Genomic DNA, 54,670 nt, shown 5'->3' with positions numbered 1-54,670 from the left:
CACGATCACGCACATCGGTTTCGAGGCGCTTCACGTAGTTCGTGGAGTACTCTACCGGGCACATCTTGTCATCCTTCGTCAGCGGCGTCAGATCCATCGCAAAGGTCAGCAGGCTCGTCTTGTCCGTGGTGTGGGAGTCAAAGTAGGTCGCGTTGGCATGACGCAGGCCCTCTTCGGCCAGATCATAGCGCTTGCCGCCGCTGATCTGGGAATCAAACACCCCGAGCAGCGGGCGCAGCATGTGCGGATGCTTGTCCACCCAGAGCATCTCCTTGTCCTCAGCGAGCAGCCAGTCGAGCTTGCGCCAGACTTCGCAGCCATAGACCTTTTCAGGACGCATTTCCGGCGGCAGTTCGCGGATGGCTTCCAGGCAGCGCAGAAAGGTCGCCACGTGCGTGTCATGCCGGTCACAGGGGTTGTGGAGATAGAGAATCTTCGGCTGGGCATGCTCCAGGATGAATTTCAAATCCGCCACAGCGGGGGCATGACGGGGCTTTTTGATCTCATCGCTCGGATAGCCCAGCTGCACCATGATGCTGTACTCCCCCACGTAGGCAGCCTTGCGCTGCTCGATCAGGCGCACCTTCTGCATCTCTTCGTCTGTGTAGGACTCATAGGGGCCCTTGCGCGGACTGCCGGCGCCATCGGTGACCACCACACCGCCGAACCACTGCTCCTTGTGGTGAAAGCATTCGGTGATGCCGTGGTAGGCGGCGATTTCCAGGTCGTCCTGATGCGAAACAATGCCCAGGTGCGTCACGCGGCGCAGCGCGGTCCACGGTTCAGTTTCGTCAGGAATATAAAGATCGTGTTTGGGATGTCGAAATTGCACAGGAAGGCGACCATGCACCGCAACTCCTGAAGTGCAAAGTGCATTCCACCCCTTCGGCCGCCCGCATTAGTCCATGCACAATGGCCCGATGAAACATCCGCCCTCCAAAAACGGCAGCCCCGGCGCGCTGCTCATGCCCGGCGGCAGGAGATCTGCGTCTCCGCCATCCCCCTCCTCATTGTGATGCTTTTTTGTCATTCATTCGTCCTTTCTCAATCTGGTTTCCCCACTCCCATCCCCCAGCCTATCGTCTGGACAAAGCCACGTGCCACGCCATGATCCGCCGCTCGCACATCCAATCCAGCCCCCCTTTCCCATGAGCTTCATTTCCCAAATTTCCGAGGACCTCAAAAACGCCATGCGTGCCAAGGACACGGTGGCGCTCAACGTCATCCGCAACCTCAAATCCGCCCTCAAATACGCCGCCATCGAAAAACTCGGTGCGGAGGGTGAGCTAGGCGACACCGATGCTCTGGCAGTGGTGCGCAAGGAGATCAAAAAACTGCAGGATGCTGTGGACGGGGCCGAGAAAGCCGGCCGCCCGGAGGCCGTGGAGGCCGCCAAGGCCGAGATCGCCGTCCTGGCCAAATACCTCCCAGCTGCCATGAGCCCTGAAGAGCTCGGCAAGCTCGTCGAAGCCGTGATCGCCGAACTCGGCGCCACCTCCAAGAAAGACATGGGCGGGGTGATGAAAGCGCTGCAGGAGCGCGTGGCGGGCCGTGCGGACAGCAAATCCATCTCCACCGAAGTCGCCAAACGCCTCGCCTGACAGACGGCTCCCAGTTCGCGGTTCGCCGCTGAACTTCGGCAACAACGCACCGAGAACTGAAAACAGCGAATCGAATGACCTCCGCCATCATCGTCGCCGCAGGCAGCAGCCGGCGCATGGGGTTCAACAAGCTCCTGGCCCCTCTGGCCGGCAAGCCTGTGCTCATGCGCACCCTGGAGGCGTTCCAAGCCTGCGAGGCCATAGCGGAGATCATTGTGGTGACGGGCGATGCCCTGCGCCCGGAGATCGAGGCCTGGCGCTCCGGCAGCCTCGGCAAAATCACCCAGGTCATCGCAGGCGGGGCAGAGCGGCACCTTTCAGTGCATGCAGGTCTGCAGGCGCTGGACCCGGCGTGTGAAATCGTCGCCGTACATGACGGCGCACGCCCACTCATCTCGGTGGCGCAGATCACGCGCTGCATCGAGGCCGCACGCACACACGGCGCCGTGGCCTGCGCGCGTCCCATGACCGAAACCCTCAAGCGCTGCGACGAGACAGGCCTCATCATCGGCTCCATCGACCGCGCCAACGCGTGGATCATGGAAACGCCTCAGGTGTTTCAGCGCGCGCTGCTCTCACGGGCCTATGATGCGGTGATCCGAGACGGAGCGCTCGTGACAGACGAGGTCTCTGCCGTACAACACATCGGCGCTCCTGTGCGAGTCGTCGAAAACTTTGAACTAAACCCCAAGATCACCTTCCCCGCAGATATTCTGCTGGCGCAGCGATTCGTCGATTGAACGACACCCATGCCCGACACCGCCGATCTCGACAACGCACCTCACCTCCCGCGCCGGAACTGGGCGTCCATCGTTCTCGTACTGTTTGTGCAGGCGATGAATTCCTTCAGCGACAACTTCGTGAAGATGCTGCTGATCGCGCTTTCGATCATCATCGCCAAAGACTCCTGGGTGGGCCGCCACATGGAGCTGTGGCTGGGCGCCATCTTTTCCCTGCCGTACATGATCTTTGCCCCGCTGGCCGGGTATTGGTCAGACCGCTTTTCCAAGCGCAAGGTCATCGTGTGGATGCAGGTCATGCAGATCATCTGCTTTGTGTGGCTCTCGCTGGCGCTGTGGATGCAGCGCGTGCCCGGCTCGCTCGAAATCTGCCTGGTGGGTTTCTTTGTGCTGGCCGTCCAGGCGGCGGTGCTCAGCCCGGCCAAAATGGGCATCATGAAGGAGCTGGCGGGCTCCCGGCGCCTGGGCCAGGTTTCAGGCTGGCTGCAGGTGACGATGCTCGCAGGCATCCTCGGCGGCATGTGGGCTGGCGGCGTCTGGTACGGCACCGAGTATGAAAAGACGCACGACGCGTGGATGTCCGCACTCTGGCCTCTGATCATCATCAGCATCCTGGGCATTGTGGAGCTGATCGCTTCCATCTGCATTCAGAGCACGCCAGCGCATACGGAGGTCCACTGGCGCAAAGGCATGGCGCTGGAACATTTCGAAAGCCTCAAAATCGTCTTCCGCCGCCGCTCCATCCGCCTTGCTGCGCTGGGCGTGACCTACTTCTGGTTCATCTCCAATGCACTGAGCTTCATCCTCGTCACGCTCACCAAGGAACTGCACCCTGACACCGGCCATGGAGACGGGCCCATGGAGCTCGCGAAAGTCGCCGGCATCCTCGGCATAGGCGTCATCAGCGGCAGCTTCTTCGCCTCCCACGTCAGCCGCAACCGGATCGAGCTTGGCCTGATCCCCCTGGGCGGTTTCGGCCTCGTGGCCGGTCTGCTGTGGTCCGGCCTCGCTCCGCTGGGCAGCAGCTGGATGTATGCCGGCATCATCTTCACCGGGGCGGCAGGCGGGTGCTTCATGGTGCCCCTCTACGCCTACGCGCAGGACAAGGCGGAAAAGCACGAAAAGGCGCGCATCCATGCCGGGATGAACCTGATGGACTGCCTCGGCACGCTGGTGGCGGTGGCCATTGTGGGCCTGATGAAATGGCTCGAACTGCACTCCTCCACGCAGTTCCTGCTGCTGGCCATCCCCACTTTTGCCGCAGCCGTGTACATCATGCGCCTGCTCCCGCAGGATCTGGTGCGTTTCCTCATGCTCGCCGCCGTAAGATTCACCTACAAGGTGAAGCCCGTTCACATGGAGCGCATTCCAGCCACGGGAGGAGTGCTGCTGCTGCCAAACCATGTGAGCTACGTGGACGCCCTCATCGTCGGCTCCGCCAGCCGCCGCCCGGTGCGCTTTGTGATGTGGGACGCGCTCTACAACCTGTGGTGGCTCAAGTGGCTTATGCGCCTTGTCGGTACGGTGCCCATCTCCGCCACCCGGGCCAAGGATGCCATCCGCGCCGTGGCGGCTGCGCTGAAGGAGGGGGAGATCGTCTGCCTCTTCCCCGAAGGGCAGATCACCCGCCACGGCATGGTCAATGAGCTGCTCAAAGGCTTTGAACTCATGGCACGCCAGGGCGATGCCCAGGTGGTGCCCGTTTACCTCGACGGCCTCTACGGCAGCATCTTCTCTTTCCAGGGCGGCAAGTTCTTCACCAAGCGGCCCAAACACCTGCGCTACCCTGTGGAGGTGATGTTTGGCGAACCCCAAAGCCCACGAGATGCCAGCGCCGGGGCCATGCGCCATGCCATGCTCTCCCTGAGCAGCGAGGCCTTCCTCAAGCGCAAAAGCTGGGCCCACGCCGGGGAAGATCTCGTCGCCTTCGCCAATGCACTGCGGCTTGCCGAGACCGAATGGCACCACGCCGGAGATGTCTTCCTCAGCCTTGAGCCAGAGGGCAGCATCATTCACCGCACGGTGAAAGCGCTCACTCAGGTGATGCCCGGCACCAAGTTCATTGATCGCGGGCCGGAGGCCCACCCTGCCCACATCGTCGCCTTCTGCACCCGGAGCACGCTCAGCAGGCTCACCGGCCAGGAGCGGCTCGTCTTCTGCCTCGACAGCGGTCTTTCTCCCCTGCCCCAGACCACCGCCCTGCGCGGTTACTTTGACGCAGACACCGGCATCCTCATCAGCACCGAAGTTCCCAACCCGCCCATGCCAGCCAATGACAAGGACGAGCAGCTCGGCCGGAAAATCGGCACCCTCGGCCGCCTGCTGCCAGGTCTTGCGATTGCATCCACCGCCGAAGGGGTCCGCATCAGCGGCCTGCTGCCGGAGGATGCCCGCAGCATCAGCCTTGCCGGAGTGAAATTAGATGAGGCGGGGTTCCTCGCATGCAGCGCGGTCACTCCGACATGAACAGGGCCTGGATGTCCGCCTGAGTGAGCTGCAGCTTGTCCGTGCGCCCTGCCAGCAATCCCTCCACCAGCGCGGCCTTCTGCTGCTGCATTTTGAGGATGCGCTCCTCAATGGTGTTTTCGCAGATGAGCTTGTGCACAAAGACGGGGTTCTTCTGGCCGATGCGGTAGGCGCGGTCGCTCGCCTGCGCCTCAGCGGCAGGATTCCACCACGGATCATAGTGAATGACCGTATCCGCCGTGGTGAGATTGATGCCCGCACCGCCCGCCTTGAGACTGATGAGGAACACCGGCACTTTGCCCGCCTGAAACTCCTGAATGGGCGTCTCGCGGTCCCGTGTGCTGCCGGTGAGCTTCACATACCGCGTGCCGTCTTTTTTCAGCCTCGCCTCGATGATGGCCAGCATTTCCGTAAATTGGGAGAAGATGAGGATGCGCCGTCCTTCATCAATCAACTCTGGCAGCAGCTCGTCCATCAGGAAGGCCGTTTTTGCCGAATCCGACACACTCTGAGCCGTTTCCTGCTTCAACAGCTGCGGGTGGCAGCAGACCTGCCGGAGCTTGAGCAGCGCGTCCAGCACGACGATCTGGGAGCGGTCCAGGCCGTTCGCGGCGATGGCCTCTCTCACGCGCTTGTCCATGGCCGCGCGGATCGTTTCATACAGGTCTGTCTGCGCCTTGCCCAGCTCGATGCTGTGCAGGATCTCCGTCTTGGGCGGCAGCTCCTTGGCCACGGCATCCTTGGTACGGCGCAGCAGCAGCGGCTGAATGCGTGCGCTGAGCTGCTTCTGCCGCTCCGCATCCGCATCACGCTCGATCGGGTTGCGGTAGTGCTGGCGGAAGGTGTCGGCATCGCTCAGCAGGCCGGGCATGAGGAAATTAAAAAGGCTCCACAGCTCGCCGAGGTGGTTTTCCATCGGCGTGCCGGTCAGGCAGAGGCGGTGCTTCACCTTCAGGCCGCTGCACGTCTGCGCCGCGAGGCTTTTGGGGTTCTTGATGTTTTGCGCCTCATCCAGAGCGACGATGTGCCATTCCTGCGCCTGCATCACATCCGCATCGCGCACGAGAAGCGGGTAGCTGGTGACGACGAGATCGTACTGCTTGAGGTGCTTGAAGTCGCTTTTGCGCGACTGGCCATGCATGAGCAGCAAGCTCAGCGAGGGCGTGAACTTGATCGATTCATTGATCCAGTTCCGCAGCACGCTCGTCGGCGCCACGATGAGACACGGATGCTTCATGCGCCCGCTCTCCTTTTCGATGAGGATGTGTGTGAGCGTCTGCAGCGTCTTGCCCAGGCCCATGTCATCGGCCAAAATGCCGTGCAGGCCGAACTCGCGCAAAAACTGCATCCAAGAGGCGCCCTCGCGCTGGTAGTCACGCAGGCTGGCCTTCAATCCCGCCGGGGGCGTGATGAGACCAATCTCACGGAAGCTGCCGAGCTGCTGGCTGAGCACAGCGAGCTCTGCAGGCGCACGGATCGGCAGGCCGTCCAATGTGGCAAGCTGGGCGGCGCGCAGCTTGTCGAGCTGCAGTTTGCCATCCTTGCGCACAGGCCGGGTGGAAAGCAGCTCATCAAAGAAACGCAGCAGCACCACCAGCCGCTGTGCAGGCACGGAGAGCACGTCGCCACGGTCACCACCGAGCGAGAGCAGAAACCGCTGGTCCAGGTTCTTTTCCAGCACGGCAGCGGTGAGCCCCTGGTCAATGCAATCGACCAGCAGCGGCACCATGGAAATGCGACGCCCTTCGATTTCGACACCGAGATCAAGCGAGAACCACTCACGCCCGTCCTGATCTCCAGCGAGATCGGTGAACCACCCGTCTTCGGAGGCCTCATGAATTTGGAAGCCAATATCCTCAGGCACCTCCACGCGCCAGCCGCCCTCGCGCAGCCGGGGCACCTGGTCTTTGAGAAACTGCGACCAGAACAGCGCCTGATCCCCGGCCACAGCCATAAAGCCCAGGGTGGACTCGGGAGCCTTCGCCCCGGGCAGCGCCTCAGCGAACGACTTGAAACCCAGCGTGGACAGGTCCGTCAGCAGCAGGCGCTCTGAACGCAGATTGCGCACCAGCGTGAACCGCTCCCCGCTCTCATCTTTCCATTGATGCGCCGGGCTGCGCACCAGCATCTCAAAGCGCAGCGGGCAGCCGTCGTATTCGGCGCAGGGCTGGATGAAGGCGATGCTGCGCTGCGCCCAGCCGCCGATGTTTCGCTTTGCGGTGATCTGCGGCATGTCCACGAGCATGCGCCGCACCAGCAGGATGGGCTTCGGCTCCGAGGGCGGCAGCTCCACCTCTGCAGACTCCGGCTGCTCGGCAGCCTCGGTCTCCGCCGCCACGGAGGTCTTTTCACGCACCCGCGCCATGGCCACGATGCGCCTGCGCCCTTCTTCAAGATCCAGCATCAGCATCAGCGCCGCCGCATGCTGGCACAGAGTTCCCACCGCGCAGGTGCAATGGGAGGTCATCGCCATGCTGCCGTCTTCCCGCAGCCGCAGGTGCGCCGTGACGGAGGCGGAGTTGAACAGCGCCGTGCCAATGCCGGCAATGATCTCCACCTCATTTTCCGCGCACACATGCACCCCCGCGAGGCCGATGTCCCCGTGCTTGAGCAGACGCCCGCCCTCCTCGATCTGCTGCCGCCGGAACAGCCACAGCCATGACTTCGAACGCACCTGCGACCAGAGCTTGGGAAAAGGAAAATCTTCAACGAGCATGCTCTTCAAATGTGCCGCAAGCCTTAAACACTGTGCTTCACCACATCCCACGCGGCATCCATCTGCTCCAGCGAGAGCTTGCCGAGCTCATGCCCCTGCTCGCGCAGATGCGTTTCCATGGCATGAAAGCGGCGGGTAAATTTTTCATTGGCGGCCGCCAGCGCAGGCTCGGATTCAATGCCGAGTTTGCGCGCCAGGTTCACCACGCTGAAGAGCAGATCGCCAAGCTCCTCCTCCATGTGGGCTTTGTCCCCTTTGGCGATGGCCTCCTCGAGTTCGGCAGCCTCTTCGCGTATCTTGGCAAAAACGGGCGTGGCGTCCGGCCAGTCAAAGCCCACCCGGGCGGCTTTCTTCTGCAGCTTCTGCGCACGCATGAGAGCCGGCAGGCCGTTGCCGGTGCCGTGCAGCAGGCCTTCGTGCTCCGTGCCTTTTTCGGTACGCTTGATGGCATCCCACTGCTTCAGCACCGCATCGGAAGTGGCGGCGCTGGTGTCTCCAAAGACATGCGGGTGGCGGCGGATGAGCTTTTCCGTGAGGCCGTGCACCATCTTGTCGAGATCAAAGGCGCCGGTCTCGCTGGCGATCTCCGCATGCAGAACGGGCTGCAGCAGGATGTCGCCGAGTTCATCGCAGATCTGCGCGGGGTCTCCGCCGCGAATGGCATCCGCCACCTCATAGGCCTCCTCAATGACATGCGGAATGAGGGAGGCATGGGTCTGCTCCATGTCCCAGGGGCAGCCGCCGGGCGCACGCAGGCGGTGCACGACATAGCGCAGGCGGGTCATGGGGTCGGGATGGTTGAGCATTTCGTCCATTCTGGCAGGTAGTGCCGCGTGCCGGGATGGTCAAGACCGTCCTGCCTCGCCGCTCTCACCGCCCGCAGGTTCCCGCGGCCGGATGACATTTTTTTCCGCTCTCCATGATGAGAGCTTGGCAAAACCTGCGTTCTCCATGACAATCGTCATTAACAACCTAAACAAGCCATGCCGCGTAAAATCAGCCACATTGCACCGGAGTGGTGGGATTACACCACGTTGGAAGACGAACTCATCAACGACGCCGCACGGCTCACGGAAAGGGATCTGCGCCAGCTCACCCGCCCCGGCTTCAAAGTGGTGATGTTTGACACGCTGGAGGATTTTTATCTGGCCGAGGCGCTGGAGTACATCCACGCCTGGAAGCAGGCCACACCGGACAACCCGGCAGGCATCTGCGGCCCTGTGGGCCCCACACAGCAGCTCCCGCTCGTGGCGCGGCTGATCAATGACCTCGGCATCTCCATCAAGGACGGCCACTTCTGGGGCATGGACGAATGGTATGACGAGCACACCAAAAAGGAGGTCACCATGGAGCACCCCCTTTCTTTTGAAAGAGCCAGCCGCGAGCTCTGCTTTGACCGCATGCAAAAGAAGCTCTGCATGCCGGACACCCAGCTCCACTTCCCCAAGGCGGACACCGCAGCCTACATCAAAAGCTGGCAGAGCGGCGTGCGCTGCGCGGTGATGCAGGGCGGTCAGGGCGACATCAAAAACTGGGCATTCAACGATCCGCCCAAGCGCACCGGCAAGTGCAAGAACGAGCCGCCGCCCCCTGCGGAGTTTCGCAAGCTGACCACCCGTGTCGTCGATCTGCATCCCGTCACCCTCATGCAAAACGCCCGCACCTCGGGCGGCGGAAACCTCACCCTGGTACCCCAGAAGGCCGTCACCGTGGGCCCCAAGGAAACCTGGATGGCTGAAAAAGTCAGCATCTGGCATGCAGGCCTGCACGACAATCCCCTGGGGCAGCGCCTCACGGCGCTCATGATCTCCAAGCGCCTAGCGGATGCCTCAGTCCCCATGTCTCTGCTGGCAGACCACCCGAACGTGCAGTTCAACTACTACCGCGGCGGCCTCGGCCAGTGCGATGTGGAGATGCACTGATGAGAGGGCTGCCAGCCTCGTCAGCCGAATTCCAAACTAACGTTTGCTATTCCCAATAAGAGGACGAGTGTCCTTGTGCAAGTTAACCTGATAAAGGCTAAGCTAAGTCGTTCATCAGGTTGTTTCTTTGGTGTTCTTAAATCCGATCTCGGAGCTTACTCAGCCCTCATTGAGGCTGGCTGAACTCAAGAAATCGATATGAATACCAAAATGTATGTGGGCAATCTGCCCTTCAATGCCACAGAAGACGACGTCCGCGCTCTCTTTTCCGACTACGGCACCGTGACTGACATTCACCTTCCGATGGACCGCGACTCCGGCCGTCCACGTGGCTTTGCTTTCGTGACCATGGACTCCCCCACGGCCATGAACGAAGCCATTCGCGCCCTCAATGAAAAAGACTACGGCGGTCGCAACCTGACCATCAACGAAGCCCGTCCGAAGGAAGAACGTCCTTCCGGTGGCTATGGCGGCGGCGGCGGCGGTGGCCGTGGTGGTTACGGCGGCAAAGGCGGCGGCCGTGGCGGCTACGGTGGTGGCGGCGGTGGTCGCTACTAATTAGCCCCTGGCATAGAAGCCATTTTCAGCGGCATCCCGGCAACGGGATGCCGTTTTTCGTTTCAAGCCACATTCTTTATCCGCAGCACCCGCCGCCACCGCAGCAGCCACCACCTTTGTCATCGCCTCCTTTACCGATGGTATTGATGCCAAGCGGGCAATATAGCGGACAGAAACGCATGAAGGCAGTGAGCAGCGGCACGACACCAATGGCGCCGATCCAGCTGTGATTGACGATGCCGTAGGCGACGAGGCCCAGGCCGATGATGACACGCAGAGCGCGATCCACGATTCCAATGTTCGGTTTCATATGGGTTTAGGGTTTGGGTTCAGGGTGTGAATGCCTGTTGGCCATGAAGTAGAGCACCGGCACAGCCATGCGGCTGATGAAGAGGCTGGCGATCTCCCCGGCCATGAGTGCGATGGCGAGGCCCTGGAAAATGGGGTCTGCAAGAATAACGGCCGCCCCCACCACCACCGCCATGGCCGTGAGCAGCATGGGGCGGAAACGCACGGCACCGGCGTCGATCACTGCCTCGCTCAAAGGCATGCCCTCCTGGATGCGCAGCTCGATGAAATCGACGAGGATGATGGAATTGCGCACCACGATACCACCTCCTGCCATGAAGCCGATCATGCTCGTGGCGGTGAAGAAGGCATCCATGAGCCCATGCGCCGGCAGGATGCCCACCAGCGAGAACGGGATGGCCACCATGACGATGGCGGGTGTGATGAAGCTGCGGAACCAGCCCACCATGAGCACGTAGATGAGGATCAGGCAGGCACCGAAGGCCGCGCCGAGATCACGAAAGACCTCAATGGTGATGTGCCACTCGCCGTCCCATTTCATGGCAGGCTCGGCATCGCTGAAGGGCATGCTGGCATTGAGAATTTTGAGCTCTGCTCCGCTGCCGCCAAAGGCGCGGGTGTCGAGTTTCTTCAGTGCCTCGTTCATCTGGAAGATGGCGTACACGGGGCTCTCCACCACGCCGGCCACGTCGCCGATGACGTAGGTCACGGGCATGAGGTTCTTGTGGTAGCGGCTCTTCTCCACCGGCACGTGCTCCACTTTCACCAGCTCGCGCAGCGGCACCAGGGGCGCGCCGCTGGCTCCGGGCTCGGGCAGCGCATTGGCATCGCCGGAGCGCACACGCAGCGCCAGCAGATCCTCCGCTGTGGTCTTGGCGAAGCGTGGCAGCTCCAGGCGAATATTGACGTCCTCCTTCTCCTGCGGCTGGTGCAGCAGGTCCACGGACTCGCCATCCACGGCGATCTTGAGGGTCTGTGAGATGGTGGCGGCGCTGATGCCGTGGAGTGCGGCCTTTTCCTTGTCGATGATGAAGCGAGCCTTCTGCTGGTCGGCCTCCACATACCAGTCCACGTCCACCACACCGGGCGTGGCCTTGAAAATGTCCTTCACCGCGCGCGCCATTTTGAGGCGGCTCTCTTCATCCGGGCCGTAGATTTCCGCGACGAGCGTCTGCAGCACGGGCGGGCCGGGCGGCACTTCAGCGATGGCCACTCGTGCGTCGTAGCGCGCGGCGATCTCCGCCACGGCAGGGCGCACACGTTTGGCAATGTCGTGGCTCTGCGCCTTGCGCTCGTGCTTGCCCACCAGGTTCACCTGGATGTCCGCCACATTGGCTCCACGGCGCAGGAAGTAGTGGCGCACGAGGCCGTTGAAATTGTAGGGCGAGGCCACGCCGGAGTAGATCTGGTAATCCGTCACCTCCGGTTCCGTGCGGATCACGGCGGCCATCTCGCGCGCCACGGCGGCGGTCTGCTCCAGGGAGGCCCCCTCGGGCATGTTCAGAATCACCTGAAACTCGCTCTTGTTGTCAAAGGGCAGCATCTTCACCTTCACCCAGCCAAGCCCCACCGTGGCCATGGCACCGAGCAGCAGCACGGTGATGCCGATGAGAAACATCCAGCGCGCGCCGGTGTGGTGAATCAGCGGGCCCATCATGCGGCGATAGAGCTTGGTGAAAAAATCCTCCTCATGCTCGGAAGCCAGGTGCTTGTGGCCGTCGTCCACGGCATTGCCCTCAGTCAGCTTGGAGTACTTGCCGCCCCAGCGCAGGATGCGGATGGAGGCCCAGGGCGTGACGATGAAGGCGATGAGCAGCGACCAGAACATGGCCGCGCTGGCGCCGATGGGAATGGGCCGCATGTAGGGCCCCATGAGCCCGCCCACAAAGGCCATGGGGAGCACGGCGGCGATCACCGCAAAAGTGGCCAGGATGGTGGGATTTCCCACCTCTCCCACAGCCTCCACAGCGATGGCAGACCAGCTCCGCCCCTTGTTTTGCGGCAGGTGGAAATGACGCACGATGTTTTCCACCACCACGATGGCGTCGTCCACCAGGATGCCGATGCTGAAGATCAGTGCAAAGAGCGTGATGCGGTTCAGCGTGAAGCCGTAGAGGTAGAAGATGAGCAGTGTGAGCGCCAGCGTGGCCGGGATGGCCACCGCCACGATGCCGCTCTCCCGCCAGCCCAGCGTGAGCCAGATGAGGATGGCCACGCTGAATACCGCGATGCCCATGTGCAGCAGCAGTTCGTTGGATTTCTCAGCGGCGGTCTCGCCGTAGTTGCGCGTCACACTGACCTGCACATCGGCGGGAATGATCGTGCCTTTGAGCAGGTCCACCTTGTGCAGCACCTCATCGGCCACGCTGATGGCATTCGCCCCAGGGCGCTTGGCGATGCTGAGCGTCACGGCGGGCTCATCGGCGCTTTTGCTGCCGTGAAAGACATACTGCGTGGGCTCCTCGCCACCGTCGATGATTTCGGCCACCTCGCGCAGATACACGGGGCGTCCGCTGAAGACGCCGATGACCACATCTCCCACCTCGTGCGCGGTGCGCAGGAAGGCGCCCGTCTCCACCAGCACCTCGTTGTTTCCCGTGGTCAGACCGCCTGCGCGGAACTGGCGGTTGGCCTGCTGCAGCATGGGCACGAGGCCGGCAGGGCTGAGATTGCGCGAGGCCAGCTTCACAGGGTCCAGCATCACACGCACGGCACGGCGGGAGCCGCCCAGCAGCGTGGTCTCCGCAACCAGCGGCACCTGCTTCACCGACTCCTCCACCTGTGCGGCCAGACGGCGGAGCGTGAGGTGATCATAGCGCGCACTGTGGAAAGTGAGAGCCAGGATCGGCACGTCGTCGATACTCTTGGGCTTGATGAGCGGCGGGGTGACCCCCATCGGGATGCGGTCAAAGTTGGAGCGCAGCTTTTCCGTGATCTTCACCAAGCTGCGCTCGGGGTCTTCGCCCACCTTGAAGCGCACGATGACGAGGCTCTCGCTGTCGCGCGAGGTGCTGTAGAGATACTCCACCCCAGGCACCTCCCAGAGCAGCTTTTCCATCGGGCGCGTGGCGCGCTCCTCGATCTCATTGGCCGAGGAGCCGGGCATGGACACCAGCACATCCACCATGGGCACCTTGATCTGCGGCTCCTCTTCGCGCGGAAGCAGCACCACGGCGGCAGCACCGAGAATGACGGAGGCGATGACGACCAGCGGCGTCAGCTTGGAGTCCACAAACGCGGCGGCGATGCGGCCCGCGATGCCGAGGTGGGGGGAGTTTTCGGCGGGAGTGCTCATGGCTGGATCGTTACAGGTTGACCGTCGATGAGTTTGGCGATGTCGTTGATCACTACCTGCTCACCTTCCTCAAGACCGGAGAGGATCTCGATGCCATCGGAGAGCACCTTGCCCGTCTTGACCAAACGCAACAGCGCATGGCCGTCCTTGGCTACAAAGAGCAGCTCCATCTGCCCGCGCCGGAGCACACTGGCAGCGGGCACCACCAGCAGCTTTGTTTCTGCCACTGGCACGGCCACGCGGCCAAACTGGCCGGTGCGCAGGCCGTCTGCGGCAGGCAGGTCCAGCTTGACCAGAAACGTTCGGCTCACTGGATCGGCCACCGGGGCGATCTCGCTCACCACGGCCTCAAGCGGCTGAGGCAGCGTGGCGATGCGCACCTGCATCTTGGCCCCCATGCTCACGCGGTCCAGCATGGCCTCGGGCAGATCCGCTTCAAAGCGCAGTGAGGTGGGGGCCTCGATCTCCAGCAGAGGCTTGCCCGGCATGGCCAGGTCGCCCACGTCTGCCAGCTTGCGGGTGATGACACCATCAAACGGTGCCGTCACGCGGGCGTAACCGGCCATGGTCTCGGCCTCGCTCACACCAGCGGTGGCCACCTTCACGCGAGCATCGGCGGCGTCAAAGTCCTGCCTTGTGGTGGCCTTGCTCTCGATGAGCTGCTTCTGACGGGAGAAGTCGCTCTGCGCCTGCTCCAGCATGGCCTTGGCCTGGTCCACCTTGGCCTGGATCTCCTGATTTTCCAGGCGTGCCAGCAGGTCGCCCTTCTTCACCTTGGTGCCGGGAATGGCAGTGTACTCCAAGAGACGGCCGCTGATCTTGGCCTCCACCATGGCGCGCAGCTTGGAGCGCACCGTGCCCACCACCTCCTCGGCGGCGGTGTGCGGCTGCAGACGGGCCACCTGCACCTTGACGGCGACAGCTGGCAGCGCCGCCGCCTCACGGGTGGCGGCTTCTTGCCCGCCACAGGAGGCCAGGAGCGGGAGTGCGGAGAGTAGCATCAAAGATTTCATGGTGATCATAAGTCGGATGGAGCCCGTTGCGCCACACTTACGGCGGCAGACGAGGCGATGCTTCTCTTCTTTAGTGTTTTCCACAGCAGGAACCGCCTACACCCAGCTTTTTCAGGATGGTTTCAGCGGGGCAGAAGCCGGTGAAGGCAGACTGCAGGAGATTGGCCCCCACAAAGGCGGTCAGCCAGATCCAGTTCGGATTCACATAGTGGCTCAGGGCCAGGCTGACGAGGATCATGGTGCCGGCAAGGGCGCGGATGGCGTTTTCAAGTTTCATAAGGATGCTTTGATTCGGGTTTGACTTCAGATGGGGCTCAGTGAATAATCCATTCTCAACTATATGAGTCTATACGCATATAGCAGATGTCTGCAAACCCTTTTTCAACTCATGCCCGCCGCACGCAAAAAAAACCTGCCGCCGGTTTCGGAGGAGGCTCTCGTATTGATCGCCTCCTGGTTCCGAACCCTGGCCGAACCCAGCCGTCTTAAAATCCTCCGCGCCCTGGAGGAAGGCGAAAAGAACATCACCGAACTCGTCGAAGCCACAGGCCTGACCCAGGCCAACGTCTCGCGCCATGTGCAGTCTCTGGTGGAGGCTGGCATGGTGGGCCGTCGCCGTGAGGGGCTGACCGCCATCTGCTTCATTGCAGATCCCAGCATCACCGAGCTCTGTGACAACGTCTGCACCAACCTGCTCAAGCGCCTCTCCCAGCAGATGAAGAAGCTGGGCGGAGCCTGAGACGGCTGCCTCGAACATCAACCCATGATTCTGCGCACCCTGATGTGGACACTCATCACCCTCGCTGTCGTCGCAGCCCTGTGGTTCTGGTATGAGGGGAGCTGGGACCGCCGGCTCTTCTCCGCCGCCCCAGGCTGCACCTGTGCCAACCTCAACGCCGGACAGGCCAATGCCTGGCTGCGCGCGCATCCTGAGACTCAGGTGCTGGACGTTCGCTCCCCGGGTGAATACGCTGATGGAGCGCTGCCCGCAGCCGTGAACATCTCCATCGGCGATCCCGCCTTTGAGACCAAGGCCGGTGCAATGGATAAAAACAAGCCCGTGCTCGTTTACTGCGCGGGCGGCTACCGCAGCCGCAAGGCCGTGGCCGTGCTCAAAGAACTCGGCTTCCGCAACATTCAGCACATCCACCGCGGCTACATGTCGTGGAAACCTGACGCCCAGCCATGAAACATCTTATCCTGCCCATCCTTCTCCTCACAGCCTCCGCAGCCTGCGCCGCCGAACCGGAGGTCATTCCCATCCAGCTGCGTGAAAACCTGCGCATCGTCTATCAGGTCACCGACGACGTGGCGCACGACGGCGTGAACAAGGGCCTCTTTTATGCCCGCAAGCTCATCAACACCTACGACAAGCAGGGCATCGCCGCCGACCAGGTGCATCTGCACCTCGTCTATCACGGCACCGGCATCGCCGCCGTGGTGAATGACACCGCCCGCAAACGCCTCGGCGTGGACGCCCCCAATCCCAACGCAGACATCCTCGCGGAGCTGATCCGGCGCGGTGTGCAGATCGAGCTATGCGAGAACACCATGCAGCAGAAGGGCGTGAAACCCACCGAGCTGATGCCCGGAGTGAAGCTCGTGGTGGGCGCCTTTCCGCGGCTCATCGACCTGCAGCTGCAAGGCTTTGCCTACATCAAGTTTGAGTAACAACGCATCTCTCCATTCATGAAACGCCTCCTCCTCATCCCGCTGATCGCCACACTCGCCTTCGCCCAGGACGCGAGCGTGAAGCCGGGCATCAATGACAAGTTTCTCGACCCCAACCTCAAGGCGGACGAATGGACGCAGAAGTTTGAAACCGAAAGCCGCGAGATCTTCCACCAGCGCGAGAAGATCGTGGCCGCCGTGGGCCTGAAGCCCGGCATGTCCATGGCGGACATCGGCGCAGGCACGGGGCTCTTTACCCTGCCTTTTGCGCAGGCGGTCGGCCCCAAAGGTCATGTCTATGCCGTGGACATCGCCAAAAACTTCCTCTCCCACATCCAGGCGCGGGCCGTAAAGGCCCAGGCGGCCAACGTCAGCACCGTGCAATGCACACCGCGCAGTGTGGAACTGCCGGAGGCCAGCATCGATCTTGCCTTCATCTGCGACGTTTATCATCACTTTGAGTACCCGCAGGACAGCCTCGCCAGCCTGCACAAGGCGCTGAAACCCGGCGGCCAGTTCGTGCTCATCGACTTCAAGCGCATCCCCGGCGTGAGCAGCGACTTCGTCATGGGCCACGTCCGCGCTGGACAAGAGGTCTTTGAGGCGGAAGTCACCGCCGCCGGATTCGAAAAGGTAGCCGAAACAACAGACGTGCTGAAAGAGAACTACTTCGTGCGGTTCAAGAAGAAGTGAGGCATCAGCCCTGCCGCGCCCACGCCAGCAGCCGCTCCGCAGGCTGGAAGCCGGAGGTCTGTGAGACCAGCTTTCCACTCTTGATCAGCGCAAATGCGGGAATGCCCTGAATGCGGAACTGACGGGCGATGTCCTGCTGCTCGTCGGTGTTCACCTTGACCAGAATCGCCGTGCCTGCGGCCAGGGCAGCGGCTTTGGCAAACTCCGGAGCCATCATCTGGCAGGGACCGCACCAGGGAGCCCAGAAGTCGATGACGACCGGCAGCGTGCTGCCAGACACCAGCGCGGCAAAGCTGGCCGGGCTGTCGATCTCCACCGGCACTGAGATGTGGGGCAGATCCGCCTTGCACGAGCCGCAGCGGCCCTGCTGGGCAGCTTTGGCGTAGGCGATGCGGTTGGCGGTGCCGCAGGCGGGACAGGGCAGAATGACGCCGCGCTCGTCGGCTGAGAAATGGGTGCTCATAAATGACAAAATCGAGTTGGTGTTTGATATTGCATATACGCATACACGCATATAGCGGTCATGCAACACAACAACCTTGCACAAGATCATGAGCCGACATCTTCTCATTCTCGGCGGAGGCACCGCCGGCACCATCATGGCGAACAGCCTGCGCAGGCGGCTGCCCGCATCTGACTGGAGCATCACGGTGGTGGACCGTTCGGACCGGCACCTCTACCAGCCAGGCCTGCTCTTTCTGCCCTTCGGCCAGTATGAGGAGAGCGACATCATCCGCAGCACCCGCGATTTCATCCCGCAGGGGGTGGAATTCATGCAGGCGGAGGTGGATCAAATCCTTCCCGAAGATCATGCCGTGACGGTCAAGGACGGGCGCACTCTGAAGTATGACCTGCTCATCATCGCCACCGGCTGCCGCACCGCACCGGAAGAAACCGCCGGCATGCTGGGCCCGAAGTGGCGCGTGAACGTGCACGACTTCTACACGCTGGACGGCTCACGGGCGCTGCGTGAGAAGCTCAAGACTTTCCCCGGCGGGCGAGTGGTGGTGCACATCAACGAGATGCCCATCAAATGCCCCGTGGCCCCGCTGGAGTTCACCTTCTTGGCAGACACCTTTTTCCGCGAGCGCGGCATCCGCGACAAGGTCACGCTCACCTACGTGACACCGCTGTCTGGAGCCTTCACCAAGCCCAAGGCCTCCAAGAAGCTGGGCCACCTGCTGGGAGACAAGGGCATCGAGCTGGTCACCGAATTCGTGGCGGAAAAGGTCGATCAGGAAAACAACAAGCTCGTCTGCTTTGACGGCCGCGAGGTGCCCTACGATCTCCTCGTCACCACGCCCACCAACATGGGAGACCAAGCCGTGCGCCGCTCCGCGCTGGGAGACGACCTCGACTTCATCGCCACGAACAAGCACACGCTGCAGTCCATCGAGTACAAGGACGTCTTCGTCATCGGAGATGCCACCAACCTCCCGGCTTCCAAGGCGGGCTCGGTGGCCCACTTTGAAAGCGAAACGCTGGCGGACAACATCCTGCGCCACATCGCCGGAGATCCTCTCAAGGAGGAGTTTGACGGCCACTCGAACTGCTTCATCGAGTCCGGCAACGGCAAGGCGCTGCTGATCGACTTCAACTATGACTATGAGCCGCACGAGGGCGGTTTCCCCTTCTCCTTTGGCCCCATGCGCCTGCTGGAGGAAAGCCGCATCAACCACTGGGGCAAGCTGGCCTTCCGCCACATCTACTGGAACGTGCTGCTGCGCGCCTGGCCACTGCCGGGCATCAGCCGGCAGAAAAAGAAACCCGTCGAATCTTGAAAATCATCCCGTACAACGATCATGAAAAAGAACATCGCAGGAACTGAAGTGGACGTGAACGAAGAGGGCTACCTCACCGACATGTCCCAATGGAACGAAGCCATCGCCGCCGCCATCGCAGCGGAGGAAGGTGTCGGCACGCTCACTGACGCCCATATGAAAGTGGTGCGTTACCTGCGCGAGCAGCAGGCCAAAGGCGCTGCGCTCACCATCCGCAGCATGGGAAAGAGCGGCGTGGTCACCACCAAGGAGCTCTACGATCTCTTTCCCGGCGGCCCGCTGAAAAAGGCCTCCAAGATCGCCGGCATCCCCAAGCCCGTCGGCTGTATTTAACCCATTCCCCATACCCGATTATGAGCACCCCTGACGACAAGCAACCCGTGAAGAAGATCTGCATCATTGTGAGCAAGGGCTCGCTGGATGGCATCTACCCGGCGCTGATCATGGCCAATGGCGCGCGCATGGAGGGCATCGAGGCCTCCCTGTTCTTCACCTTCTTCGGCCTCAACGGGCTGGCCAACAAGACGCTGGACCACCTGAAGGTCTCCACCGTGGGCAATGCCGCACTGAACATGGCCATGCCCATGCTCGGCCTGCCGATGACCATGCCCTTCCCCACCGTCATGGGCGCTATCCCCGGCGTGTCCGCCTTTGCCACCCACCTCATGAACAAGGAGATGGAGAAGCTGGACATCCCGCCCGTGCGCGAATTCCTGGAGCTCATCTCCGACTCCGGCGGCAAGATCTTCGCCTGCAAACTGGCCATGGACATGTTCAAGCTCAAAAAGGAAGACCTCATGGACCGCGTGGACGGCGTGCTGACCGTCGGCCAGTTCTACGAGGAGTCAGCGGGCGCAGGCACGCATATTCTGTTTACCTAACCCTCATCACCACTGCAGACTGGAGACCTCCGCGCGCTCCGCATTCCGGCTCTCTTTGACAATGTGGCCGTCGGAGAGGTGCAGCACGCGGTCGGCCATGGAAGCCATCGCCGCATTGTGGGTGATGACGATGGTCAGCGTGCCGAGTTCGCGGTTGATGCGCTCGATGGCCTCCAGCACGGTGATGCCGGTGGTCACATCCAACGCGCCAGTGGGTTCGTCACAGAGCAACACCTCGGGCTTTTTGGCGATGGCGCGGGCGATCGCCACGCGCTGCTGCTCGCCGCCGCTGAGCTGGGAGGGGAAGTGGTCCAGCCGGTGGCTCAGGCCCACGCGGTCCAGCGCGTCTTCCGGCTTCATGGGGTCCGGCGCGATGTCGGTGATCAGAGCCACGTTTTCACGGGCGGTGAGGCTGGGAATCAGGTTGTAAAATTGAAACACAAAGCCCACGCAGTTGCGGCGGAACTGCGTCAGCGTGCGCTCCCCGCCGCCGGAGAGGTCCCAGCCCTTGTAGCGCAGGCTGCCGGAAGTGGGGATATCCAGCCCGCCGAGAATGTTGAGCAGCGTGGACTTGCCGCTGCCGGAGGCCCCCAGCAGCACGGCCAGCTCCCCGGTGTGAAAGTCCAGGTCCACCCCCTGCAGCGCCACCACATCGAGGTCTCCCGTATGGTAAACTTTGCGCAGCCCCCGGGCTGCAAAGATGGGCAGTGGGCTGGCTGGGCTGGGGCTGGTCTGCTGGGCGGCGGGGTGCATTCCTGCTACCTTGCATGGACAAAGCGATTCTGCCAACACGATGATCGGTGGTTGCGTCCTGCGCTCATCGCGCAAGATTGACCGATGCCCATTTTGGTCAGCGACGAAACCCCAGACATACACACGTCAAGGGTACAACTCCCCACACGTGAACGCAGCTGCGGGCGCACCCTGGTCATTGGAGACATCCATGGCTGCTCCACAGCGCTCGACCTCATGCTTCAGGAGCTGGCACCTCAGAGCAATGACGTGGTCGTCACACTGGGAGACTATGTGGACCGCGGCCCGGACACACGCGGTGTGCTGCATCTCCTGCTGGAGCTGGAAAAGCAGGTGCAGCTCGTGCCACTGGTCGGGAACCATGAAATCCTCATGCTGGATGCGCGCAGCAGCATGCTGGACCCCGGCTCCTGGTATGGCGTCGGCGGCAGGCAGACCATGCAGTCCTACGGCAGCATGGATGTGCCGGACTGGAGCGCCATCCCGCAGGAGCACTGGGATTTCCTCAGCCAGCGTCTGCAGCGCTGGCACATGAACGAGACCCACATCTTTGCCCATGCGAATGTGAACGCCATGCTGCCCATGCCAGACCAGAGCGACGACTGGCTCTTCTGGCGGCGCTTTGACGACTCCCACCCGCATTTTTCCGGCAAAACCCTGGTGTGCGGCCATACCGCCCAAAAGAGCGGCCTCCCCCTCATCCTCCCCAGCCGCATCTGCATCGACACCTGGGCCTACGGGGAGGGCTGGCTCACCTCGATCGACACAAGCACGGAAACCGTGCTGCAGACCAATCAGCGCGGGGAAACCCGCCGCTACAGCTTCGACGAAGTGCGCATGCTCACCGAAAAAGCGTGACCTCCCCCGCCATGAATCGTGCGCGCTGGCTTCTTTCTGCTGCTGCTCTCTTCGCGCTCTGGCTCATCGGTGCCCTGGTGTGCCTGCCCCTTTTGCAGCGCGATCTCGAAACGGCCGCGCTGGATGCGCTCTCCCGGCAGCCCGCCCTGCACAGGCGGCTGGACGGACTCCACCTGGAGTTTGCGGGCCAGCAGGCGCGTCTCGCTGGCAGCGTCCGCACGCAGCAGGACCGAAGCCTGATCGAAAGCACGTTGCGCGAGCAGGTGCGCCTGCCAGCCCCCTTTTCAGCCGGGCTCGGCCGTCAGCTCAATCCCGTCAGCTCCGTGCATAGCGAAATCGAAGTCATCCCCAGCCAGCCGGGCTGGGTTCTGCTGGCTGCAGACGGGGCGCGCGCACGCCTGCTGGGCACCGCAGCCAATGCCTACGAGGCGCGCGACCTCTCGCACAGCATTCAGGAGACTTGGAGCACCCGCGGCGGCGTGAGCGAAGGCCTTCCCGGCACCGACCCTGAACACCACGACGAAGCCGCCAGCGTGGCCACAACGCTGCGCACGCTCCCCTCCCCCCAGTCCAGCGCCCAGGCTTATCTGGCACGTATCGGCCAGTCCTGGCGTGAGCTGGCACTGCACCAGTCTGACACCGCGCTCTTTGCGGAAGCGCACGCCCAGGGCGTCAGCGAGGCCGAATGGCAGGATCAGGTTCTGCCCGCCCTGCGCGTTCTTCGTGCCGCCCAGGAGCGGCAGCAGAGCACCGAGCGCGAGCGCGCACGCCTGGCAGGCCTGCCCCCGGGCCACCTCTTCATAGCCGTGCGTGACCAGCAGATCATCCTCTGCGGCGAAGTGGGCACACCCGCCATGAAGCAGGCGGTTCTGGAAGAGGCGCTCAAAGCCTTCGCCCCGCGCCGCCTGCATGACGAGATCCGTGTCAGCCCCACGCGACGTCCCAGCGGCGATTTCGGCCCCATCACCACCGCGCTGCTTCCGGAAAAAGGCAGGTCTGGAGGCAAATCCTGCTTTCTCAGCATCAGCGGAGATGCCTGGAAGCCCGTGGACTGGCAGGTAGCCCCCCGTGAGCAGTCATGGAAGGACAGCCTGCCAGCAGGCCTCGACGCCAGGCTGCTGCAAAATGACAGCGCCCTGCTCAGCAGCTGGCTGCACGGGGATGACACGCTTTCCCCAGCCTCATCTCAACCCACCGCCCCCGCGTTCATCTCCCTCACCCTCTTCGGCAGCCGCGCGATCCTCTGCGGGCAGGTGGCGGAGGAGGCGGTGCGCGCCCAGCTCATCGCCGCAGTGCGTCAGGCCTATGGCTCGAAGTTCCTGGTCATCAGCGACCATCTCCACGTTCAGGCAGACTGCGCGCCTTCAGGCGGCATCCAGCACACTCTCAAAAGCCTGCCCACACCGCCTGCCCAAAACACCGCTGCCGTTCTGGCCATTGCCAGACCGGGCAGCACCTGGACCCGCATCCCGGTGACGCACGACCTTGTCGAGGCAGGCGGCCTGGCCAGGTCAGGCCTGCTCCCTGCGGGCCTGCCCGCCGCCGCCGTTGAAGATCTTTCGGCCGAAGCCATCGAGCAGCTTCGCCAGCACCTGCAAACTCCTGCATTCCCCTGATGTCCTCCCTCCTCTGGCTGCTGCTCTATCTTGCCCCTCTGCTCGGCCTCACCGCCGCCCTTTTCGCATGGCTCGGCTGGCATTGGCGTGGCACTGACATGCAGAAGCGCATCGACGCGCTGGCCACACAGGTCAGCACCGCAGAGGCAGCCCTGCGCGAAGCTGAAAGTGCACATGCCGCCGTGCTCGAAAAAGCCGCCACAGTCCAGCCGCCCCCTCCGCAGGATGGCAGGGCAGCGGCAGAGCTCCAGGCCCTGCGGGCAGATTTGAAATGCGCCCGTGACGAAGCGCACCTCCGCCAGGAAGAGGCCGCCAAAGCGCACGAAGCCACGCTGGCTTTGGAAAAGGAGATGCACCGGCTGCTCGCAGAGCTGGAGCAGCTGCGCGCCGCGCACGCCTCAGTCCAGGCAGAGCTCTCCCTCCTGCAGAGCACCCCGGCTGCTGCAGAACAACCGGAGGCTGCCCCCGCCAAACCCAAACGCAAACGCAGTACCACGGCGAAGGCCCAGCACCCCGCCGTCACGCTCCACGAAAAAATCGCCTCCCTCGAAAGCCAGCTCCTCGCACAGCAGTCAGACCTCGCCGCTTTGACCCAGGAACGCGACGGCTGGCAGCAGCGCATCAGCCAGCTCGAAGCCGGACCCCAGTCCGATCCCGCAGGTCTTGGCCTGGCCCGCCGCAGTCTTGCCGACACTCAGAAGCGCCTGGCAGCCGCCACTGCGAAGCTGGGCCAGCTCCAAAACCAAACACGTGTGCTCCAGCACGTGCAGGAAACCAGCACCGCGCTAGCCGATGTGTCTGACGACGACCTGACTCAGATCAAGGGCATCAAAAAAATCATCAGCGACCAGCTCCGTGCCCACGGCATCCGCACCTGGCGGCAGATCGCTCTGTGGGACGAGAATGAGCGGCGCGCATTCAGCGAGCTGCTGGCCTTCAAAAATCGCGCCACGCGCGAGCAGTGGCAGGAGCAGGCCCGCGCCCTGCATGAAGCCGCCCATGGCCCCCTGCCTTGATATTTCCCCCCCGCCGCATGTCCAAAGTCACGCGTCTCTGCTCCCTGCTTGTCTCCCTGGCCCTCGCCTCCTGCGTCTCCACGGGCACCCTGGCCGAGCATCAGGAAAAAGCCCGCCGTCTCAGCCACGATCTCCAGCAGCTCTCTCCCTCGGTGGATGCACGCGAGGCAGACCGGCTGGCGACCACCGCCATCGAGGAATCCGCCAAGCTCGCAGCGGATTTCAAACCTTTCATCCACCCATGGATGAACAACGGCCTCGTCAACGTGGGCCTGCGCAAGCGTGGCCTGTGCTACCAGTGGCGGGATGATCTCTTCCCCCATCTCTTCCACCTGAAGCTGAAAACCTTGGACCTGCATCTCAGCGCCTCCAAGCGTGACACCTGGCAGGAGCATCACGGCATCGTCGTCACCGCCAAAGGCCAGCGTTTTGAGGATGGCCTCGTCATCGACCCCTGGCGCCATGGCGGCCGCTTGTGGTGGGGCCTGCTGAAGAATGACAAAAGCCACCCCTGGAAGCCCCTTCCCTGGGAGCTCACCCCCATGGTGCTGCGCCCCCTGCTCATGCCGCATCTCTACCCCGCCCGCTGACCCGCCTCACACCCGCGCCTTGGAGGTCACCACGGCGTAGGAGCGCGAGACAAAGTTCCAGTTCACCACATTCCACCACGCCTCGATGTATTTCCTGCGGTCGTTCCGGTACTTCAGGTAGTAGGAGTGCTCCCACAGGTCGAGGCATAAAATGAACCTCCCCTGCTCCTCAGGCCTCACGAAATCGCTCATCAGCGGATTGTCTTCGTTCCTCGTCATGGAGATGACCAGCCTGCCATCCGGGCGGTACACCAGAAAGGCCCAGCCGGAGCCAAAGTGCTTCATCGCAGCCTCCGTGAAGGCCTTTTTGAATTCGCCGATGCCGCCAAACTCACGCACGATCGCCTCGGCCACCTTGCCTTCCGGGCCTGCGGGCCCGGAGCCGGCAGGCGCGAGAAAGCGCCAGAAGGCGGTGTGGTTGATGTGCGCCCCGCCATACATTCTCAGATCCTTCTGATTCTCGGCAGAGAGCGTTTCCGGAGGCCCTCCCATCCTCACCACGTTGCGCCTTGGATTCACTGGCAGCACCAGACGGCGGATGTTGGGCATCAGGGTGCTCACGTTGCCCACGCTCAGATTCAGCGGCTGCAATGTTGCGGTCAGCTTGTCGAGAATTTCGGAGTGATGTCGGCCGTGGTGCAGCTTCAGGGTCGTTGCATCGAGATGCGGCTCCAGCGCATCAAAATCAAACGCCAGCGGCTCCAGCTTGAGCGGCACTCCCAGCGGGGCGATCACCTCCTCCTCGGCGGCAAAAAATGCCCCGGTCACGGCTGCAAAGCCGGTCGAAACAAAAGCCCGACGCGTTAACGCTGATTTTCTCATGTCGGATTAAAGAAATACTTCAATCCCACCTTGGCAGGCAAGCAAGAATCACGCCCCGTCGCGTGCAGGCGTTCACGGTTTGTCCTTCTTCACGGCCGGCGGTGGCGTCACCTTGATTCCCGCCGCCTCCATCACGAGCCGCTGAAAGGCGTCCTTCGGCTTGCCGCTGTCTGGCACCAGAACGTTCTGCACCATGTACACGGTGACGATGCCGCTTTGAGGATCGATGCAGCCATTGGTGGCAAAGGCACCGCCATGGCCGTGGCTGCCCACGGGCATCTGCGAGTTCACACGCTGCGTCTCGGTGTTCACCTGCCAGCCGCAGGCGTAGTTCAGCTGCCTGCCACCGGCGCTCACCGGTGTGGTCATGTCCTTCACGGATTTCTCACTGATGATGCGCACCCCGTCCAGTTCGCCACCGTTGCCGATCATGGAGTAAAAGCGCCCCATGTCCGCCGCGGTGGAAAACAGGCCCCCGGAGGGCTCCACCATGTGCGTCACGCTCGCGTCGCTGGTCACAAAGGGGTTGTACCCCGGCACCAGCTCATGCGTCTCGTCATCCATCTTGTACGTGCGGGCGATTCGGGCGCGGTGCACGTCATCCGGATTGAACATCGTGTCCTTCATGCCCAGGGGCGTGAAGATTTTCGCCTGCAAAAACGCATCATACTTCATGCCTGAAACGACTTCGATGATCCGCCCGGCCACCGTGGGCCCAAACCCGTACTCGTACGCACTGCCTGGCTGAAAGGCCAGCGGCGTCTTCAGCAGCGAGGCCACATACGCCTTCAGTGAGATGGCTCCGTCTGAAGGCGCACGACGTGGAAAGGCAATGCCCGCCGTGTGGCTCAGCAGCATGCGCAGCGTGATGGGCTTTTCCGGCGCGCTGCCATCGGCCAGCTTCACCTTGCCCAGCTCCGGCAGCCACTTCGACGCAGGCTCGTCCAGCGAGAGCTTGCCCTCATCCACCAGCACCATCACCGCCGTGCCGTTGATGGATTTGGTCATCGACGCGATCCAGAACAGCGCATCCTTTTCCATCGCGCGCCCCTTGGCCACATCGGCCATGCCAGCGGCATCGTGGTGCACCACCCTGCCCTTCTCCATCACCAGGGTCACGATGCCCGCCGCCTGCTTCGCCTTGACCGCCGCCTCCATCGCAGGATGGATGGCCGCCAGCCTGGCCTCATCCAGCGCAGGCAGGAGAGCAGGAAACAAGAGGAAGGAAGAGAGCGCAGTGCAAAGGAGTCGGTGCATCGCCAAACAACGCGCCTGCTCCGCCACATCTACCCACGATTTGAAAAGCGCACCTCACGCAGCCCTGCGGCTGCCCGGCCTTCTCCTGCGCCCCCCCAGCAGCCACGCGCCACCCAGCAGCACCAGCGCAGCGCCTGCCGGTTCGGGTACGAGCGCGAAATCATTCGCCAGCACGTAGTTCGCCACATTGGACCCGATGGTCTTTCCGTCGGTCACGGATGTCATGAACTGCGTGCCTCCATAGACGCCCGCCATTCCGGCCTCGTTCGCAGCCTGGCTGAAGCTGGTGAAGTTGCGCGTCAGGTCGATGCTGCCGTCCCCGTTGATGTCGCTGCCCAGGCTGAACGCGACATTGTCCCCCAGGTAAGACGCCAGCACCACGGCTGCGGCTTCGCTGATCGTGGCCCCCAGCGAGACATACTCCGGCAGCGATGGCGAGGAAATCAGCGGCGCCCAGAATGAATCGACATCCGTGCTCGCATTGCCGTCGATGTCACCGTTGGCGATGGCCGTTTCAGGCCGCCAGAACTGCTGGTCATAGATCGTGGCCATCGCGACGGTGCTCGCATCCGCCATCGCCACGTTCAGCGTGGCCAGCAGGCGTGCTGTATCGGCGGTGCTCAGCCCGGCCGCGGTGGCCGCAGTTTGGGCGATCTGATTCCACATGCCCGTCATCTTCACCGTGCCGTCTCCGGCTGCCCAAAAGTATGCCTGGCTGGTCTGGTCCAGGGTGCGCGTCGCGCTGAAAGCAGCGCCGAGGTCCTTCACCTGATTGTAGTCCGCCACATACTGGCTGGACTGCAAATAAGAGGTGATGGAGCCTCCCGGCAGCGTGGTCATATATGCGCCAGTGCCAGGGATCGCAAAGGTCCCCACACTGCCCCAGCCCGGCAGCAGCGCCCCGGCGGTGGAAGTCTGCTGCCAGTATCCGATGGTGCCCACAGGCGTGTACGGCGTGGTGGAGGCGTCGCCTGCGCCGTCTGCCGAGCGTGCGCTCAGCAGGTTGTTGGCGATGGTGACTCCCCACGCGATGCCGTCGGTCTTGGCCTGACTGTTGGCAATCCCGCTGAGCTGGGAGTTGTAAAGCGACGTGAAATCCGTGCTGCCCCCCGAGTAGAGGTACTGCATCACGGTGTTCGCCGCCGCGATCATCGCCGCCTGCGAGTCGGCGCCCGCCGGTCCCGCCCCCGGGGCGGGATAGGCCCCGTAGCCGTAGGTGTAGTAGGTGCCTTCGAGGCTTTGATTCGCGTTGAAGATGGACGCCTGCAGGATCGCCAGATCATGCGCTATCTGCGGCGACTCCACCCCTGTCATCTGACTCAGCGCCAAAGCATTCCAGTCAGACACAATGTCCCCACGCACCGCCGGGACCGCCATCAAAAGCAGTCCCAGGGCTGCTATCGCGCTGGAAACTGGGGGGCGAAAACGCAACATCGGCTAATAGAACATCTAAGTTTACTATAATTTTTATAATTTCACAACGCCTTTTTAGCCTTTCCCATCCCCGCCCACCCCGCCTGCATGTGCGTGAGGCTATGGGATTGAGGATCAAAGGCAAAAATTGCAGCTGCAGCGCGTCGCAGCCGGGCAGACCGCAAGGCAAGCTGGTGGCCGCCACGCGGCAGCAACGCGGGGGCGCTAGAGGGGGCCACGCACAGCCCCCCGCCCTCCCCCATCCCCCAATAACCGCAAACCACAGTCAACTCCCTCCCCACTTCCCCTTGACCTTCGGCGCGCCACCCCGACAATCCCCACATCACGACAGGGGCGTCCCGCCGCAGGGACTGAGACGGGCCTTCCTCGGCCCGAACCCTCCGAACCTGATGCGGGTCATGCCGCCGAAGGGAGTTCGCTCGGAGGTTCATCTCAGTCCATGCGCGCACAGCGCGTCCCCCAACAGAGAACCCTGAACCGAGAACCGCCTAACTTTCCCCCCATGATCGCCTCCACCGACTCCTTCGAGCCCCATTCCTCCGACCAGCTCCCCGCCTCCACCCGCGTCTACGTGCAGGGCCAGATCCACCCGGATGTGCAGGTGCCCATGCGCGAGATCGCCCTCTCCCCCACCAAGGACTTCAATGGGCGCATCATCCAGAATGAACCCGTGCGCGTCTATGACACCTCCGGCCCCTGGGGCGACCCCGCTTACAAAGGCACCGTGGAAGAAGGCCTCCCTGCCCTGCGCAAAAACTGGATCCTCGCCCGCAATGACGTGGAAGCCTACGAAGGCCGCGCCATCGAGCCGCGTGACAACGGCTACCTCACCGCCAACCACGCCGAATACGCCGCCGCCAAGCGCGAAGGCATCCTCAGCCCCCTGAAGGCCCCCATCAATGCCCAGCGCCAGCCCTTGAAGGCCAAGCCCGGCAAGGTGGTCACTCAGCTCGCCTACGCCCGCGCCGGCATCATCACCCCGGAGATGGAGTTCATCGCCATCCGCGAAAACATGAAGCGCGCCAAAATCGCCGACTTCACCACCGACATCGTCCGCAACGACCTCGACAAGCAGCACGTGGGCAGCGCCCAGGCGCAGACGGACTACACCCCCGGCATCTTCCGCCGCTTCCCCCAGCGCATCCCGAATGAGATCACGCCCGAGTTTGTGCGCAGCGAAGTCGCCGCCGGACGCGCCATCATTCCTGCCAACATCAACCACCCCGAGCTGGAGCCGATGATCATCGGCCGCAATTTCCTGGTGAAGATCAATGCCAACATCGGCAACAGCGCCGTGGCCTCCAGCATCGAGGAAGAGGTGGAAAAAATGCGCTGGGCCACCAAATGGGGCGGCGACACCGTGATGGACCTTTCCACCGGCAAGAACATCCACGCCACACGCGAGTGGATCCTGCGCAACAGCCCCGTGCCCATCGGCACCGTGCCCATCTATCAGGCCCTGGAAAAAGTGAACGGCAAGGCCGAGGACCTCACCTGGGAGCTCTTCCGCGACACGCTCATCGAGCAGGCGGAGCAGGGCGTCGATTACTTCACCATCCACGCCGGCGTGCTGCTGCGCTTTGTGCCCATGACGGCCTCCCGCATGACGGGCATCGTCTCCCGTGGCGGCAGCATCATGGCCAAGTGGTGCCTGGCCCACCACAAGGAAAACTTCCTCTACACCCACTGGGACGACATCTGCGACATAATGGCCGCCTACGATGTGAGCTTCTCCATCGGCGACGGCCTCCGCCCCGGCTCCATCGCCGATGCGAATGACAAGGCGCAGTTTGGCGAACTCGAAGTGCAGGGCGAGCTGACCAAGCGCGCCTGGGCCAAGGGCGTGCAGGTCATGAACGAAGGCCCCGGCCACGTGCCCATGCACATGATCGAGGAAAACATGGCCAAGCAGCTCGAGTGGTGCCACGAGGCCCCCTTCTACACCCTCGGGCCCCTCACCACCGACATCGCCCCCGGCTACGACCACATCACCAGCGGCATCGGCGCCGCCATGATCGGCTGGTACGGCTGCGCCATGCTCTGCTACGTCACCCCTAAGGAACACCTCGGCCTGCCCAACAAGGAAGACGTCAAAGTCGGCGTCATCACGTACAAGCTCGCCGCCCACGCCGCCGACCTCGCCAAAGGCCACCCCGGCGCCCAGTATCGCGACAACGCCCTCAGCAAAGCCCGCTTCGAGTTCCGCTGGGAAGACCAGTTCAATCTCAGCCTCGACCCCGTCACCGCCCGCTCCTTCCACGACGAAACCCTCCCCCAGGACGGCGCCAAGTCCGCCCACTTCTGCAGCATGTGCGGCCCGCATTTCTGCTCCATGAAGATCACCGAAGACGTCCGCAAGTACGCGGCGGAGCAGGCGATTTCCGAAGAGGAAGCGCTCGCCAAGGGGATGGCGGAGAAGAGCAAGGAGTTCGTGGAGAGCGGCGCTGAGGTTTACACCACGGCGTAATAGGTCCTATTCGACCTATTCTGAAATCCTCTCCCAGAATGGTGCCCTAAAAAGGGCGAAGCTTTTCAAGTAAACTTAAGACCATGCACTGAAACGAGCCACCCTGATGAACTACGATATGCACAGTTTTCATACTCAAATAAGCGATCTCACCAAAAAGGTGGAATCGTATATGGAACGATGTGGAGTAGTTCTCGGAGGAGTTCCTGATGAAGGATGGTATCCGACCAGTCCTGATTACTATTGGGACAAGCTGCCCGAACTTTTGAAAATCGAAGCGGAACAGCTTACCGAGGTTTTTTTGTCGTTATCGAAACCTCTTGCTCGCCTATGCAAGGCGTCTTTACTGGCTACAGACGCTGATCTGAAAGACTTGCTAGCTAGCGTTAAAACCATGCGCGCGGCCTTACATCTTCGCGATTACCGCTACTCGGAGCCGGATGCGATTCATGATGAAGGCGTCGTTCTTGGATTTCGCGCTGGCTCTCAAGAAGAACTCACTGCCCTTAGACCGCAGGATGCCTGGTCACGATTCTCTAAGTCGAATGCACAATTAATTCGCATTTTGCAGCTATGCGATACAGCAAGAAACGACGAAGGAACTCAGAAGCTTCAACAACAAGAAGCCAGCAGATACAAGCCCAATACGGCTTTTATAATGATGTGGATGGATAAAACCGAATCCTCGCTGGAAGATGTTAGAGATGCAGTGCAGGAAACCTTCGGTGAGTTCGATATTCGAGCGGTTAGAGCAGACGACATTGAGCACGACGGAGTAATTTCACAGCGAGTTCTTGAAGAAATCCGCACATCAGAGTTTCTGTTTGCAGATCTGACTGGCACTCGCCCAAACGTTTATTATGAAGTTGGATACGCTCACGCTTTGGGCAAACGAGTCATCCTCTTTCGGAAACGTGAAACGAAGTTGCACTTCGATTTAGCAGGCTACAACTGCCCCGAATATGAAAATCTGAGGGATTTAAAGGAGAAACTTCGCAAAAGACTTAGCAGCCTCACAAATAAGACTTCTAAAATTTAATGTGGAAAATCAACGGAACGCTCCAGAGAATGTCGGATGATCGTTGTCCGGTTTAATGTCCACAAGAGCGTTCATTTTTTTTGACTTACTAGAACACTGGCATTGCAAGGTAAGCACTTAATGCATCGGGACATGCCCCTTGAATTAGATCATACTGGCTGCCCAAAAAAGCAATTTCATTCTAACGGAAATAGAACTTCGAGAGAGGAATCGTACCGTTTAGCCAACCAAACTCGGCCTGCGAACGCTTGAAAAACGCAGAATAGTGGTCCTCGTCCAAGGTTGGAAAGAGAGTTTCGCTCAGATCCGGCAAAGACCATCTTGAATGATTCCGAAGTTCGAACGCCGCCACAATTCTTTCAGCAGCACGATTGGGTGACTGCCCCCAAGCAGTGGCAAAAAAATGAGCCTTTTGCGCCGCCGCACGAGGAGTGTGTAGATGCTGAGGGGCTATTTCCTTGTCAACAATCAGGTCATATTCAAACACTCCCATCAAAAATACAACGGGGCGCTCGGTAGCATCAAGGCGCGTAATAGTTGTGAACCCATTCGTGCAGACGTTAAATCTGTGCAACGCAAAAAATACTGCTATCTCGATGTCCGGTGTAAGGTCTAAACCTGTACTTGGAAAGCCATAATGCTGGGCAATTCCGAATGCCCACGATCGGAATAAGTAAGTACGTCGAAAATCGGAAAACGCCTGTTCGAGCTTTTGAACCGAATCAAGGCCGTAAATTTCACTCAATTGTAAGTGCCTCCGTTCAATGTGAATGTCAAGAAGGCCAAATAAAGCACTCGCGTAATCATCAACATTTAATTTTAACCGGAGTGCCGAAGGTAGTAGTGAGGGCTCCATCACGACATCAGAGCCGTAAAGTTTAAGCCTGTCAGATTTAGTCCGGGAAGAGTCCAGGGTATACAATTGATTCTGCCCCCTCCACATACCCTTAATGGAAGAATCCATTGAATATGAACTCTTAGCAAAAGAGAGGAGATGCTCATATGAATCCATGGCAATAATGGGAATCCTGCGATAAGGAACCCTGAGGAATTTCCCAGTTCCCAAGTGATCCAAAGGTCCCTTTGTAAAGCTCTCAGTTTGTCCATACACGGCGGCACCTTCTTTAACTTGGCAAGTCCACATCCGACCATAAAAGGGATCGAAATAATTCTCGGCATCCTTAGTGGGATCGAAGTATTCATGACATGCAAACACTGAAACCCTGTTTTGCACAGGATCGACATTATCAATGTGCGGAATCGGAAAATTCATTTGTTCGTCAATTCTGCCGACAATTTATCATAAAGCTCTTTGCCGATTTTAATCAAAGGTTTTGGGAACGGAGGTGTCCCTATAATATTCACTGCGCGGAATGCCATGTCCAAATCTGCTCGCCCTTCGCTCAATCGAAGTCCAATTCTGAAGCCAAAGCAATAATAAGCAAGAGCATCTAACGTAGCGCGGAAAGCACCATCTCCATAATGACGATGAAAATCTTGTAACTCGTTTGTTTCACTATCTCTTCTGTCACCCAATAAATCATAATATCGAGATGCTTGCTCCCAGGATCCGAGCGCCGCATTGTGCAACATCTGGATGGGCTCATAGATCAACTCAATCATTGCCGGATGATCGTGTATCACTAGGGCTCGGACATTCTTCTGAGGCACCCAAGGTATTGCTATAGCAACATAATCTGCCCCTCCAACAGACACATCTGGTTTAAACCGCATTTCGGCAATTTTTTCTGCAACCTCTGGGGTTATGTTAGGATCAATTTGTTTCGCAAGGCACAACTGTTCTCGTGGACACTGATATGTTTTAATAAAGTATTCCAATATCTTCGTCAGGAACATTTGAGTTTTATCATTGTTATCAAACGTTAAAACGAGTGCGCCTCGTTGAGCCTCCCCAGATTGGCTTAGGACTTTCGCAGCTGAGCGGATTGCCTTTATCGTCGTCCATAGCGAAACCTGACCAAACAGCCGCAGTAAGACTGCTTCGGGAAAGTGGACGTTTGAGCTATTGATTTCGGCCATAACAAATTGATTTACAAAACCGCAATCTGAAATTTAGAAGCTTTTTACCTAATAAGCAATATTGAACACAGGACAAAAAATGCCAGACATTTTAGCCAATGCGCTGACAAACGGCCCCGCGTTCCCTCTCCCCCATGAACCTCCGCTTCCTCACCCTGGCCAGCCTTCTCACCGCCTCCACCTTCGCTGCTGATGCGCCGAAGCTGCCTTCCATTCCCGCAGAGCCGACGGCAAAGAAGAAGGAGCTGCTCTTTTCCGATGACTTTGAGCGGGCGGAGCTGGGGAAGGACGAGGGCTGGGCCATTGGGGTGCCGACGTTTTCGGTGGAGAATGGCACGAGGACTCTCTCCGCACGGCGGAGACAATTCACCTTTCCCGAAGCCGCCTGACCGCGCTACTCTGACGGAGCCATGCCCGCCAAGCCCAAGCCTCGCACGCTCGCTCCCAAACCCGCCGCCCCTGCCGCGCCGCTGCTTGCGGATCTGCGCGAACTCATCCTCACGGCCCGCGAAGCCGTTGCCCGGACCGTCAACGCAGGTCTGACGCTCCTCTATTGGGAGATCGGCACCCGCATTCGCCGGGACATTCTCCAAGAAAAGCGAGCCGAGTATGGCGAGCAGATTTTGTCCGCACTGAGTGCAAAATTGGAAGCGGAGTTTGGCCGTGGGTTTGGCGAGCGGAACCTGGCGCGGATGGTCCGTTTTGCCGAGGCATTCCCGGACCGGCAGATTTTGACATCACTGATGTCAAAATTGGGCTGGACGCATTTCCTTCACATCGTTCGCCTCGACGACCCGCTCCAACGCGACTTCTACGCCGAGATGTGCCGCATGGAAAACTGGAGCACGCGCACGCTGGAGCAGAAGATCAAGAGCATGCTCTACGAGCGCACGGCGATCTCGAAGAAGCCGGACAAGCTCATCAAGCAGGAACTCGCCGCCCTGCGCAGCGAGGACAAACTCACGCCCGATCTCGTCTTTCGCGATCCCTACATCCTCGACTTCCTCGGGCTGAAGGACACCTATGCCGAGAAGGATGTGGAGGCGGCGATCTTGCGCGAAGTGGAGAGCTTCATCCTCGAACTCGGCATCGGCTTTGCCTTCCTGGAGCGGCAGAAGCGGATGCAGATTGATGCCAAGGACTACTACCTCGATCTGCTGTTCTACCATCGGAAACTCAAGCGGCTCGTGGCGATTGATCTGAAGCTCGGCGACTTCGAAGCGGCGGACAAAGGACAGATGGAGCTGTATCTCGGCTGGCTGAAACGCCACGCCGTCGAGCCGGGCGAAGAAGCGCCGCTGGGCATGATCCTCTGCGCGGGCAAGAACGATGAGCACGTCGAGCTGCTCGAACTCGCCAGCAGCGGCATCCACGTGGCGACTTACTGGACCCAACTGCTGCCGAAGAAACAGCTCGAACGAAAGCTCCACCAAGCCGTCGTCCGCGCCCGGCAGCGTCTCACTTTGAGTGATGGCAAAGCTGGGAAGAAGACGACCCGCAAGGCTCAATAAGCTGCGAAACCACCGCGTTGCGTCTCCTCGTTGGAGGCTGGGTTCATGGGTTCAAAATCCGTTTTGAATCCGTGAACCTAAACCCCGGTGCGAGGAGCTGACTCGCTTCGCTCACCCTGTGTTAATCCCCACCAGCGAAGTAGGACTCAGGTTCATTTCAGGTTCACCATGGGTCAGGTTCAGGTTCACCATGGGTCAGGTTCAGGTTCACAGGGTCACGACTTATATATAGGTCGTGAACCTGTGACCCTGAGGGTCAAAATCCGTTTTGACCCCGGTTTGACCCTGTGACCCTGGGTCTTCATCTGCGCAGGTCGCGCGCAGCGGAGCCCGGCAACGTCCGGCCCGTCCTTTTCAGTCATGCGCTGACAAGCAGGCGGCAAGCCTTCCCTGGCTCCGAAGCCACGGCCATGGCGATGCCTCTCCCACAGCCTGATGGGAACCGAAACACAAGCGCTTCTTTTCATGTTAATCGCACTAAAATAAATATTTGACGCCGTTTTATTTCATGTTACCCAACTTAACATGAAAAAGAAAACCGCCGCCAAACCCCCGCGTGACTACCAGCAGACGGCCCGTGCCGAGGCGGCGGAGGCCAGCACCCGGCGAATTATTGAGGCCTTCCTCAAGCGCGCCGAAACGGAGTGGTTCGACAAGATCAAGCTCGATGACATTGCTGCCGATGCAGGCGTGACCGTGCAGACCGTGGTACGCAAGTTTGGCAGCAAGATGGGCCTGTTGGAAGTGGCGCACAAACACATGGGCGAGTCGGTCGCCGTGCGCCGCGTGGTGGTGCCCGGCGATTTGGACAGCGCCATCGATGCCCTGACGCGGGACTATGAAGATGTGGGTCCGCTGGTCCTGCGGCTGCTGGATCAGGAGCAGATGCACCCGGTCCTCAAGCCCACGCTGGATGTGGGCCGGCGGGGACACCGCGACTGGCTGCAGGAGACTTTTGCCGAACGGCTGAAGCCCCTGACGCCCGCACGCCGCGAGGCCACGCTGGATGCTCTCGTCGTCGCTGCGGACATCTACGTCTGGAAGCTGATACGCCTCGACATGGGGCGCTCCATCCCCGCCTACAAGCAGGTCGTCCGGCAGATGATTCTCGCCGCCCTCGAGCCGCGGTAAGCCCCGTCCATTCAAACCTGCAACACCATCCATCGCATGAGCACCGAACCCAAAAACATCCTGTTCACCACCTGGGAGGGCGGCGGGAATGTGCCGCCCGTCATCACCCTCGCCCGCAAACTGCGCGCACGCGGTCACCGCGTCCGCCTGATGAGCGACGAGGCCAGCCGCGAAGACGCTGCGGCGGCAGGGATAACCTTTCACGCGTGGCAGACCGCGCCGAACCGGGCTGACAAGACACCGGCGAGCTGCCCGCTGCGCGACTGGGAAGCCGCCAGTCCGCAGGAGGGCATCGGCCTCGCGTTGAGCAAGATCCTGTTTGGCCCGTCGCTCGATTACGCCCGTGACCTCGCCGCCGCGCTGGACCACGAACCGGCTGATCTGGTCGTGACCAGCGACATGCTGCCTGGCATCCTCGCCGCGTGCGAGAGCCGGGAGCAGCCGGTGGCCATCCTCTCCGCCAATCTGTGCCTGTATCCCTTGGAAGGAATGCCCACCTTCGGTCCGGGACTGCCGCCCCCACGCACGGCTGAAGAAGAGGCCCTGCACGCACAGATTCGCCAGGGCACGCTCGCGATGCTGGATGCCCACCTGGGCGCCCTGAATGACACCCGTGTCGCACTCGGACTCATGCCGATTGAAACCGTGCTGGAGCAGTTGGAAGTCGCGACGCGCTATCTCATTGCTTCGAGCCGGTCGTTCGATTTTCCCGTCGAAGAACTGCCCCAACAGATTCGCTACATCGGCCCGCAGCTCGATGAGCCCGCCTGGGCAAAGCCATGGCGCTCGCCATGGCCGGAGAACGATCCCCGTCCCCTCATCGCCGCATGTTTCAGCACGACCTATCAGGCCCACGAAGGCGTGCTGCAAAAAGTGATCGATGCCGCGGCGGAGCTTCCGGTGCGCGTGCTGGTGACGCTCGGGCAAGTGGCACCCGAGTCCGTGCGTCCGGCGGAAAACACCGTGGTCGTAGCGAGTGCACCGCACAATGCCGTCATGCAGCAGGCGGCGGTGGTCGTCACCCACGGCGGTCACGGCACGGTGATGCGAGCCCTGAGCCATCATCGCCCCATGCTGGTCATTCCGCACGGTCGCGATCAGGATGAAAATGCCGTGCGCGTCGTGGAGCACGGCGCGGGACTGCGAATGAGCGCCAGCAGCAGCATCGAGGAAATCCGCAGCGCCTTGAGCCGCTTGATCACCGAGCCTGCATTCACCGAAGCCGCCCGTCGTCTGGGCACGGCCATCGCTGTGGAAGCGGAAAGCGTCGACGCGATCGCAGAGCTTGAGGCTCTGGCAGAGCAGGCTGCCTGCTGCGCTTGTTAACTTTCCCATGCATCCCTCGTCTCATCACCTTCCCTTTCCATGAATACCTTGTCATTCACCAAGCCCCATCATAGCCGTCTGTTTTACTCGGCGGCTTCCCTCGCCCTGCTGGTGCTGACCTTTGTCGGCTTCCGTCTGTTTTACCTGAACATGCAGGCATTCCCCGGGCGTCCGTTGACGCCGCCCATCCGCACGCTGCTTATCGTGCATGGCACATTGATGACCGCCTGGATGCTGCTGTCCGTGGTGCAGCCGCTGCTCGTTGTCTCCGGCCGCAAGCGCGTGCACATGACACTCGGCCTGTTCGGCACGGCCCTGGCCGCAGCCATCGTCGTCACCGGCTGTCTCGTCGCCGTGAATGCCGCGCGGGTCAATCCCCCCGACCTGAAGATTTTTGGCCTCACGCCCAAGGAGTTTCTGACCGTGCCTCTGAGCAGCATCGTCGCTTTTGGCGCCTTCGTGGTGGTCGGCATCAGGTATCGCCGGCGTCCCGAGGTGCATCGTCCGATGATGTTCATGGCGTCCCTGGCCATTGTTTCCGCAGCATTGGGGCGCATGCCCGCACTCAACGGCTGGTACGCGGGAACGTGGATGGAAGCATGCTTCAGCGCCTTCCTCACCACCCTGCTGCTGGGGGCGGCCATGTTCGGCATCAAATGCGCGCTGGAAGGCCGCATCGACCGCTGGTTTGCCGGTGCCTTGGGAGCTCACGCGGTCATTTGTGTGTCGTCAGCGCTCATCGCGAAGACAGATGCCTGGGTTCAGCTCGCCACCATCCTCATGCAGTAAAGGAACGGGATCAGGGGGCAACATTCTGACAAATGATCGAGAGAGCGGCGTTTCATCCCCCCATGAAATTCCGCCTTCTCGCGCCCCTCCTGCTCATCACCGCCTCCACCTTCGCTGCGGATGCGCCGAAGCTGCCTCCGATCCCCGCAGAGCCGACGGCGAAGAAGAAAGAGCTGCTTTTCTCCGATGACTTCGAGCGGGCGGAGCTGGGCAAGGACAAGGGCTGGGCCATCGTGGTGCCGAAGTTTTCCGTGGAGAACGGCGAGCTGAAGGGCACACAGATGCGCTTTGATGCGCCAGCAAAGGATGGGAAGGCGGCGGTGAAAGGGCATCAGGCGGTGATCGGCAATGACATCCCGACGAAGAACAGCGTGATCGAGTTCCGCTTCCGGCTCGGCGGGGCGCAGTCGGTGACGGCGGAGTTTGACGACCGGAATTTCAACGGCTCGCACTACGGGCACCTGTGCATGGCGCGCATCGCGGCGGACAAGATCATCCTCGTGGATCAGAAGGGCCTGGCCGTGGCCCGCCCCGAAGGCGCTACCGGAGAGCCGCCGACGCCTAAGGGCCGCAAAAACGTCTCTTTCCCGCTCAGCCTCGATCCTGAGGCCTGGCACAGCTTCATGCTCGAAACCGTGGGCGACACAATGCGCGCCTCCATCGACGGCAAGCCCGTGGCGTTTTTGCAGTCCCCCGGCATCGCCCACCCGACGAAGTCCAAGGTCGAGTTCGGCTGCATGGGCAAGGGCGGGTGCTTGGATAATCTGAAGATCTGGAACGCGGAGGCGGTGCGATGATGTGAACGTTCACAACGCGAATGGGCAGGAATGATGATTTCTGGATTCGCGATCATTCGCACACATTCGCGTTTGAAGACTCTGAACCGACGAGCCCATAAGATCTCAAGGCTCGGCTGCCTATGCGGAACGAAGCATCGGGCCATGGGTTTCGCACGTGGCAGCACACGCAGGCAAACAATAGGTCGATGCCCCAGCTTGGCACGTCGGCCCAGGCTTCATTAGCGCTGGCATCCACATCTTTTTAAAGAATCGAGCAGCGCTTTTCACCGCCGTTTTTTAGCACGATCATTTTTGAGCCACTTATTGGAAGCGAGTGTCAAAGCATTCACTCAACCCCCAACCCAAAACAACAACCATGAAACGCGCACTCTTGCTACTGTCCGTGACCGGTCTCTTCGCCAGCCTGTCCTCCTGTGCCCATCCTCCGCGCATCCAGTGGGTTCACACCGGAACGGTGCTCCAGTCCTCACCCGGCGTCACCGGCCCGCTCTACATGATCAATGGCGTGGCTTTGCAGCAGTACAGCCCGAAGCTCTACACACCGTTCCAGTACGACCATCGCAGCATGGCCGACAACAGCTTCTACCAAGCCCAGGCCCTGCGGCACTCCGCGAGAAAAGGCTCAGTTCACATGGGGCCTTTGACCTGGCAGGCCGCCGAGAATGCCGCTCCCACCTCCCATCCCTATGAGGTGAGACGGGCAGGTATGGTGATGTCATCGACCAAGGGCATGCACTGAATGACCACGGCCTGCATCTCGGATCTCCGCCATGCACGGACGTGGCGGGATCTGAGCTCAGGCCAGCACAAGCTTTCCCCGGGCATGCGCCGCGATGCAGCGGCGCTCCTCGGGCCAGAAAATCGAGACCCTGCATCTGATTGGTCTTCCGGTTTAATCAGCGTGTGAAGGACAGCGCAGCTCGGTCAAGGTGGTTACCTCCCTGCCCTGCGCCGCCACAGTTCACGCGCCAAAGATCCCCCCGTTCCTTTCCACGGACAGCAAGGCCAGAAAGCCGGCGGGTGCTACACCACGGCGGGCTCCGCGCATCGGCCGTAGCGCCTGCTGTCCCACGAGGAGCCCCCTTTGGGAGCAGCGCACACGGTACACCTGATGCCCCCCTCAGGCCCTGCTCACACATCCTGGCGATCAAACGCGCCTCTGAAAGCAACTGGGCACACACACCAGCCCAGAGCGCTGCCATCGTTCATGCCGTGGCGGCTCGCCAGCGGCCGGGCATCCCTTTTCCAGCCAAAACCTCAATATGGCCGAGTCCATTTCGGCTGCAGGCGGAAAATGTACCTGCACAGCGCACCTACCAAAGATAACCTTGAAGCCTATCAACCATAAGCCATAGGGGAGGTATATTCTCCGATCCAGTGCTCCCGCCCGATGCCTCGCCCATGACAGCGCAGACAGACTCCTCCCCCGCCCCATCCTTCAGCTACCGCCCGGACGTGGACGGGCTGCGGGCGCTGGCGGTGCTGCCAGTGCTGCTGTTTCACGCGGGGCTGGGCTGCAGGGGCGGCTTTGTGGGGGTGGATGTCTTCTTTGTCATCTCCGGGTATGTCATCTCCTCCCTCATCCTGCGGGAGATCTCTGCGGGCAGCTTCAGCATGCTGCAGTTTTGGGAGCGGCGCATCCGGCGCATCATGCCCGCGCTCACGTTCATGGTGGTGGCGGTGCTTGTGGCTGCGTGGCTCTTTTCCCTGCCAGAGGACTTTCTGCGCATCGGCAAATCCGTGCTGGCCCAGGCGCTGATGGGAGCGAACTTCTACTTCTGGAAAGACGGCAATTACTTCGATCTCGGCGCAGACACCAAGCCCCTGCTCCACACCTGGTCCCTTGCGGTGGAGGAGCAGTTTTACCTGCTCTTTCCGCTGCTGCTCACCTATCTGGTGCGCGCCCGCCCGGGCTCCTGGCAGCGCTGGCTTGGGGGCATCACACTCGGTTCCGTGGTGCTCTGCGTCGCCCTCAGCTACTCCTCGCACAATCAGCGCGCGGCCTTCTACCTGCTGCCGGCTCGTGCATGGGAACTGCTCCTCGGCGTGCTGCTGGCCGTTTATCGCGGTCGTTTCCCGGCAGGCAGGCTGGTGCGGGAGACAGCCGGCGTGCTCGGCCTGGCGCTCATCGGCCTGGCGGTGCTGGGGTATGATGAAACCACACGCTTCCCCGGGGTAGCCGCACTGGTCCCCTGCCTCGGGGCAGGTCTCGTCATTGCCTCCAGCGATGCCCGGCTTTCGCTGGCGGGGCGGCTGCTTTCGTGGCGGCCCTTTGTCTTCATCGGCCTGGTGTCCTACCCGCTGTACCTCTGGCATTGGCCGCTGCTGGTTTTTGCGAAGTATCTCTCGGTCTACGAGCTCACCACCGTCGCACGCGTCGGCCTTCTGCTGGCCAGCTTCGTCCTGGCCGTGATTTCATGGAAATGCATCGAGACCCCATTCCGCCAGCGGCGCTGGCTCAGCGAGAGGCGGCAGATCTTCACCTTTGGCGGAGCCGTCACCTGCGTGTTCATCGCCTCCGCGCTCATGGTCTCTGCGCTGAAAGGCATCCCCTCGCGCTACCCTGCCAGCGCGCTGGCCTACGCCGCCAGCCGGAACAGCCATGGCTTCCGCGAGGTCATCAGCACGGACAACGCGCTGGCTGGAAACTTCACCGAACTCGGCTCTGCCGGGCGCGCACAGCCCATCCACGTCCTCGTCTGGGGCGACAGCCACGCCATGGCCATCACCCCGGCCATCGACAAACTCTGCCGCGAGCATCAGCGGCGCGGCGTTCTGGCCGGCTTTCACTCCACACCACCCGTCCTAGACTACATTACTCCGCGCGAGTTCGGCCTCGGCCAGCTCGCGCCCAAAGTGGCCGCAAGCGTGGTGGCCTTTGCCGCCAGGGAGCACATTCCCCATGTCATCATGACAGCCAAATGGGACGCCTTTGCCGCCTCAGCCGAGTTTCGGGCGGATCTCATCGCCACCGTCCGTGCGCTCATGTCTGCCGGCTCGCAAGTGCTCCTGCTCAGAGACGTGCCAGCACCTGGCTTTGACGTCCCCCGCATTGCAGCCCTGACCACCCTGCGCGGCGGAGACATCCACTCCCTCGGCCTCAGCAAAGAAAAGCACCAGCAGGCACATGCCGCCCTGGAACCCACCTTTGCGGAACTCACCCGCATGGGAGCCACCGTCATCGATCCCGCCGATCTCTTTCTCAATCCTCACGGCATCTATGGAGTCCTGAAAAACGACCAGATCCTCTACTACGACAGCCACCACCTCACCCGCGAAGGCGCGGCACTCCTCAGTCCACTGTTCGAGCCGGTGTTTGCAGAAAAGTGACCCTCCACGGGCAACGCTCCCCGTCATTCCAAATACAGCACGCGCAGGGCCTACCGGCCATGGCGCAGAGCCTTACTCCAGCCCGCCCCCATTCCGGCGCATGCAGGATATGGCGGAATTTATTCCGCCCTTAGGTCACTGATTCATAGTCACCTGCGTGACTCAGCACTTGTGCAGCGTCCATTCCATGCTTCTTAAGCCTCATCGCCATGAATGGACCTCAGCCTCCACCCCCGTCTGAATACTTCTTCGAACGGTATCCCTGGAACAACAGGCACGTGCTGTTTTGCATTGCCCTGCTGATGGCCTGCAGCGACTTCCTGGCGGGCCCCATCATATTCTTCCCTTTCCTGTTTGTGATCCCCGTCGCGCTCATGGCGTGGAACTGCGGCCTCCGCACCGCCCTCTGGCTGGGGGCCATCCTGTGCATCATCCGGTTCAGCATCCAGTGTGCCTGGGGCATCCCTTACACGCTGCCCGTGGCCATCATCAATGCCCTCATCCGGCTCGCCATCCTGTTCTTCATCACCTTCCTGTGCGGCAAACTCTCTGAGCAAACCCAGGCCCTGCGCGCCCGCGTGCGCACGCTGGAGGGCCTCCTGCCGACGTGCTCCTACTGCAAGGACATCCGGGACGAGAGCGGAGAATGGCAGCAGATTGAAGAATACGTCGCCTCCCACTCCGCAGCCCGGTTCACCCATGGCATCTGCCCGAAATGCGTCACCAAGCATTTCAGCAACGTCATGAACCTGGAGTCCCAGAAGACAGGCGCCGAGGGCACTCATTGACGAAGCACTCTGCGCGCAGGTGAGGCCCCCTAGGCCCAGACTCCCCACAAATGATCTGGCAGCATCGTCCAGCCCCAGTATCGTGACGCTCATGATCTGGCAGAAGCTCAAGGAGTTGTTTGGCGGCGGGGCCACGATGGCAGAAGTTTTCCGCCCGGAATGGATCGGGCTGCTGCAACAAAACATGCCCCTTTATACACGGCTTCCGGAGGAATTGCGGCTGCGGCTGCACCAGCGGATCACGCAGTTCATCTCGAGCGTCCGTTTTGAAGGTTGCGGCGGTCTGGAGCTCACGGAGTCCATGATCCTCACGATAGCCGCGCAGGCCTGCCTGCTGGTGCTGCAGCGCGAAGGCCGCCCCTACCCAAAGCTGAGCGCGGTGTATGTCTACCCGGCCACTTTCAGCTCCGTGAGCACGCGCATGGACGCCCACGGCATCGTCACAGAGGGGGCGGTGCGTCGGCTGGGGGAGTCTTCCCGCTGGGGCACCGTGGTGCTGGCCTGGGACTCTGTGGCTCAGGGGGCGCACTACCCGGATGACGGCGACAATGTGACCTTCCATGAGTTTGCCCATCAGCTAGATCGCGAAGACGGCCCCACGGACGGTGCCCCCGCCCTGGCCAGCGGTGCGGCCTACCGCAGGTGGTCGCGCGTGTTTCATGACAACTATGCCGACTTTTTGCAGAAAACGGAGGAAGGCACCGAGAAGACGCTGGACGCCTACGGCGCGACCAATCCTGCCGAATTTTTCGCGGTCGCCACGGAGACCTTTTTCGAAAAGCCCCGGCAGCTCTCCGAAGAGCGGCCGGAGCTCTATGCAGAGCTGATGAAATACTACAGCCTGGACCCGTGCGAATGGCTGCGGTGAGGCAGCAACCACCTCAGCGTCCCTTTTTCCGGCCTCCCTTCCTTTCGTATCTCGGTTGCACGACACCTCTTTCCCACCCACATCTTCCGCCAGCCGGGGTCCGCCACTATGACACCAGCACCACCCCCCAGACCACACTGCCGCCATGAACCGCCCCTTGATATGCTCGTCCCTGTCCGCTGCGCTGCTGCTCCTGATGCCCGGCTGTGAAAGCAGCAAAAAATCTGAACCGGCTCAGAAAGCCGCCGCCACGGTGCCTGCTGGCGGGGCTCTGTCTGCAGACGGCATGGTGACCACGGCAAGCGGCCTGCGCTACAAAGTGCTCACCGCAGGCCCCGCAGGCGGCAAGTCGCCTGCACTCAACGATTCCGTGACCGTGCACTATCGCGGCACGCTGACAAACGGCACCGTCTTTGACAGCTCCTACGACCGCGGCCAGCCCGCCACCTTTGGTGTGAACCAGGTCATCCCCGGCTGGACGGAGGCGCTGCAGCTCATGAAGCCGGGCGATGTCTTCCTCCTCTACATCCCCTCCAACCTTGGCTACGGGCCGCAGTCCATGGGCGCCATCCCCGCCAACAGCGACCTCATTTTCCAGGTGCAGCTGCTTCAGGTGCACGGCGCGCTCTGAGCCAGGACCTGGCCCTCTAGGACCAAAGCCAGCCAGCTTTCACAGCCCCTCCCACAGTCTGATGGAGTCGATCTGGCAGGTGCCAAAATCGACTGCCTTGAAGTCGATCTGCGCCTGACCGGTCATGTCGATGTTGCTGCTCTCAAAGAGGTGCTTCTTCCCATCAATGCTGAGGAGCAGCTTCCCTTTTTTGAGCTCAATCACCACTTCGTGCCACTGGTTCAGCGCAAACAGCGGCTGCTCCACGGGCGCGCTCTGCACGTTCTTCTTGATGGTGAGCGTGGTGGCCTTTTCCCCGAAGCTCAGCGTGTGAGTGTGGTGGCCCAGGTCAAACAGCGGAAAGCCTTTCTGGTAGGCTGTGGCATCATAGCGCACGCGCATGGCGCAGACGAAATTTTCCGGCACCTTCTTGAGCCATATGACGGGCTTGAGCCCCGCGTGGGAGGGATCGTCGCTGGCCTTCTTCCTCTCCTGAAACTCCTTGGACGAAGGACTGCCGGTGAGCACGCCGTCCTTCACCGCCCACGTGGTGCTCTGCCGCACCTCCCAGAACTCCGTGTTCAGCGGGCCTGCATCAAAGGTGTCTGCATACACCGGCTTCAGCGTCTGAAACAGCTCCGGCTTGTACTCCGCCTCCGCCGCAGGCACGGAATGCGGGATGAATGAAAGAGCGAGGAGGGCAGCAAGACGAAGAGGCGTGGGCATGATGCGCTGAAACGCTGAACGGCTGCGGAAATATCACTCACATCACGCCCTTGACACTATAGGACACTTGTCCTAAATCGCATCATCAGGCCAGTATGAACGCCCCTAGCACACGAGACCGGATCATCGAGACCGCAGACCGTCTGTTTTATCAGAAGGGCTTCGAATACACATCCGTCGCAGACGTCGCGGCGGCGGTGCAGATCACGCGCGGAAATCTCACCTTCCACTTCAGGACCCGGGACGACATCCTGGAGGCCGTGATCGACCTGCGGCTGCGGCGCACACGCAGCATGCTGGAGCAATGGGAGGCTGACGGCTGCACGGCGGCGGATCGCATCCGCTGCTTCATCAACATTCTCATCATGAACCGTGCGAAAATCCTCCTCCACGGCTGTCCGGTGGGCACCCTCTGCACGGAGCTGGCCAAGCTGGAGCACGCCGCGCTCGCACAGGCAAACAAGATCTTCACCCTCTTCCGCGACTGGCTGAAGCGCCAGTTTGAGCAGCTCGGCTGCGGAGACGAATCCAAGGCCCACGCCATGCACCTGCTGGCCTGGAGCCAGGGCACCGCCACACTGGCGCAGGCTTTCCACGATGAGTCCTTCATCCGCGCCGAGGTACAGCGTGTGCAGGAGTGGCTCGCCGGACTGAGCCCCAAGCCCGCCCGCCGCGCTCGGCGCTGATCTTTTCACCTCGTACACACCTCACCTCATGTTCATCATCTTTCTCCGTTTCACCGAAAAGAAAAGTCAGGCCGGCCAGTTCATGGACGGCCACAAGGCCTGGATCAAACGCGGCTTTGCCGAAAGCGTTTTTCTGCTGGCGGGCAGCCTGGAGCCCGGCCTAGGCGGCGGCATTCTTGCCCACCACACCTCGCTCGCTGACCTGCAGCAGCGTATCGCTGAAGATCCCTTCGTCGCCGAAGGCATCGTGACCGCGGAGCTCCACGAATTCGCCCCCGGCATGGCCGATGAGCGTCTTCAATTCCTCGTTTCCTGAACCACCATGAGCCTGCCCCACACCTCCGATGATGGCAAAGAGCGCTGCCACTGGTGCGCCTCCGCACCGGAATTCCCCGCCTACCACGATACGGAGTGGGGCTTCCCTGTGGCGGACGATCACCGCTTGTTTGAAAAGCTCAGCCTGGAGGGGTTTCAGTCCGGCCTGAGCTGGCGCACCATCCTCGCAAAACGTGAAAACTTCCGCCGTGCCTTCCACGGCTTTGACTTCGACCGCGTGGCGCGCTTCAAGGAGAAAGACGTGGCGCGCCTGATTGAAGACGCAGGCATCATCCGCCATCGCGGCAAGATCGAGGCCGTCATCAACAACGCGCAGCGTGCACGCGAGATGGTGAAGCAGGAGGGCTCCCTGGCCGCCTTTGTCTGGCGCTATGAGCCCGATCCCCGGACACTCGGGAAACCGCTGACCGCCTCCACCTCGGCAGCATCCGTTGCGCTTTCCAAGGAGCTGAAAAGGCGCGGCTGGAAATTCGTCGGCCCGACGACGGTGTATGCCTTCATGCAGGCGATGGGTCTCATCAATGACCACGCAAACGGCTGCTTCATCCGCGCCAAGGCGGAAAAAGCTCGCAAAAGCTTCCAGCGTCCGCATAGCTGAGCCGTCATGGCTTACGATAAATCGCTCGCAGATTGCACCACCGCACGCCCTCTGACCGACCTCTCCGCCGAGGAGCTGGGTGCATGGATGCAAAGCCAGGGCTTCAACAATGCGCACACGCCGCGTGTGATCCGTGGCCTGCTGGCTGCGGAGCCGCCAAAGAGCCGCGCAGGCTTCCTTCTTCCTGGAAAGCTCGAAGAACAGCTCCAGGCCGCCTTTCCCACGGCTGCTGCCAGCCTCGCCATGCGTCAGGTCTCCGAAGACGGCACCACCAAGCTGCTGCTGCGCCTGCATGATGGCCGCACGGTGGAGTCCGTGCTCATGCCAGACTACCACCCGGACCGCGCAGCGGGCTGCATTTCCAGCCAGGTGGGCTGCGCCATGGGCTGTGACTTCTGCGCCACCACGCAGACCGGCTTTGAGAGAAATCTCACCTCCGGCGAGATCGTGGAGCAGTTCATCCACCTGCGTCGCGAGGCACACGCTGCCGGCCGCACGCTGCGCACCATCGTCTTCATGGGCATGGGCGAGCCGATGCTGAATCTCAAAAACGTGCTGGCTGCGGTGCGGCGCATCGCCGATCCCGCACTCGGCGCCTTTGGCTGGCGGCAGATCACCGTCTCCACCGTGGGCATCGTGCCCGGAATCGATGAACTGCGCGCGGCGAATCTAGGCGTGCATCTCGCGCTGTCTTTGCACGCACCAGATGATGCAACGCGTACTGACTTGCTGCCCATGGGCAAACGCTTTGATGTGCAGGACGTGCTCGCCGCCGTGGATCGTTATCAGGCAAGCAGCGGCCGCATCACCACCATCCAGTACTGCCTGCTCGATGGCGTGAACGATTCCCTCTCGCAGGCGCGCGATCTGTCGCGTCTGCTGAAAGGACGGCGCATGCATGTGAATCTGCTGCGCTACAATGCCACCGGCCTCAGCCTGCGTGGCCGCACCTATGCGCCGAGCAGCCTGGAGCAAACGGAGGCCTTCCTCGCCGAACTCCGCGCCCACGGCACCGTGGCCCACCTGCGCCGCGCACGTGGGCCGGACATCGATGCCGCCTGCGGGCAGTTGCGGAAGCGCGAGGCGGCGCAATCATGCGCCACACCATGAACCCCGTGCAAGGCTTCCATCTCATCACGCCGGATGATCTCACCTGGCGCCTGTCGAATCTCATGCGCATCCCGAACGCAGATTTTCTGGAGCGCACCGGCAGCGAAAACATGGGCGCACGCCTCTGGCGCATGCCGCCCATGAGCGCGAACACGCTTCACAAACACATCCGCGCCGAGGAGTTCTACTTTGTCCTCGAGGGCACGGGCCGCATGCGCGTGGGCGATGAAACACTCACCGTGCCGAAACATGGCGGTGTCCACGTAGGGCCGGATCAACTGCGCCAGGTGTTTAACGACACCGCCGAAGAAGTGCTCTGGCTCATCATCGGTGCGCCGGAGGAGACAGAGTTGCTTCCAGGTGCCACCAACAAGCCCGACATGAAGCTCATCTACCCGACTGATCCAACACAACTGCCCAAGGAGCTCGCAGGCGCTGTGTGGCCGCCGAAGGAGTGAGGCTTGATCAGAGCACTATCAGCATGCAGTTTTGCATGGAGATAAAGATATGACGACCGTAAACAGTTCCAATCAAATTAAATTCGAGGATTATGAGGATGGGCTGCAGGCCACCATCAAAAATGACCCTCTGGATGTAGCGGCATTGGCGGATCAACTGGCGGCAGTTCCAAACCTCAAACGCATTGTATTAATGCAACCGATCAGCGAACTGAAGAGCCTTGGCTTTCTAGAAGGGCTTGTTGCTCTCCAAAGTCTACACATCAATCATCTTCCCAAGTCTGCCGACTGCTCGGCGCTTCTGGCCATTCCATCACTCAAAGAGATCACCACAGGAGATTACTGCTGGTTTGATTGTTCTCTCTTGAAGCATATTCCGAACCTTAAAAAATTCCGGTCCGGGCCAAAAACATTTTCATTGAACGATCTCAAGGCTTGTGAAGCTTTGGAATGGATTGAGCTGAGGGGAGTAAAAGCGGCCAATTGTTCCTTCGTCGCCGGAATGCGCAAATTGAAGCAACTGCGTCTTTGGGATTGCAAAATTCCGCACACAGACGGACTCGATCAATGCCCTCAGATTATTGATTTAGATTTGGGACGTTCTTCCTTCCTTGAACTCCAGGCACTTTCATCGTTGGAGCATTTGCAGCGGCTGGAATTAGAACGTTGCGGCAAAATACCAGAAGCCAGCGTCATTATGCAATGCCTCTCACTTGTTTTATTAAATGTTAGTCATTGCCAGTTCGGTTTAAAAGGGTGCTTTTTTGATTCAATGAACAGCCTGGAGGTTTTCAGTGGTGTCGGCATCAAAATAGACCGCGATGCACTGTTATCACTTATAAAGCTTCCTCATTTAAGAAAGGTCAGCGTGAGCAAGTGCTACGTCCAAGATTTCGCCTGCAGGGATGACCTGAAGGTTTTTGGCTACAAATAACTGCCTCGCCATACTGGACGGGTGAAGGATGAAGGGATTTTGAGGGTTCTCCTGCCGGCTATCCAGTATTAGCTGGCATTGTGTTTTAGCACCGCAGGTAAGGCGGGCTGCGTGCTTCGACCGCTGAAGCCAAACACCTCCATTGCCTCGCCGCTCTTCTTGCGGCAGGAGTGAGGCAGTGATTATTCCCCCCGCCCCCCGTCCTGCTCCTCCATCCGTGATCTGGATGACTCCCGCCCAGTGCAAAACGATTGAAGCTGCAGGCACCAATGCGCATCGCCTCGCCTCAGGCCCCGGCGGCTGGGTGGAGCGGCTGGGTGATGACGTGATCCTTTCCTACAAAAGCGATGCCGCACGCGATGAACTCTCTGCTGGACTCACCAAGTGGTGCACAGATTCCGGCTGGCAGCCCGTGCGCGTCTTCCACCGGTTCATGCCCATCAAGAACGCCGACCGCGTCTCACCGGTGCTGCACAGCGGCGATGCCTCCCTGCCGCTCACCACGGTGGTCACGGAGGCCGGCATTCGCTACGGCCTCGACATCGGCGCCAGCTACAGTCACGGGCTGTTCCTGGACCAGCGCCTGAACCGCGCCAAGCTGCACGCTTTGAAGCCCAGGCGCGTGCTGAACACCTTTGCCTACACCTGCAGTTTCTCGCTGGTGGCCGCGCTGGCAGGTGCGGAGACGCTGAGCGTGGATTTGTCCCGCAAGTCGCTGGATCGCGGCAGGCACAATCTCGCGCTCAATGGCGTCGCGGAAACGAAGCACCGCTTTGTGGCGGAGGATGCCGCCGAACTTCTGCCACAGCTCGCTGTGCGTGGCGAGCGCTTTGACGCCATCATCCTCGATCCGCCCACCTTTTCCCGCAGCAAGAACGGCCGCCGCTGGCAGGTGGAGGACCACTTTGAAGACCTGCTCAGCGCCGCGCTGGAAGTGGCAGCGCCGAAATGCGCCATCCTGCTTTCCACGAACTGCACCAAACTTGACCCTGCCAGGCTGGAGCGTAGCGCCCGCTGGTGCGCAAAGGGCAAGCGCCGCACGGCCGACTACGTCAAGCTGCCCCCCCCTGTGGACTTCCCGCCCGGCCACGGCTCCAGCACGCTGTGGATGATGCTGCGGTAAATCAGGGCATTGACGTGGTTTCAGGCGGCTGGCTATAATTCCGCCAACTCAACCAAGCACGTCATGAACCGCCGAACCGCCATCCGTCTGATGCTGGCCATGGTTTTGATCCCGGCCCTCACACCGCTTTCCGCCAACGAAGCCGATGACCAGCCGCACATGCGCACGGCCCTCGGGCATCTGGAAGCCGCCCACACGGCCAAGGCGCCGCTCACCAGCCTGCGTGCCGCCAGAAAGGCTCTGGTGCATGCCAGGCCAAACAAAGAAGGGCAGCGCAAGCATGCCATCGGCTACGTGGATGAGGCCATCGCCTTTGCCACCACAGGCGACAAGGCGAAGATGCAGGAAAAGATCACCAAGGCCATCTCCAACGTGAAGTCCGGCATCGCCCGGGCCAGATGATTGGAGCATGTGCCGCTACCATCCCAACGCCTTCAGCTTCTTCCCCATCACCTTCGCGATAGCGTCATTCCCGGCACCATCGGGATGCACGCCGTCTTTGAGCAGTGCAGCATCCGGCACGGCTCCGAAGAGGCTGACAAACTCGCTCTTCGTTTCCACCGCGAGCATCTCAAACGCGGCACCGAGCTCGCGCAGCTTGGCCTCGCGTTCATTGGCGATGGGCTTCGTCGGCCCCAGCGCGGCCTTGTTGATGTTGCTGGGCCCCACGAGCAGCACAGGCAGCCTGGCTCCGTAAACCGCGCGCGCTTTCCCGATCATCGCCCGCACATTCGCCACCGCCTTGGGCACACACTGCGGTGTGATGTCGCGTGAATCATTCATGCCCAGGGCGATCACCAGTGCGTCCGCCTTTGCATGCCGCGCCAGCATCTCATCAAACTCGGGCAGCGAGTTCGTGGGCCTGCCGCCTTTGCCTTCATTGACCAGAATGAGGGCCCGCTCAGACTGCTCCTGCACCTGGGTGACCCAGAGCATGCCACGCTCCTCCTTGGGCAGCGCACCGCCTGCGGTGATGGAATCCCCAAACAAGATCACACGGCGCACAGCGGAGCTTTGTGCAAATGCGCCAAGGCTCACGGCCAGCCATAAAATGAAAACACGCACCATACGGGTCAGGCGGTGGGCGCAAAATACTGGCCCAGGCAGCAGAAAGCACCCACGGCCAGATGGCTGCAGCAGGTGACATAAAATGCCGCCGGCTGTTCAGCACGGCGAATCAGGCCGCTCCGCCCCAGCGTGGTGCCGCTCAGCAAACCCAGACCGCCTGCAGCAAGCATGAAGGCTCCGAAGTTCGCCGCCATCTGCACATTGTCCGGGTTTGCCATGAGGTGCAGTCTCCTATTCCTTGGCTTTGTCCCCGGGCTTTTCCGCTTCTGGCCTGGCCTCGGGCAGTTGCTTGGCCGGACGCACCGCCGGCTTGGGGCCTGAAAAGGGAATGAATCCCTGCCCGCCTGACCAGCGGTCCGTTTTCGTCTTGAAAGGTCGGGGACTACGGTTGTTGATTTTCTGACTGCGCATGCCGTCCCGTTATATTTAAAAATGCGCGCTTTGCAAAGGCTGCTTCACCCTCAGGTGTTGCTTGAACCGAAGGCTTGTGCTGTCGATGCTCACTCCATCATGGCACACCCCTACCCCACCCTCATTCCCGGACTCCGCAGCCCCTACGACCAGGTGAACGGCCTCGTCTATTTCGGCCGCATGCTGGACAAGATCCGCCTCATGGCCGCCGGCAACCTGCCCAAGGACTGGCAGCCCATGCGTGGAGCGGTGAAGGGCAGCTTTGACTGGCGCTGCTGCGAGTTTCTGCAGATCGACTACGCCGCACTCGAAGCTGAAGCGCTCAAAGGGGGCAGCGATGAAAGCCTGCTCGCCTGGGCCTATGCCAATGGTCGCCAGCCCACCGAGCAGGAGATCGAGGTGTGGAACGCCTTCATGACCAAGCGCGGCTGGCGCGATGCCGGCACACAACGTCTGAACGAGCGCCTGGAGGAGATCGGCCTGCCCCCCGGCACCGTGCAGACGATGTTTGAGTTCATCGAGATCGACGAAGGCAGGCTGACCCCGGGAGCGAAGTAACCAGCCCGCATCACGCCACCGCGAGCACTGCACTCTGTGCCGTGGGTGGCAGCGGGTGCAGCTCGGCAGCGTGGAATCCTGCCTCAGCGAGCATCTTCTCATACTCCGCAAAGGTGTAGGCGTCCCCCTCCGGCGTGGTGCCCAGCATCACAAGACTGAAGCCTGCCGCTGGCGGCGGAGTGATGCGGTCTTCATTCGGCACAAATTCCACAATCAGCACCTTGCCACCCGGACGCAGCGCCGCATGCACGCGCTTAAGGAAGCGGGTGCAGTCCTCCACATTGAAGTGATGCAGGAAATTAGGCACCAGCACCACGTCATAGCCGCTGCCGAGATCCACGGTGAAGGCGTCTCCCACGATCTTGCTGAAACGATCCGCGATGCCCGCAGCCCAGGCATTTTCCTCCGTGACGGCCAGCACCGCCTCCCAGTCCAGCGCCACGAGGTGCGCGCGCGGATTTTTCAGCGCCACCGCAATGCCGTAGGCCCCGTGGCTGGAGGAGATGTCCAGCACGCGCGTGTCGCGGGACGCATCCAGCGGCGCCAGCGCCGCCGCTCCCTGGGAGGTGGGCATCATCATCGGCCCCATGGCCCGGGCAAACTCCACCCATGCCGGATGATCCGGCGCAGTGGTGCCGTGCTCCGTGGTGTGCAGGCGTCCCAGCCGGATGGTGGAGGCCAGATCGGTGAAAGCCTCGGTGAGACCGGGCGCGAGAAGGAAATTCACCGCTCCGCCCATGTAAGCTGGAGACTGCGGCAGCAGAAAGACGGCCGACGACGGAGTGAGCGCATAGCTCCCACCCTCTTTGGTGATGAAGCCCATGATCGCGAGATTGTCCGCGAGGATGCGGATGCCGCGCAGCGGGCACTGGCAGCGCTCCGCGATCTCGGCGGCAGTCGCCGTGGCTGGCGGCTCGCCAATGGCAGCAAAAAGGCCCAGATCCACCGCAGCTTTCAGCGCTGCGGATTTCTGAAAAGCATTGATCGTTTCAAAGAAGAGCTGCGGAGAGGGGGCTGTGTGTGGTTCGGACATAATGAAAAATGGAACTCAATGTGACGCATGATCACCATCACATCCATGGTTCTGCAGCACAGGAAAACCGCCAGCTAAATAAAGATTTAGTGGCTCTGAATGATGCGCCGCCGCATCGTTAGGAAAACGGACTCGAACACTGCCATCATGGAATCCCCCCCCGCTGAAAGCCAGACCAAGCCGCCCCTCAGCCGTCATGTCATGTTCTGCCTTCTGCCGCATGCGCTCTTTGTCATGCTGGCCCTGGGAGTCTGGGGCGGCGGCTGGTGGCTGCTCCTGCCGATCATCTTTCTGCAGGTTGCGCTTCCCCTGCTGGACTGGCTTACCGGCTGGCAGGATGACGGTCATTATGAAAAGGCAGACTTTTCCGCAGGTCAGCTGGCGGTGCTGCACTGGAACACACGCCTCTATGCCTTGTTCTACATGGTCTCGGTGGTCTGGCTGGCGATGTCCCTCGATCGCTTCAATGCCATGGAAATCGGCATCCTGATCGCCTCTGCGAGCCTATTGGGCGGCATTGGCTTCGGCGCTGCGCATGAGCTGCTGCATGGCAAGGATGAGCTCGATCAGATCATGCAGAGACTGCTCACCACCTTCCTGTTCTACCCCCACTACAAGCTCATTCACATCCGCAGCCATCACGTTCACGCCGGGACAGATCAGGATGAAAACACCGCCTGGCTCAACGAAGGCATCTATTCCTACATCTTCCGCACGATTCCCGGCAGCATGATCCGCTGCTGGAAAATGGAGGCCCGTCGGTGCAACGGCGAAGGCCTGCTGAAAAACAAAATGCTCATTTACGCCCTGGGCCAGATGGCGCTGCTGGCCGGTCTGTTTCTGCTGTCAGGGCTCAACGGTCTGCTGTTCTACCTGGCGCACATCCTGGGCGCGCACATCGTTCTGGAGTCGGTCAACTACATCCAGCACTACGGCCT

58 protein-coding genes and 1 riboswitch (2 of these 59 running past the window's edge) are annotated in these 54,670 nt (G+C 61.2%); of the genes, 39 read left to right on the top strand and 19 right to left on the bottom strand.

Translation table 11 applies throughout. The annotated features are described in order from the left end of the window. Positions 1-832, bottom strand: the 5' portion of a protein-coding gene (locus tag ACZ5WW_RS22445) for a PIG-L deacetylase family protein (RefSeq protein ID WP_377163100.1). 17 nt of this gene lie to the left of the window's left edge; 832 of the gene's 849 nt are visible here — the first part of the coding sequence; it begins with the start codon at positions 830-832; its stop codon lies off the left edge, out of view. 316 nt (positions 833-1,148) lie between these two features. Between ACZ5WW_RS22445 and ACZ5WW_RS22440 the strand changes: the two genes are divergently transcribed. From ACZ5WW_RS22440 to ACZ5WW_RS22430, 3 genes are all read left to right on the top strand, one after another. Further along, the gene (locus ACZ5WW_RS22440; RefSeq protein WP_377163098.1) at positions 1,149-1,601 is read left to right on the top strand and encodes a GatB/YqeY domain-containing protein; all 453 of its coding nucleotides are present in this window, start codon (positions 1,149-1,151) and stop codon (positions 1,599-1,601) included. A 74-nt stretch (positions 1,602-1,675) separates the two neighbouring features. After that, positions 1,676-2,341, top strand: a complete 666-nt coding sequence (ispD, locus tag ACZ5WW_RS22435; RefSeq protein ID WP_377163095.1) for a 2-C-methyl-D-erythritol 4-phosphate cytidylyltransferase — start codon at positions 1,676-1,678, stop codon at positions 2,339-2,341. A 9-nt stretch (positions 2,342-2,350) separates the two neighbouring features. After that, positions 2,351-4,807 (top strand): MFS transporter, encoded by a 2,457-nt coding sequence (locus tag ACZ5WW_RS22430; protein WP_377163093.1) that lies wholly within the window; start codon positions 2,351-2,353, stop codon positions 4,805-4,807. On the opposite strand, the gene ACZ5WW_RS22425 is transcribed toward ACZ5WW_RS22430, so the two are convergent. Together ACZ5WW_RS22425 and mazG are read right to left on the bottom strand one after the other, a co-directional pair. Next, complete coding sequence (locus ACZ5WW_RS22425) at positions 4,794-7,523, bottom strand: DEAD/DEAH box helicase (RefSeq protein WP_377163091.1); 2,730 nt, start codon at positions 7,521-7,523, stop codon at positions 4,794-4,796. The genes ACZ5WW_RS22430 and ACZ5WW_RS22425 overlap by 14 nt on opposite strands. A 23-nt stretch (positions 7,524-7,546) precedes the next feature. After that, a complete protein-coding gene (gene mazG / locus ACZ5WW_RS22420) occupies positions 7,547-8,308 on the bottom strand; it encodes a nucleoside triphosphate pyrophosphohydrolase (protein ID WP_377163089.1) in 762 nt (253 codons plus the stop codon). 198 nt (positions 8,309-8,506) lie between these two features. Between mazG and ACZ5WW_RS22415 the strand changes: the two genes are divergently transcribed. Together ACZ5WW_RS22415 and ACZ5WW_RS22410 are read left to right on the top strand one after the other, a co-directional pair. Then, a complete protein-coding gene (locus tag ACZ5WW_RS22415) occupies positions 8,507-9,445 on the top strand; it encodes a sugar phosphate isomerase family (protein WP_377163087.1) in 939 nt (312 codons plus the stop codon). Positions 9,446-9,643: 198 nt separating this feature from the next. After that, entirely contained in the window at positions 9,644-10,003 is a 360-nt protein-coding gene (locus ACZ5WW_RS22410) for an RNA recognition motif domain-containing protein (protein WP_377163085.1), read from the top strand. A 76-nt stretch (positions 10,004-10,079) separates the two neighbouring features. Here the strand turns inward: ACZ5WW_RS22410 and ACZ5WW_RS22405 are convergent, their stop codons facing one another. The 4 genes from ACZ5WW_RS22405 to ACZ5WW_RS22390 all read right to left on the bottom strand — a co-directional run bounded on the left by ACZ5WW_RS22405 (position 10,080) and on the right by ACZ5WW_RS22390 (position 14,897). Then, on the bottom strand, positions 10,080-10,313 hold the full coding sequence (locus ACZ5WW_RS22405; RefSeq protein ID WP_377163082.1) for a YgaP family membrane protein: 234 nt from the start codon (positions 10,311-10,313) through the stop codon (positions 10,080-10,082). Positions 10,314-10,319: 6 nt separating this feature from the next. After that, positions 10,320-13,607 carry an efflux RND transporter permease subunit gene (locus ACZ5WW_RS22400; protein ID WP_377163079.1) on the bottom strand — a complete coding sequence of 1,096 codons (3,288 nt, stop codon included), beginning with the start codon at positions 13,605-13,607 and terminating at the stop codon, positions 10,320-10,322. Continuing rightward, positions 13,604-14,620: an efflux RND transporter periplasmic adaptor subunit gene (locus ACZ5WW_RS22395; protein ID WP_377163077.1), complete on the bottom strand. Its 1,017-nt coding sequence runs from the start codon at positions 14,618-14,620 to the stop codon at positions 13,604-13,606. Before ACZ5WW_RS22395 ends, ACZ5WW_RS22400 begins: the two co-directional genes overlap by 4 nt. A 70-nt stretch (positions 14,621-14,690) precedes the next feature. Next, positions 14,691-14,897 carry a YgaP family membrane protein gene (locus ACZ5WW_RS22390; protein WP_377163075.1) on the bottom strand — a complete coding sequence of 69 codons (207 nt, stop codon included), beginning with the start codon at positions 14,895-14,897 and terminating at the stop codon, positions 14,691-14,693. A 111-nt stretch (positions 14,898-15,008) separates the two neighbouring features. Here ACZ5WW_RS22390 and ACZ5WW_RS22385 point away from each other — a divergent pair, with 111 nt between their 5' ends. From ACZ5WW_RS22385 to ACZ5WW_RS22370, 4 genes are read left to right on the top strand one after another with little or no spacing between them, the layout of a single operon-like run. Further along, the gene (locus tag ACZ5WW_RS22385) at positions 15,009-15,359 is read left to right on the top strand and encodes an ArsR/SmtB family transcription factor (protein ID WP_377163073.1); all 351 of its coding nucleotides are present in this window, start codon (positions 15,009-15,011) and stop codon (positions 15,357-15,359) included. Between the two features lie 24 nt (positions 15,360-15,383). Next, a complete protein-coding gene (locus tag ACZ5WW_RS22380) occupies positions 15,384-15,809 on the top strand; it encodes a rhodanese-like domain-containing protein (protein WP_377163071.1) in 426 nt (141 codons plus the stop codon). Then, on the top strand, positions 15,806-16,291 hold the full coding sequence (locus tag ACZ5WW_RS22375) for a DsrE family protein (protein WP_377163069.1): 486 nt from the start codon (positions 15,806-15,808) through the stop codon (positions 16,289-16,291). The genes ACZ5WW_RS22380 and ACZ5WW_RS22375 overlap by 4 nt, the downstream gene beginning before the upstream one ends. 18 nt (positions 16,292-16,309) lie before the next feature. Beyond that, positions 16,310-16,984 (top strand): class I SAM-dependent methyltransferase, encoded by a 675-nt coding sequence (locus ACZ5WW_RS22370; protein WP_377163067.1) that lies wholly within the window; start codon positions 16,310-16,312, stop codon positions 16,982-16,984. A 4-nt stretch (positions 16,985-16,988) separates the two neighbouring features. Here ACZ5WW_RS22370 and trxA read toward each other — a convergent pair whose 3' ends face one another. Further along, positions 16,989-17,447, bottom strand: a complete 459-nt coding sequence (gene trxA / locus ACZ5WW_RS22365; protein WP_377163065.1) for a thioredoxin — start codon at positions 17,445-17,447, stop codon at positions 16,989-16,991. An 88-nt stretch (positions 17,448-17,535) separates the two neighbouring features. Between trxA and sqr the strand changes: the two genes are divergently transcribed. Genes sqr through ACZ5WW_RS22350 form a run of 3 tightly spaced genes read left to right on the top strand, consistent with a single transcriptional unit; the run spans position 17,536 to position 19,646 of the window. Beyond that, entirely contained in the window at positions 17,536-18,765 is a 1,230-nt protein-coding gene (sqr, locus tag ACZ5WW_RS22360; protein ID WP_377163063.1) for a type III sulfide quinone reductase, selenoprotein subtype, read from the top strand. A gap of 21 nt (positions 18,766-18,786) precedes the next feature. Beyond that, positions 18,787-19,098, top strand: a complete 312-nt coding sequence (locus ACZ5WW_RS22355; RefSeq protein ID WP_377163061.1) for a TusE/DsrC/DsvC family sulfur relay protein — start codon at positions 18,787-18,789, stop codon at positions 19,096-19,098. Between the two features lie 20 nt (positions 19,099-19,118). Beyond that, positions 19,119-19,646 carry a DsrE/DsrF/DrsH-like family protein gene (locus ACZ5WW_RS22350; RefSeq protein ID WP_377163060.1) on the top strand — a complete coding sequence of 176 codons (528 nt, stop codon included), beginning with the start codon at positions 19,119-19,121 and terminating at the stop codon, positions 19,644-19,646. Between the two features lie 6 nt (positions 19,647-19,652). Here ACZ5WW_RS22350 and ACZ5WW_RS22345 read toward each other — a convergent pair whose 3' ends face one another. After that, positions 19,653-20,399 (bottom strand): ABC transporter ATP-binding protein, encoded by a 747-nt coding sequence (locus tag ACZ5WW_RS22345; RefSeq protein WP_377163058.1) that lies wholly within the window; start codon positions 20,397-20,399, stop codon positions 19,653-19,655. 117 nt (positions 20,400-20,516) lie between these two features. Here ACZ5WW_RS22345 and ACZ5WW_RS22340 point away from each other — a divergent pair, with 117 nt between their 5' ends. The 4 genes from ACZ5WW_RS22340 to ACZ5WW_RS22325 are packed head-to-tail and all read left to right on the top strand — an operon-like array spanning position 20,517 to position 24,479. Beyond that, positions 20,517-21,257: a metallophosphoesterase family protein gene (locus ACZ5WW_RS22340; protein ID WP_464694262.1), complete on the top strand. Its 741-nt coding sequence runs from the start codon at positions 20,517-20,519 to the stop codon at positions 21,255-21,257. Between the two features lie 11 nt (positions 21,258-21,268). After that, positions 21,269-22,873 carry a hypothetical protein gene (locus tag ACZ5WW_RS22335; RefSeq protein ID WP_377163054.1) on the top strand — a complete coding sequence of 535 codons (1,605 nt, stop codon included), beginning with the start codon at positions 21,269-21,271 and terminating at the stop codon, positions 22,871-22,873. Then, positions 22,873-23,889 carry a hypothetical protein gene (locus tag ACZ5WW_RS22330; protein WP_377163052.1) on the top strand — a complete coding sequence of 339 codons (1,017 nt, stop codon included), beginning with the start codon at positions 22,873-22,875 and terminating at the stop codon, positions 23,887-23,889. The genes ACZ5WW_RS22335 and ACZ5WW_RS22330 overlap by 1 nt, the downstream gene beginning before the upstream one ends. Before the next feature lie 17 nt (positions 23,890-23,906). Continuing rightward, complete coding sequence (locus tag ACZ5WW_RS22325; protein ID WP_377163050.1) at positions 23,907-24,479, top strand: hypothetical protein; 573 nt, start codon at positions 23,907-23,909, stop codon at positions 24,477-24,479. A 6-nt stretch (positions 24,480-24,485) separates the two neighbouring features. Here the strand turns inward: ACZ5WW_RS22325 and ACZ5WW_RS22320 are convergent, their stop codons facing one another. The 3 genes from ACZ5WW_RS22320 to ACZ5WW_RS22310 all read right to left on the bottom strand — a co-directional run bounded on the left by ACZ5WW_RS22320 (position 24,486) and on the right by ACZ5WW_RS22310 (position 27,992). Beyond that, on the bottom strand, positions 24,486-25,247 hold the full coding sequence (locus ACZ5WW_RS22320; protein WP_377163048.1) for a superoxide dismutase: 762 nt from the start codon (positions 25,245-25,247) through the stop codon (positions 24,486-24,488). 126 nt (positions 25,248-25,373) lie between these two features. After that, entirely contained in the window at positions 25,374-26,519 is a 1,146-nt protein-coding gene (locus ACZ5WW_RS22315) for a serine hydrolase domain-containing protein (RefSeq protein WP_377163045.1), read from the bottom strand. Between the two features lie 93 nt (positions 26,520-26,612). After that, positions 26,613-27,992 (bottom strand): vanadium-dependent haloperoxidase, encoded by a 1,380-nt coding sequence (locus ACZ5WW_RS22310; RefSeq protein ID WP_377163043.1) that lies wholly within the window; start codon positions 27,990-27,992, stop codon positions 26,613-26,615. Positions 27,993-28,311: 319 nt separating this feature from the next. After that, positions 28,312-28,423, top strand: a riboswitch (TPP riboswitch). A gap of 71 nt (positions 28,424-28,494) precedes the next feature. Here ACZ5WW_RS22310 and thiC point away from each other — a divergent pair. Both thiC and ACZ5WW_RS22300 read left to right on the top strand, forming a co-directional pair. Next, positions 28,495-30,459, top strand: coding sequence for a phosphomethylpyrimidine synthase ThiC (gene thiC, locus ACZ5WW_RS22305; RefSeq protein ID WP_377163041.1), 1,965 nt, complete (start codon positions 28,495-28,497; stop codon positions 30,457-30,459). 106 nt (positions 30,460-30,565) lie between these two features. Then, positions 30,566-31,498: a hypothetical protein gene (locus tag ACZ5WW_RS22300; RefSeq protein ID WP_377163039.1), complete on the top strand. Its 933-nt coding sequence runs from the start codon at positions 30,566-30,568 to the stop codon at positions 31,496-31,498. A 181-nt stretch (positions 31,499-31,679) separates the two neighbouring features. On the opposite strand, the gene ACZ5WW_RS22295 is transcribed toward ACZ5WW_RS22300, so the two are convergent. Continuing rightward, a complete protein-coding gene (locus tag ACZ5WW_RS22295; RefSeq protein WP_377163037.1) occupies positions 31,680-32,771 on the bottom strand; it encodes a hypothetical protein in 1,092 nt (363 codons plus the stop codon). Further along, positions 32,768-33,538 (bottom strand): hypothetical protein, encoded by a 771-nt coding sequence (locus ACZ5WW_RS22290; protein ID WP_377163035.1) that lies wholly within the window; start codon positions 33,536-33,538, stop codon positions 32,768-32,770. Before ACZ5WW_RS22290 ends, ACZ5WW_RS22295 begins: the two co-directional genes overlap by 4 nt. A gap of 134 nt (positions 33,539-33,672) precedes the next feature. On the opposite strand from ACZ5WW_RS22290, the gene ACZ5WW_RS22285 reads away from it, so the two are divergent. From ACZ5WW_RS22285 to ACZ5WW_RS22235, 11 genes are all read left to right on the top strand, one after another. Beyond that, positions 33,673-33,927 (top strand): hypothetical protein, encoded by a 255-nt coding sequence (locus ACZ5WW_RS22285; protein WP_377163033.1) that lies wholly within the window; start codon positions 33,673-33,675, stop codon positions 33,925-33,927. A gap of 21 nt (positions 33,928-33,948) precedes the next feature. Then, on the top strand, positions 33,949-35,049 hold the full coding sequence (locus ACZ5WW_RS22280) for a PDDEXK nuclease domain-containing protein (protein WP_377163031.1): 1,101 nt from the start codon (positions 33,949-33,951) through the stop codon (positions 35,047-35,049). A 525-nt stretch (positions 35,050-35,574) separates the two neighbouring features. Beyond that, a complete protein-coding gene (locus tag ACZ5WW_RS22275) occupies positions 35,575-36,180 on the top strand; it encodes a TetR/AcrR family transcriptional regulator (RefSeq protein WP_377163029.1) in 606 nt (201 codons plus the stop codon). A gap of 36 nt (positions 36,181-36,216) precedes the next feature. Beyond that, positions 36,217-37,506: a glycosyltransferase gene (locus ACZ5WW_RS22270; protein WP_377163026.1), complete on the top strand. Its 1,290-nt coding sequence runs from the start codon at positions 36,217-36,219 to the stop codon at positions 37,504-37,506. Positions 37,507-37,545: 39 nt separating this feature from the next. After that, complete coding sequence (locus ACZ5WW_RS22265; RefSeq protein ID WP_377163025.1) at positions 37,546-38,295, top strand: hypothetical protein; 750 nt, start codon at positions 37,546-37,548, stop codon at positions 38,293-38,295. 62 nt (positions 38,296-38,357) lie between these two features. Further along, a complete protein-coding gene (locus ACZ5WW_RS22260) occupies positions 38,358-39,092 on the top strand; it encodes a hypothetical protein (RefSeq protein WP_377163023.1) in 735 nt (244 codons plus the stop codon). Positions 39,093-39,450: 358 nt separating this feature from the next. After that, the gene (locus ACZ5WW_RS22255) at positions 39,451-39,834 is read left to right on the top strand and encodes a hypothetical protein (RefSeq protein ID WP_377163021.1); all 384 of its coding nucleotides are present in this window, start codon (positions 39,451-39,453) and stop codon (positions 39,832-39,834) included. 662 nt (positions 39,835-40,496) lie between these two features. Next, complete coding sequence (locus tag ACZ5WW_RS22250) at positions 40,497-42,425, top strand: acyltransferase family protein (protein ID WP_377163019.1); 1,929 nt, start codon at positions 40,497-40,499, stop codon at positions 42,423-42,425. A 209-nt stretch (positions 42,426-42,634) separates the two neighbouring features. Beyond that, on the top strand, positions 42,635-43,213 hold the full coding sequence (locus tag ACZ5WW_RS22245) for a hypothetical protein (protein ID WP_377163017.1): 579 nt from the start codon (positions 42,635-42,637) through the stop codon (positions 43,211-43,213). A gap of 91 nt (positions 43,214-43,304) precedes the next feature. After that, complete coding sequence (locus tag ACZ5WW_RS22240) at positions 43,305-44,081, top strand: M90 family metallopeptidase (RefSeq protein ID WP_377163015.1); 777 nt, start codon at positions 43,305-43,307, stop codon at positions 44,079-44,081. A gap of 145 nt (positions 44,082-44,226) precedes the next feature. Beyond that, on the top strand, positions 44,227-44,712 hold the full coding sequence (locus ACZ5WW_RS22235; RefSeq protein WP_377163013.1) for an FKBP-type peptidyl-prolyl cis-trans isomerase: 486 nt from the start codon (positions 44,227-44,229) through the stop codon (positions 44,710-44,712). Between the two features lie 39 nt (positions 44,713-44,751). Here the strand turns inward: ACZ5WW_RS22235 and ACZ5WW_RS22230 are convergent, their stop codons facing one another. Beyond that, complete coding sequence (locus ACZ5WW_RS22230) at positions 44,752-45,417, bottom strand: LamG domain-containing protein (RefSeq protein WP_377163011.1); 666 nt, start codon at positions 45,415-45,417, stop codon at positions 44,752-44,754. A gap of 95 nt (positions 45,418-45,512) precedes the next feature. Here ACZ5WW_RS22230 and ACZ5WW_RS22225 point away from each other — a divergent pair, with 95 nt between their 5' ends. The 8 genes from ACZ5WW_RS22225 to ACZ5WW_RS22190 all read left to right on the top strand — a co-directional run bounded on the left by ACZ5WW_RS22225 (position 45,513) and on the right by ACZ5WW_RS22190 (position 51,064). Then, positions 45,513-46,103, top strand: coding sequence for a TetR/AcrR family transcriptional regulator (locus tag ACZ5WW_RS22225; protein WP_377163009.1), 591 nt, complete (start codon positions 45,513-45,515; stop codon positions 46,101-46,103). 28 nt (positions 46,104-46,131) lie between these two features. Then, entirely contained in the window at positions 46,132-46,419 is a 288-nt protein-coding gene (locus tag ACZ5WW_RS22220; RefSeq protein ID WP_377163007.1) for a YciI family protein, read from the top strand. Positions 46,420-46,425: 6 nt separating this feature from the next. Then, positions 46,426-47,037 carry a DNA-3-methyladenine glycosylase I gene (locus tag ACZ5WW_RS22215; RefSeq protein ID WP_377163005.1) on the top strand — a complete coding sequence of 204 codons (612 nt, stop codon included), beginning with the start codon at positions 46,426-46,428 and terminating at the stop codon, positions 47,035-47,037. 6 nt (positions 47,038-47,043) lie between these two features. Further along, entirely contained in the window at positions 47,044-48,147 is a 1,104-nt protein-coding gene (gene rlmN / locus ACZ5WW_RS22210) for a dual-specificity RNA methyltransferase RlmN (protein ID WP_377163003.1), read from the top strand. Then, positions 48,144-48,605 carry a cupin domain-containing protein gene (locus ACZ5WW_RS22205; RefSeq protein WP_377163001.1) on the top strand — a complete coding sequence of 154 codons (462 nt, stop codon included), beginning with the start codon at positions 48,144-48,146 and terminating at the stop codon, positions 48,603-48,605. Before rlmN ends, ACZ5WW_RS22205 begins: the two co-directional genes overlap by 4 nt. A gap of 49 nt (positions 48,606-48,654) precedes the next feature. After that, on the top strand, positions 48,655-49,539 hold the full coding sequence (locus tag ACZ5WW_RS22200; protein WP_377162999.1) for a leucine-rich repeat domain-containing protein: 885 nt from the start codon (positions 48,655-48,657) through the stop codon (positions 49,537-49,539). Positions 49,540-49,765: 226 nt separating this feature from the next. Then, positions 49,766-50,662, top strand: coding sequence for a class I SAM-dependent methyltransferase (locus tag ACZ5WW_RS22195; RefSeq protein ID WP_377162997.1), 897 nt, complete (start codon positions 49,766-49,768; stop codon positions 50,660-50,662). A 63-nt stretch (positions 50,663-50,725) separates the two neighbouring features. Continuing rightward, positions 50,726-51,064: a hypothetical protein gene (locus tag ACZ5WW_RS22190; protein WP_377162995.1), complete on the top strand. Its 339-nt coding sequence runs from the start codon at positions 50,726-50,728 to the stop codon at positions 51,062-51,064. A gap of 15 nt (positions 51,065-51,079) precedes the next feature. On the opposite strand, the gene ACZ5WW_RS22185 is transcribed toward ACZ5WW_RS22190, so the two are convergent. From ACZ5WW_RS22185 to ACZ5WW_RS22175, 3 genes are read right to left on the bottom strand one after another with little or no spacing between them, the layout of a single operon-like run. Continuing rightward, entirely contained in the window at positions 51,080-51,730 is a 651-nt protein-coding gene (locus ACZ5WW_RS22185) for an SGNH/GDSL hydrolase family protein (RefSeq protein WP_377162993.1), read from the bottom strand. 5 nt (positions 51,731-51,735) lie between these two features. Further along, positions 51,736-51,948, bottom strand: a complete 213-nt coding sequence (locus ACZ5WW_RS22180; protein WP_377162991.1) for a hypothetical protein — start codon at positions 51,946-51,948, stop codon at positions 51,736-51,738. Between the two features lie 13 nt (positions 51,949-51,961). Further along, the gene (locus tag ACZ5WW_RS22175; RefSeq protein WP_377162989.1) at positions 51,962-52,141 is read right to left on the bottom strand and encodes a hypothetical protein; all 180 of its coding nucleotides are present in this window, start codon (positions 52,139-52,141) and stop codon (positions 51,962-51,964) included. 99 nt (positions 52,142-52,240) lie between these two features. On the opposite strand from ACZ5WW_RS22175, the gene ACZ5WW_RS22170 reads away from it, so the two are divergent. Beyond that, complete coding sequence (locus ACZ5WW_RS22170) at positions 52,241-52,699, top strand: DUF5069 domain-containing protein (RefSeq protein WP_377162987.1); 459 nt, start codon at positions 52,241-52,243, stop codon at positions 52,697-52,699. A gap of 10 nt (positions 52,700-52,709) precedes the next feature. Here ACZ5WW_RS22170 and ACZ5WW_RS22165 read toward each other — a convergent pair whose 3' ends face one another. Continuing rightward, positions 52,710-53,732 carry a methyltransferase gene (locus ACZ5WW_RS22165; RefSeq protein ID WP_377162985.1) on the bottom strand — a complete coding sequence of 341 codons (1,023 nt, stop codon included), beginning with the start codon at positions 53,730-53,732 and terminating at the stop codon, positions 52,710-52,712. A 147-nt stretch (positions 53,733-53,879) separates the two neighbouring features. Here ACZ5WW_RS22165 and ACZ5WW_RS22160 point away from each other — a divergent pair, with 147 nt between their 5' ends. Then, positions 53,880-54,670 carry the 5' portion of a fatty acid desaturase gene (locus ACZ5WW_RS22160; protein ID WP_377162983.1) on the top strand. The gene runs 274 nt beyond the window's last position, so only the first 791 of its 1,065 coding nucleotides appear in the window; its start codon is at positions 53,880-53,882; the stop codon falls past the right edge of the window.

Source organism: Prosthecobacter fluviatilis, from assembly GCF_055388355.1.
The sequence above is the reverse complement of the archived record's forward strand: the minus strand, read 5'-3'. Positions and strand labels throughout refer to the sequence as shown.

Bases quoted from the DNA above. Each gene is read 5' to 3' on its own strand.
- ACZ5WW_RS22440 (WP_377163098.1), top strand. From the start codon at position 1,149: ATGAGCTTCATTTCCCAAATTTCCGAGGACCTCAAAAACGCCATGCGT.
- ispD (WP_377163095.1), top strand. From the start codon at position 1,676: ATGACCTCCGCCATCATCGTCGCCGCAGGCAGCAGCCGGCGCATGGGG.
- ACZ5WW_RS22430 (WP_377163093.1), top strand. From the start codon at position 2,351: ATGCCCGACACCGCCGATCTCGACAACGCACCTCACCTCCCGCGCCGG.
- ACZ5WW_RS22425 (WP_377163091.1), bottom strand. From the start codon at position 7,523: ATGCTCGTTGAAGATTTTCCTTTTCCCAAGCTCTGGTCGCAGGTGCGT.
- mazG (WP_377163089.1), bottom strand. From the start codon at position 8,308: ATGACCCGCCTGCGCTATGTCGTGCACCGCCTGCGTGCGCCCGGCGGC.
- ACZ5WW_RS22415 (WP_377163087.1), top strand. From the start codon at position 8,507: ATGCCGCGTAAAATCAGCCACATTGCACCGGAGTGGTGGGATTACACC.
- ACZ5WW_RS22410 (WP_377163085.1), top strand. From the start codon at position 9,644: ATGAATACCAAAATGTATGTGGGCAATCTGCCCTTCAATGCCACAGAA.
- ACZ5WW_RS22405 (WP_377163082.1), bottom strand. From the start codon at position 10,313: ATGAAACCGAACATTGGAATCGTGGATCGCGCTCTGCGTGTCATCATC.
- ACZ5WW_RS22400 (WP_377163079.1), bottom strand. From the start codon at position 13,607: ATGAGCACTCCCGCCGAAAACTCCCCCCACCTCGGCATCGCGGGCCGC.
- ACZ5WW_RS22395 (WP_377163077.1), bottom strand. From the start codon at position 14,620: ATGAAATCTTTGATGCTACTCTCCGCACTCCCGCTCCTGGCCTCCTGT.
- ACZ5WW_RS22390 (WP_377163075.1), bottom strand. From the start codon at position 14,897: ATGAAACTTGAAAACGCCATCCGCGCCCTTGCCGGCACCATGATCCTC.
- ACZ5WW_RS22385 (WP_377163073.1), top strand. From the start codon at position 15,009: ATGCCCGCCGCACGCAAAAAAAACCTGCCGCCGGTTTCGGAGGAGGCT.
- ACZ5WW_RS22380 (WP_377163071.1), top strand. From the start codon at position 15,384: ATGATTCTGCGCACCCTGATGTGGACACTCATCACCCTCGCTGTCGTC.
- ACZ5WW_RS22375 (WP_377163069.1), top strand. From the start codon at position 15,806: ATGAAACATCTTATCCTGCCCATCCTTCTCCTCACAGCCTCCGCAGCC.
- ACZ5WW_RS22370 (WP_377163067.1), top strand. From the start codon at position 16,310: ATGAAACGCCTCCTCCTCATCCCGCTGATCGCCACACTCGCCTTCGCC.
- trxA (WP_377163065.1), bottom strand. From the start codon at position 17,447: ATGAGCACCCATTTCTCAGCCGACGAGCGCGGCGTCATTCTGCCCTGT.
- sqr (WP_377163063.1), top strand. From the start codon at position 17,536: ATGAGCCGACATCTTCTCATTCTCGGCGGAGGCACCGCCGGCACCATC.
- ACZ5WW_RS22355 (WP_377163061.1), top strand. From the start codon at position 18,787: ATGAAAAAGAACATCGCAGGAACTGAAGTGGACGTGAACGAAGAGGGC.
- ACZ5WW_RS22350 (WP_377163060.1), top strand. From the start codon at position 19,119: ATGAGCACCCCTGACGACAAGCAACCCGTGAAGAAGATCTGCATCATT.
- ACZ5WW_RS22345 (WP_377163058.1), bottom strand. From the start codon at position 20,399: ATGCACCCCGCCGCCCAGCAGACCAGCCCCAGCCCAGCCAGCCCACTG.
- ACZ5WW_RS22335 (WP_377163054.1), top strand. From the start codon at position 21,269: ATGAATCGTGCGCGCTGGCTTCTTTCTGCTGCTGCTCTCTTCGCGCTC.
- ACZ5WW_RS22330 (WP_377163052.1), top strand. From the start codon at position 22,873: ATGTCCTCCCTCCTCTGGCTGCTGCTCTATCTTGCCCCTCTGCTCGGC.
- ACZ5WW_RS22325 (WP_377163050.1), top strand. From the start codon at position 23,907: ATGTCCAAAGTCACGCGTCTCTGCTCCCTGCTTGTCTCCCTGGCCCTC.
- ACZ5WW_RS22310 (WP_377163043.1), bottom strand. From the start codon at position 27,992: ATGTTGCGTTTTCGCCCCCCAGTTTCCAGCGCGATAGCAGCCCTGGGA.
- thiC (WP_377163041.1), top strand. From the start codon at position 28,495: ATGATCGCCTCCACCGACTCCTTCGAGCCCCATTCCTCCGACCAGCTC.
- ACZ5WW_RS22300 (WP_377163039.1), top strand. From the start codon at position 30,566: ATGAACTACGATATGCACAGTTTTCATACTCAAATAAGCGATCTCACC.
- ACZ5WW_RS22295 (WP_377163037.1), bottom strand. From the start codon at position 32,771: ATGAATTTTCCGATTCCGCACATTGATAATGTCGATCCTGTGCAAAAC.
- ACZ5WW_RS22290 (WP_377163035.1), bottom strand. From the start codon at position 33,538: ATGGCCGAAATCAATAGCTCAAACGTCCACTTTCCCGAAGCAGTCTTA.
- ACZ5WW_RS22285 (WP_377163033.1), top strand. From the start codon at position 33,673: ATGAACCTCCGCTTCCTCACCCTGGCCAGCCTTCTCACCGCCTCCACC.
- ACZ5WW_RS22280 (WP_377163031.1), top strand. From the start codon at position 33,949: ATGCCCGCCAAGCCCAAGCCTCGCACGCTCGCTCCCAAACCCGCCGCC.
- ACZ5WW_RS22275 (WP_377163029.1), top strand. From the start codon at position 35,575: ATGAAAAAGAAAACCGCCGCCAAACCCCCGCGTGACTACCAGCAGACG.
- ACZ5WW_RS22270 (WP_377163026.1), top strand. From the start codon at position 36,217: ATGAGCACCGAACCCAAAAACATCCTGTTCACCACCTGGGAGGGCGGC.
- ACZ5WW_RS22265 (WP_377163025.1), top strand. From the start codon at position 37,546: ATGAATACCTTGTCATTCACCAAGCCCCATCATAGCCGTCTGTTTTAC.
- ACZ5WW_RS22260 (WP_377163023.1), top strand. From the start codon at position 38,358: ATGAAATTCCGCCTTCTCGCGCCCCTCCTGCTCATCACCGCCTCCACC.
- ACZ5WW_RS22255 (WP_377163021.1), top strand. From the start codon at position 39,451: ATGAAACGCGCACTCTTGCTACTGTCCGTGACCGGTCTCTTCGCCAGC.
- ACZ5WW_RS22250 (WP_377163019.1), top strand. From the start codon at position 40,497: ATGACAGCGCAGACAGACTCCTCCCCCGCCCCATCCTTCAGCTACCGC.
- ACZ5WW_RS22245 (WP_377163017.1), top strand. From the start codon at position 42,635: ATGAATGGACCTCAGCCTCCACCCCCGTCTGAATACTTCTTCGAACGG.
- ACZ5WW_RS22240 (WP_377163015.1), top strand. From the start codon at position 43,305: ATGATCTGGCAGAAGCTCAAGGAGTTGTTTGGCGGCGGGGCCACGATG.
- ACZ5WW_RS22235 (WP_377163013.1), top strand. From the start codon at position 44,227: ATGAACCGCCCCTTGATATGCTCGTCCCTGTCCGCTGCGCTGCTGCTC.
- ACZ5WW_RS22230 (WP_377163011.1), bottom strand. From the start codon at position 45,417: ATGCCCACGCCTCTTCGTCTTGCTGCCCTCCTCGCTCTTTCATTCATC.
- ACZ5WW_RS22225 (WP_377163009.1), top strand. From the start codon at position 45,513: ATGAACGCCCCTAGCACACGAGACCGGATCATCGAGACCGCAGACCGT.
- ACZ5WW_RS22220 (WP_377163007.1), top strand. From the start codon at position 46,132: ATGTTCATCATCTTTCTCCGTTTCACCGAAAAGAAAAGTCAGGCCGGC.
- ACZ5WW_RS22215 (WP_377163005.1), top strand. From the start codon at position 46,426: ATGAGCCTGCCCCACACCTCCGATGATGGCAAAGAGCGCTGCCACTGG.
- rlmN (WP_377163003.1), top strand. From the start codon at position 47,044: ATGGCTTACGATAAATCGCTCGCAGATTGCACCACCGCACGCCCTCTG.
- ACZ5WW_RS22205 (WP_377163001.1), top strand. From the start codon at position 48,144: ATGAACCCCGTGCAAGGCTTCCATCTCATCACGCCGGATGATCTCACC.
- ACZ5WW_RS22200 (WP_377162999.1), top strand. From the start codon at position 48,655: ATGACGACCGTAAACAGTTCCAATCAAATTAAATTCGAGGATTATGAG.
- ACZ5WW_RS22195 (WP_377162997.1), top strand. From the start codon at position 49,766: ATGACTCCCGCCCAGTGCAAAACGATTGAAGCTGCAGGCACCAATGCG.
- ACZ5WW_RS22190 (WP_377162995.1), top strand. From the start codon at position 50,726: ATGAACCGCCGAACCGCCATCCGTCTGATGCTGGCCATGGTTTTGATC.
- ACZ5WW_RS22185 (WP_377162993.1), bottom strand. From the start codon at position 51,730: ATGGTGCGTGTTTTCATTTTATGGCTGGCCGTGAGCCTTGGCGCATTT.
- ACZ5WW_RS22180 (WP_377162991.1), bottom strand. From the start codon at position 51,948: ATGGCAAACCCGGACAATGTGCAGATGGCGGCGAACTTCGGAGCCTTC.
- ACZ5WW_RS22175 (WP_377162989.1), bottom strand. From the start codon at position 52,141: ATGCGCAGTCAGAAAATCAACAACCGTAGTCCCCGACCTTTCAAGACG.
- ACZ5WW_RS22170 (WP_377162987.1), top strand. From the start codon at position 52,241: ATGGCACACCCCTACCCCACCCTCATTCCCGGACTCCGCAGCCCCTAC.
- ACZ5WW_RS22165 (WP_377162985.1), bottom strand. From the start codon at position 53,732: ATGTCCGAACCACACACAGCCCCCTCTCCGCAGCTCTTCTTTGAAACG.